Raw genomic sequence first — 57671 nt, forward strand, 5'->3', positions numbered from 1 at the left:
CGGAAGCACCGCAATGAAGGAGCGAACGAAGTGAGCGACCGAGTGAGGAGCGCAGCGAGCGTGCGCCCGCCTCGTCGGCTGGGGCTTTGGAGGTCTTTACCGTAGAGTCGCCGATCGGTTATAAACAGCCGACAGCAACTCCACTCGATCGCTTATAAAGGACTTCAGCTACGTCGCTTCAGCGTCGGCGTCGAGTTCCTCGGGATCTGGCTCATCCGTATCTGAACCCTTCGCTGCCGAGTCCTCGGCGGCGGACTCGTCGTCAGCACTCTCACCGTCGGACTCGGCGTCGTCGGGTGCGTCGTCCCCGTCGGCCGCGTCGGCCGCGTCGTCTCCGTCTGCTTCGGTCACCGTTTCCGAGTCCGCCCGTTCGTCGTCCGCCGCTTCTGAGTCCGACGTATCGCCGTCCGTGGGGTCGTCGCCGTCAGACGCTTCGTCCTCGTCGGACAGTTCGTCTGCGTCCATCTCGCCTCCGTTTTCGTCCTCGTCCCTGCTTTCGTCCTCGCCTCCGTTTTCGTCCTCGTCCCTGCTTTCGTCCTCGTCCCTGCTTTCGTCCTCGTCCCTGCTTTCGTCCTCGTCCCTGCTTTCGTCCTCGCCTCCGTTTTCGTCCTCGCCTCCGTTTTCGTCCTCGCCTCCGCTTTCGTCCTCGCCTCCGCTTTCGTCGACGGCATCGCTCTCGGCCTCGCTTTCCCCCTCTTCACCTTCGTCGTCGCCCGTCTCCTGAACGAGCTTCATCTCGCCGCGGGCGCGGAGGGTCCCGTCGATCTCGGCGCCGTCGTGAACGACGAGGTCGCCGGCGGAGACGTCGCCGAGGACCCGCGCACCGGCCTCGACGGTGACGGTTCCGCCCCGGGTGGTGACGTCGCCGTGGATCGTCGTGTCCGCGCCGACCGTGATTTCCTCGCGGGCGCGGAGGGAGCCGAACACCTCGTTGCGCTCGCCGACGCGGATCGACTCCGCGCGGAGGTTACCGTGGAGCCGGCAGTCGTCCCCGACGGTCGCGGGCGTCGAGACGCGCCACGCGTCGTCGGAGATCTCGGCACCGCGCGGGATCAGGAGGGGATCGCGCACCTCCTCGCCGTCGGCGAGCGCCTCCGCGAGGTCGTCGGCCGCGTCGGTCTCGCCGAGCCGCAGGAGCTGGGAGAGGACGATGAAGTAGAAGACGAGGGTGGGGACGGGGTTCCGGATGACGATCCAGCCGTTCGCCTCGAACCCCTCCTCGATCGTCACGTCGTCGCCGATGTCGAGATCGCCGGAGACCATCAGTCGGCCGGTGACCGTGACTCGCTCGCCGAGGTACGCGTCCTCGCCGACGAGGACGTTGCCGTCGACGGAGCACCACGTGTCGAGCCGGCAGTCGCCCTCGGCCTCGATGTCGTTCTCGACGCTCACGCGCTCGCCCAGCGCGACGTTGCGGCCGCGGAGCCCGAACTCCACGGTCGACTGCCCGCCGACGAGCACGTCGCCGTCGGTGACGAGGTCGTGCTCTTCGACGGTCGTCCCGGACGGGACGGCGAGCTCATCTATCGGACCGCCTCCCCTCAGCGACACACCGGGAGAACTCCCTCCGCCCGTATAAACCGTGTGGGGTCGTCCGACGCTCGTCGGACGGGTGCGGGGCGATCGTTCACGGTCGCGCGTGCGGGCCGTTGCCGAACCGCGGCGGTGTCACTACCCTTTTCAAGCCGGCACTGAAGGTTCAGACATGGGATTCGGATCGTACGACGAGAGCGAGCAGAAGGACCAGGACGTGGACACCGACGACGACGGCGCCGTGAACGTCCACGAGAACGACCACGACGGCGAGGTCTCTATCGAGGGCGGCGCGTCGACCGACGACCTCGTCGGGCGGCTCTCGGAGATGAAAGACGACGAAGACGACGAGTAGCGCGCGCGGTCGACGAGCGCGAAAGAGCGTTTTGCGGGTCGAGCGCGGCCGTGTCACGCCCCTTTTATCCGGTCGCGGCCTACCGCGTTCCATGAGCACCGACCTGACGTTCACCGACGACGGCGTCGACGTCGTCTACGAGGGCACCGAGTTCGAGCTCGAAAAGGACCTGATCGAGGAGGCGACCGGAAAGGGATACCGCGACGTCACCGACCACGAGGTGTTACAGATCGTCGCCGAGGAGCCCGACCTCGACGGCGAGCCGGTCCGGATCGGCGACGTGTTGTAGGCGTGATCCGCGGAGCGGTACGATTTTACGCACCGATCGGTTTGACCGCTGTATGATTGTTGGGGGCGTTCTCTCGACGCTCACGAGTTCGAAGCTCAGGATCGCGCTCGTCGGGCTGCTCGTCGTCGGGAGCGGCGTCGGCGGCGCGTTCGCGGTCGGGATACTCGGCGTGCCGGGCGTCGCCGCCGTGGACAACACGTTCGGCGACGCGACGAACGAGACCACGGCTATCGAGACGGACCTGGTCGTTTCGAACCCGAACCCCGTCGGGATCGGCCTCGACGGCGTCTCGGTGAGCTACACGGTCTCGATGAACGACATCGAGATGGCGCAGGGCGGCCGGGAGGGCGTGCGGATCGACGCCGAGAACTCCACGCTCGAGCTGGAGACGCAGCTTCGGAACGACGGGATCCCGGCGTGGTGGGTGAGCCACGTCCGCAACGGCGAACGGACGACCCTCGACATCGACGCCACCGCGACCTCGGACCGGCTCGGCCGGGGCGTCGACTTCTCGCGCAGCCGCGAGATCCAGACGGACCTCCTCGGCGCGTTCAACTCCGACGAGACGCGGCCGGTGAACGCCGACAGCCCGCTGACGAGCGATCCCGTCCTCTACGTCAACGAGACGCGGAGCGAGTGGGGGACGTTCAGCGAGTCAGAGACGCCGATCGAGATGGCGTTCACCGTGTACAACCCGAACCTCGAGCCGTACGCGGTCACGGAGATCGGCTACGACATCACCATGAACGGGGTGGAGATGGGATCGGGCCAGACCGAGGAGGGGTACGTGATCCCCTCGCGCAGCACCGAGACGATCGAGTTCTCCACCGGACTCGAGAACCGCCGCCTCGATGACTGGTGGGTCACCCACCTCGACGAGGACGTTCGCGGGCACCAGGTGACGGGTCTTCGGATCGAGTTCTACGCCGTGATCGAGTTCCCGACCGGCGAGGAGGCGACGATCCCGCTCGACGCGCTCACCTACGAGGAGACGATCGAGACGGACATCTTCGGCGAGGGCGACGACGTGCGAGAGACGAACGAGAGCGGGTCGTCTGCGGACGAGTCCGGTCCCGGGGACGGCGGGAGCGAGACCGACGACACGGGCGATAGCGGGACTGAGACCGACGACACGGGCGATAGCGGGACTGAGACCGACGACGGTGACGACGCCACGAAAAACGAGACCGACGACAGCAACGACGGCACGGAAAACGGGTCGGACGATGACGACGACGGCGTGTTACCCCTGTAGGGGGCGGAGGCCGCCGGCGCGGACGGTTCCGTCCGAGGGTGGCCCCGTCGCTCGGCGGAGATTTCGCGGTCGTCGCTACCGACCCGCGGTGTCCTCGCCCACGGCGTGGATATCGCGGACGGCTTGAGGCGGGTAGTAATCGAGGGCCGCCTCGTCGCGCTCCGCCGACTGACCGCCGTTCGTTCGGGTGCATTTGATCCAGCCGCTGTCGAGTATCACCACTCTCGCGTATCGCTTCCGCTCCGAGTCCGCCGCTGTGCTCTCGGGCGACTCCCCGGGATCGATCTGGTCAGTGACCGTCACGGTAATACTCCCCTCCGACGGAACCTCGTGCGCCATACCGTACGCTCGCGGTGCGTTCGTTTAGTTCGGTCGGCGCGCTCGGGTCGAACCCGACGCACGGGCGGAAACAGATTTTGAGGCGTGAGATTTCTCCGTGAACTCACAGCGGTCACGCCGCCGGTTGTGGGGGCACGCGACCGCGACGCAGGGTTGGGTCGATTGGTAGCCCCACGTCTGAAACGTGGATTCGGAAGGCCGGTCGAAACGTGTCGTGAACAGGGGAGCCCGCCCGTTCTCATCGCGCTTGTCGTAGTAGTTTCGCGTGTCGGTCACGGTACTCCGTTAACGACTCGTCGACTCTCATTGTTCACATGAAAGGACGACTATCAGCGAGCTCAAATAGCGGAACCACGTCGGAGACTGCGTACACTCGTAGCAGTTCCTCGAGCTCACTGCAACGCTTCTCATCGGCACTGTCGCCGTCACACCAGTCGAGATAGTGCTCGCCGAACTGTGCGACATCCGCGCCCGTAAGCAGTGGATCGCCTTTGTCCCGGTCGACACGGAAATCATCGGCATTGAGCCCGTGGGCGTACTCCTGCCATTCGGGTGTCTCTTGGGAGACACGCATGTGCGCGCAGGTGTCCTCGAGCGTGGTGTACCTACCAAACGCCTTCCAGGCGTCATGCTTCAGGTCGTCGCTCGTTCCAGCCGAGAGTACCCGGTCGATGCGCTCCGCGAGTGTACCATCCGTACCTGCGTCTTCAGCAGCGATATGAGCGCGGCCCCGAAGGTGGGGGAAGTCGAACGCCTCACCGTTGTACGTCAGGTAAGTCTCGGCCTCAGCGTCCTCGAGACGGGTTACCGTCTCAGATAATAGCGCGAGTTCTGATTCGGGACCCCACCCATTTCGGAGCAACACCTCACTTTGGATCTCGGAACCAGGGCTCTGCTGTATTGCGAGAGCGACTGCGAGAAGCTCGAAATCATGTGAATCTCGGAAGTCAGGCTTCTCCCAGTATTCGTGGTTCGGACTGACGGTTTCGATGTCGATCGCGAGACGTGTTACAGAATTTGTCATGGGATCTTATCCATGATAACGTATTGACCATCTATAGTTCTTCCTTAATGTACTACAAGTGGTTATGAAGTGTTCAGAGATTCCTATTCGTTGAGAATATGACTCTACGAAGTACCTCTACTATATGCGCCTCCCAGCGGACTGGATGTCTTCAGCAGATGAGAGACTGCTCGAATTTCTTCGAGAAGAAGGACCTCATCCGCCCTCAAAAATACATGAAGATGATCGGTTACCATATAGCCGAAATCACATCAATAAACGGTGTAAGCTGCTGACAGAGCAGGGTCTGACAAAAAATCTCGGGAACGGAGTATACGCAATAACGGACAAGGGGGTGGATTATCTGGACGGGGAAATCGATCTGAGAGAAGAGTCCACGTCGTAGTTTGTCACGGTTAGGAATCGATGTACTCCCGGACAACCTCGGCTAACTCGTGAAGGTGAGGTAAGGTGTATGTCGCCGCTTCAAAGAAGTAGATGAATTCATCTCCGGCAAGAATCAACGCCGGGGAATTACTAGGTTCCTCCCAATGCTCCAAGGAACCCTGAGGGACACGACCTATCCTTGCAGTTTCGAGAACATCGTACGAGATCTCATCAACGTCACCTGGTTCGCGTGAAAACAGTATCCGGGAAGGTGTTATCGCCGTCCAATTTTGATTAGTAGTCTGAGTCACTTCGGCTTCTCCTCCTGGGGAAAAGATTGCTGCACCACGTTGTCCACCGAATAAGATGAAATCAACCGACTCTCCCTCGAACAAGTGGTCAAATATTGGATCAAGTCGGTCCGGAGTAACAGACGTACTTGATGACTTTTCGGCCAGTGTCTCCAACTGTACTTGCCGCTCACGCTTTTTGGCTTCCCGCTCACGCTTCTCGGATTCCCGGCGAAGTTTCTCCTCCTGCCATCGTTCTTCTCGTTCGCGTCGCTCCTCTTTTTCTCGTTGTAGACGCTTCTGTTGCCGCTCAGCTCTTTTCTTTATTTTCTGTTTTCGTACTCGCTCAGCGCTTTCCCAGAACGCCTCGTACTCCCACCGATCCTCCGAGAAGTGGGCCTTCATCAACTCACCCAACGAACGAACGTCCTTCAACGGAAGTGACGTCTCGTCAATGAAGGAGTAGCGCGCGGTTCCCTTTTGAAGGCGAAGTATCGGAGTGAACGTTGTTGTGATGCCAACACCCTCGGCTTTTTGCGGGTCCTGCTCGCCTGGCTTGAGTCCGAAATCATCGAGTTCATCGAACGCTAGTGAAACAGTCCAGTTTTCGGGCTTTCGCCCGACGAGAAGCAGGACCCGTCGGTCAGTGATACACGCGAGCGAACGATAAGGCGGAGTCGGTGCAATCTCTTCAACTTCGTCTTGGTGCTCTACCTGTACCGGCTGTGTGCTCTCGAGGATGAAGTGTGGCTGTTCGTCCGAATCAAGATACGAAATAAGCGGACGCTGATGGATCCACCCGGTGTCCGACCGAAGGTGGCGACTCCGTCTCGTCTCTGTGAGAGCGTTTCGTGTGACAGAAACATGCTTGGCACTTTTAATTACTTCCTCGATCCGGCTTTCCGAGGGGAGCTCGTAGTTGTGCTGCTTTCGACGCCACGGGAACTCCATGTCGGCTGGCTCTCACTCCAGAGGTGTAGCGGTTTCCCATTAGCAAATGCTGATCACCTAGCCGCGCTCCACCAACCAACAGATGACCTAGGCATGGCGGTGCCATCGCCGAGAATTGCTGATTACTGTGAGTTCTATCGAGCTAAAAATCGTTGTACTGCCATTCGTCGATAGCCCTGGCGTGGCCTATAACTATCTCGTTCGTTTCGAGGACGGCACTGGTGACGTGATTCGAGAGGAGATAATCCCCGTCTTCGTCGATGCGATACATCACGATCCACAACAACGACTCGGAGAGCGTATCGTACGAGGAGATAGTATAAAAGGGTCACCGGACTCTGAGTCCGTTCGAGCGCTCCTCGAAAACCAAGAACAGCTACGGACTGCAGCAGACCGGTACATCAGCCAGCGGGTCGAAGATCTCCGAGCCGAGCTGTCCGAGCGACGTCGAGAGGAGACACAGCGGGAACTCGACAACCTCGAAGCGTACGCAGAAGCCGAGCGTGAACGCATTGAACAGTTCATTGAGGATTACGAACGGAAGGCGGAGGCAGGATCGGATATGGACATCGCCATCCGCGGACAGCGTCAGCGCCTCAATAAGCTCGAAGAACGCATTGAGAAGCGGAGGAAGGAGCTCCGGCGGAAATCCCAAGTTATCTCGCTGGCTCCAGAAGTGGAAAATCTCTGCCTGACACTTCCAGTGTGACCGCTTCGTCACTGGTGACGCCCCCAGAGTAGAGCCTCCATCGCGAATGGTCGTCTCCTTGCCAATCTTTAGTACAGTTGCCTATCAGAAACAATCATGGTCGAGGTCGAAAATCCGGGGACAAAACAGGTAGAGACACTTCTCGAAAACGTGGATGACGGGTCATATGTCATTCCCTATTTTCAACGAGGGTTCGAATGGCAGCCCTCGATGGTCTCCGAACTGTTCGAGTCGATACTGCAGGACTATTACACGGGACTGCTACTATTCTGGGACCTAGATCAGAACCGCGCTGAACAGGAGGAATGGGACCCAATATGGGGTTCGAATCTCGAAGGGTCCCCAGACATGGCTGTACTTGACGGCCAACAGCGACTCTCCTCACTTTACTATGCGATTCACAATCCAGAGAAGAAATTTCCTAATCGGAAATCCTACTATGTGTTCTATCTCGACCTAATCAAGGCGCTCGATGAAGATTACGAGGAGGCAGTTACGTACAAATACTTCCAGTATTACCGAACCTGGGAACAGCTGAGCGAGGACAGGGAGTCATGGATTGACCGCGGCAAGGTTCCGCTTGCGATTCTCTCGGCACGAGATCCGAATGATCCGAACAAGAAGTATCTCGATTCCCGTGAGTTCCAAGACTGGATTGACGAGTTCATCGAGCAGCGGTCTTCTGATCTTCCGTCCGACGTCAAGCCGTGGGACATCCGCGACGTATTCGTGAGTATCCTCGACTATAGCTTCGTTCACTACCCCCTCAGCAACGACCGCGAAATCCGCGATATCTGCAACATCTTCGCGAAGGTGAACGCGAGCGGGATGAAACTCTCCACGTTCGATTTGATGAACGCGTTCCTGTATCCGAGTGGCGTGGAGCTCCGCAAGGAGCTCTGGGAGAAGCTGGATAACGAGACGCTGAAGCGAATTGACCCCAACATGAAGGAGTATCTGTTGAAGACTATTTCGCTGGTCAAGCAGAACTACTGTTCCTCAAAATACCTCTACAACCTCATTCCCGGTGAAAAGGTGACGCGACGCGGCAATGACGGGAAGCGATACGAAGAAGTACTCGTCGACTCAGGTGAGGAATTCAAAACGCTGTGGGAGCAGGCATGCGATTACGCAGAAAAAGCGCGGGAGATCCTCATGAATACGGGAGACGGTGAGTTCGGGGCGATACGGACAGAATTCATTCCAAACAGTACGATTGTCCCGGTTCTTGCGGCGATCCTGTGGGAGTACGATGGCGATATCGAGTCTCCAGAATTCAAAGAGACGCTCAGCCGCTGGTACTGGTCGGCAGTTCTCTCACAAGATTACAGTGGTTCCTCAGATACGGTGATGGCCAAGGACTTCCGTGATTGGAAGGAATGGATGGCGACGGGGAGTACGATTGAACGGATTACGAAGATAGATGGCGATTTTATTAAGGAGTTGAACCTTCGGTCCGTGGACAAGGGATCGGCACGGTACAACGCCATTATCTGCTTGCTAGCGCTGAATGACGCTCGGGACTTCTATAAGGGGAGAATCGTCGGCACAGGGGACTTCTCAGAACGAAAGATCAACGATCATCACATCTTTCCAAAGAAGGTGAAGGACCTCCACCCAGACGATGCCAAGACGTTCGATAGCCTGAAGGATTCTATTGTTAACCGGACACTCATCCTTGACGAAACGAACAACGACATCAAAGCTGACCGACCGTCGGAGTACATTCAGGAGATGATCGACAAACACGGAAGCGAGACGAAGGTTCAAGAGATTCTCCAAACCCACTTAATCACCGACTCAGCCTATGAACATCTAAGAAACGACGAATTCGATGATTTCGCTATTGAACGAGAGAAGGCCATAAAGCAGCATATCATCGACAACGTTGGTGTAGGAAACTGAGACGGCAGGCGGTATTCGGAGGGTGGTAGCGCAGTCGCTCACAGCAATCCAAGAAAGGCCCGCGCCTCCACAGTAGTGGAGACGAGCCAGAGAGAACCCGACGGAAAAGAGGGCGTCAGCGTTGATAAAGTTATCTCGGTTTTAGAGGCCGTAAAGCTCAGATCGCTCGAGCGCCCGGTTGACTGTCGATCGCGCGCAGTCCAGCCGTTTTGCGGCCTTCCGCCTCGAAAGTTCGTCCTTCTGTACCATCTCCAGTGTCGCGACGACGTCGTGGTAGTCGCCGGACTCGATGAGCTCGCCGTCGTCTTTCTCGAAGCCGAGCGGCGCAGGCCCGTGATGATACGCTTCGTTTTGTTGGCGGGCAGAGATACCGTCACGCGTGCGCTGGCGCGTCATGTTCGCTTCCAGTTCTGCGAACACACCCAGCAGCTGAAACAGAGCCGTCTGGTACGGATCACTCTCTCCCGGCCGGAGTGTCAATCCTTCACTGACGATGTGGAGTTCAACCTCTTGACATCCTCCCCGCGCTGAAGCGCGAGGATTCCCACGGCACCGCACCGCTGGGTTGGGATAGTGTGGTTTACGACGTTACCTGTTCTTGAGGTGCGAACGCACCAGTCTCCTTGTCAAACAGGAACGTCGATGGCTGTGCCAACCAGCCGTTACTCCTATCACCGCCATCCGTGGCGGGACTTGGAGATACTTTCTGCCGAATATTCTCAGCGCCGTTCACATCTGCGTTCGCTACTGTACCGCACTCATCGCAGACATACAGTCCGCGTTCAACACGGTTGGCTTCATGCTTCCGGCCACAGCACGAACACGATTTCGAGGTATCCCGCTCAGACACGTGCTCGACCGTGATACCTTCCATCTCGGCTTTGTATTCGAGTAGGTCGCTGAACCGGTCGAACGCCCACGAGTGCAGGTCAAGATTACCGTGCTTGCCCCAGTCCTTCGACTCGCTGTTCTCCTCATCCTCACGGATGCCGGAGAGATCGCCCACCACGATAGTTCCAACACCTTCCTCAACACACCGTTCAACAATATGCTTGGAGAGAGTGTGGAAGTAGTGGGTGCGGCGGGCCGACTTCTTCTGGTTCAGCCTGGTAGCCTGCTCGGAGTCCGAGTCGTCACACCAAGCGATTCGCTTGCTGAAGTAGTAGTCGTCCTGTTTCAAGCTCATGCGGTTCAGCGGATTGAGTCGTGGTACGGAGATAGCTGAAGATGTTGAATATACAGTCTGACCACCAGTTTCGACAGGATCGAATAATTACTCCGAACAATAGTTTGGTCTCATATAGTAGCGAGAGAGACCGAGCAAGCCAACGTCCACTTTTGCGATAGAACCGTCACCTACGAAGTAATATCAAACCGAGCACTGCTACCAAGAATGAAGTGCAGGTAAACAGTCAAACCGCGCGTACAGCCTACTTTCTGTACGTTTCGACATCTAGCCCGCTAACAGCGCCGAAATCGTTGTCGCCGACAACGAGCGGAACACCGAGAGAGCGTGCAGTGCCGGCGATGTAGATGTCGCTCTTGTTGATCATCTCGCCGTCGTCGCGGAGTTCGACGTAGATCTCGGCCGCTTCAGCGGCAGTCTCGTTCGTGAACGGCACCGGTTCCACCCACTCGTACTTCGACACCGCCTCCTCTTGGGTCATCTCCTGTGTGATCATCAACCCACGATATAGCTCGGAGAGAACGATGGTTGAGGCGCCGATTACCTCCTCGTCGTGAGCGGCTAGGTACGCAATTGCCGCGTCGTCACCGCGGGCGTAGTCGATGAGAAACGAGGCGTCGACGAGCTTCACGATTCCCCCGAGAGTCGATCGTCAACCTCGTCGCCGAGTTCGTCGAACGAATCGTCGACGTCCTCGAGCCCTCGACTGACTTCGGCTTCGAGGTCAGCAGCCTCCTCTTCGGAGAGGAAGCCCGCGTTCGTCCGCCAGTCAGAATCGAGTTCGTGAAGGATTCGGTCGAGCGTCTCGCTAAAACTTTCGTCACCGCGTTTGTGCGTTTTCAAGCGCTCGTAGACGTCCTCCTTGATGCCGATATTCTTCGAGGCCATCCTTGTTTTGTGTATGAGTATGTGTACACATTAATGTTGGCTCCCGGTTCGAGCCGATCGCCCCGACAGTATTGAGAAAGGTGAAAACGCGAATCAACTCTACATCTCACTCGTCACCGGGCTTGGTACCATTCCGAAGGTTCTCCCGGTATTGCCGGTACGCTTCTGCCCGCTCACGTTGTTCCTGCTCGGTCGGCGCTTCGTGTTTCGTTTCGTCGAAGAATGGTAGTTCGTCGATCTGGGGGATATCCATCACCACTCCCAAGCTGACGATGTCCGGAAAGTAATTCTCGATCACCCACTCTTCACCGTGCTCCTCGACTGCCTCCCGAATATACGGGGCTGCCTCCGGATAGTCTTCTTCCAAGCTGCCGTCCATGTGTACCATATGGTGTGACTGACGCATAACAGTCGCTACGATAGAAAGGACTGGCTCTGTTGAAATCCTCAGCAGCTGATATTTTTTATTACCAATCGCTCAGTACAGATGACGCGGGGATCGGTCAGTACAGCGGAGAGACAGTCCAATTCGAACAGGGAACGCTCGTGATGGCCGTGTCAGAACTCGACTCGACGGAGTCACAGGCCGACTCCGATCAACACTGTCCCGTCACTGCTACCCAGAGAGATCGTGTTGCGGTACCTATCAATGGCTCCGTGCTACCTCTCGCGCCGTTCCAATACAACTTGAGCATAAAGACACCGACCATTCTCTCTTGCTACTCAGCACGGTGTCGTTTTCTGACGGATACATTGAACTCAGCTGTCTCACGAATCAACCGGGCTACGATCGTGTGCCCAAACAGTATTATTCAGTGGAGCACACAATGGCTCGCAGCTCGCTGAGAAGCTCTGGATGCTCCTCAACAATGTTCTTCATTTGCTGATGTGCCTGCGCGTGACAGTCGTTACACAGCGTGACGAGATTGTCTGGGTGGTTCGCTCCACCCGCAGAAAATGGGATAATATGGTGAAGTTGGAAGTCAGTCCCCTCTTCGTTCATCGGAGTGACGTCGACGTTACACCGCTGACATTGGTACTCGTCCCGTTCGAGAACTGTTTGTCGGGTAGACGGACTGAGGCTTCGTGACTCAGCAATACTTTCAGCGTGAATGAGCATATGGTGGGCTTTCATGCCTGCTTCACTGGCAAACGAACGCTCACAGAGTGGACAAGTGCTCGGAGCCTTTCGACCAACGAGACTCACATTGTGCGCGATGGTGTGGTGGGCCTTCATATCGACCTCACGGGCAAAATCGTCCCGACCACAGGTCGGACACTCGTGACTTGACATTACCCTTCGTTGAATTCTGAGATCTATTAGAAGTATGCCGATTCGAAGTAATCCGGCGAAACGGGTTGTGCCATACGGTGGTGGGGGAATTCGCATCCGTTTACAAGTACGAGATCGACGTCGACGAGGTTGTAGTGCTCCAGCTTCGGCAGGTGGTTTTCTCGGAGATACCGCAGCGTCACCGGGTCGGGATGTGCCTCCTCGTAGCGGGCGTACAGCTCCTTCTGGATGAGCCCGTCCTCTTCAGCGAGAACCTCGTACAGCACGCGCTGGTGGTCGTTCAATTTCGAGATGGTCTTCTGGCGGACCTCGCGCTCCGCGTTCGCGACGGCGTCCTTGACGAGTCGCGCCGGGATCACCGACAATCCCTCACGCGTTGCCATCCGCGCGGCGACCCGTAGCGCCGCGATCGCCTGCCGCGCGTCTCCTTCGGAGAGGCGCGCGATCCGTGCGAGCACGTCCTCGTCGACGGCGCCGGGTCCGAGCCCCTCACGGGCGCGACGGGAGAGGATCTCCGTGATCGCGTCCTCACTGTAGGTATCGAAGCGGACTCGGTAGGCGACGCTGATCCGGGAGGTGACCCGATCGTCGAGGTCCGCGAGGAGGTCGACCTCCCGATTCGCGATCCCGATCCACGAGAGCCCGCGGATCTCGTGGAGGTCGTAGAGTACCTCGGTCCCGCGCAGTTGGTCCGCCTCGTCGAGGATGACGACGCCCGGCCCGTTGAGGTTGTCCGTGATCAGGTCGATCAGCCGGCCGGTCGAGGACGATCGCGGCAGCGCCGCGCCGACCAGGTCCCGGGCGAGCTGCTCGAGGACCGCGTTCCGGGTGTAGTCCTGCCAGCAGTTCACGTAGGCGTGCGGGACGTCGAGGACCTCCTGCCGAAGTTCGCGAACGGCGGCCTTCGCGACGGTCGTCTTCCCGACGCTGGACGGACCGAACAGGAAGCAGTTCTCCGCGCGGAAACCGTCCTGAATCGGTGCGAGCGCGTCCGTTACCTCGTTCATGTGTCGATCCGGCCAACAATGGTGGAGGGGAGGTGATCGTCGTCGAACACCGTTCAGTCGCGTATCACATTAGCCTCGGTCACGGTGCGGGGATATAAGCCGACCCCCGAGTGTTCCGAACGGTTCCGGATGGTTTCCAACCGCCCCGAACCCTTTTGATGAGGTGCGCTCTAATCACAGGCATGAGTACGGATACGGGTGGCAACGGTGAGAGACCGGCACCCGCGACTCACATCACGCTGGAACTCTCGGAGGACGGCGAGATGTGGATCGTCACCGATGAGGAGACAGGCGTGACGACGCAGGGTGAGACGCGTGAGCACGCTTTGGAGATGATCGATGAGGCGGTCGCGCTCCACAAAGGTGAGGCGGGCCGATCCATCACTGACGACGATCTCCGCGAGTGGGGAATCGATCCCGAATCGGTCCCCGACGAGCCCGGAGTCCCGGACGCGCCGTGGTTCGACGCGGACGAGGAATGACGCGACGACAGTTCACCGGCGAAGAAGTCGCTTCTGTTCTCATCGAAACGGGTATTATCCCGTTGATCGGACGGGAAGTCACCTCAAGCTCAGGTACAAACATCCCCAGACAGAGGAAGTTCGGAATGTCAGCGTTCCGATTCACGGAGAGATCCGCACCGGCACGCTTCGAAACATAGCCGACCAATGCGGAGCACTTGATTTCGACTCGTTCTGCGAGTGGATCGACCGGAATAGCTGAACCGAGCGAGTTACTGCGACTACCGACTTCTTACACATGTAGCTACTACTCCCTCAAAACACATAGTATACATACACAATAACAAGCGGTCCAGTAAGGATTGCCAACAATTCGAATAACAATTGTTGCCACTTTTCTCTCTCCTTAGATTCTACTTGTAAAAAGTATCTAGAAGCGTATGATAGGTTCCAAGCCCCAATGAGCATTAGAAACGCGGAGATCGATATTGGGATATACAGCACTGGTGACTGTACTGAAATTAATGACTGTAATGATAACGCGAGTATATCCCCTACAATGGGAAATCCAGAAGCTATCTCAGTGAGCGTTTCAGGATATGGTAAACTTGGAAGTTCTGTGAACGAAATACTTCCATATCGTAGTGGGATCTCCCCAAAGGAGGGAATAATCTCTCCTACTAGATATCCCCCGGATAAGAACAGTATGCCCCTGTTTTGAGCTGTTTGAATAGTATCTTTAGTTGGCACTGACTTACTAAATATCTCCACTTCTGAATCAAATGGAGGGGTACAGCTCCTCCAGACGTGGACTAATGTTGCTTTTAGCGTGGATATGAATTTGATTAGAATTACAGAAACCAGAGATATGAGCAGAATTTGGTGGGGAACAAAAAATGTATAATATAATAAAAATCCGGTGCTACTGGGACTAGCTGGAAAGTACCATATTCGTACTATCTCCAGAATCACCCCAATAATAACGTAAATCAGCCAAGGGAGTAATGAGTAGTATTGGTATTTCAGGAATAGGAGGAGATCTCTATCCCCTCGATGACAATTGTCAAACACGGGACCTGATATCCATGTCCGGTTATTAAATCATTTCACTATGTGCAAATGTGAGAAGTATGGTTTGCCTGCCGACTTATTATGGAATGCCGCAGTAGATTTAATTCTGGAATCAGATGACTGTTTATGGGAGAAAGTGGAACGTTCTCGTTTTTTGGACGTGTGCACCCCGAACGAGCCGCCGCTGCGATCGGTGAGGTGAGCCTCCAACACCGGAGTCAATTCATCAATTTCGAAATAGACATATTCACACATGGTTCTCAGCTTTTAGTTCAAGTCCATCCTGAGTCCGAAGTGGAGGATCTTGATACACTCCAAAATTTAGTACAGTCTTCGGTCTCCTCTATAACAGATCCATTCGCATTTATATATGGAAAACACGTTTCGGTGGAAATTACTGGAGCTATTACACCATCTGGCAGTAAACGAGTATTCGGGATAGAGCACGGATACATCGCTGAGAAAACTACCCAAAACGGGGAAGCCGATGAGTGGTACGGAAAGATATTAGATGTCTATAGTACAGATGCCGCACCATATCTACAGCGTGCGTTTCGCGATTACAGGCTAGCTCTGGAACATGCAGAAGACACAGGATTCTATTGCTTCCGTTCCATCGAATCTCTCCGTCAATTCTACAAAGAAAGTGATGACACCGAATCTTGGGAGAGACTCAGGAGCGATATTGAGGTTAGTAGAGAAACTATTGAACAAGGGATCCAAATATACGCAAAGGACCGAAGACACGGCGACGTTTATTCATTATCAGGCGAAGAAAGAAAAGAGATCTTAGAGACTACTTGGACAATACTCAGTTCATTTATCGATCGTTTGAGTGAGCAAGCAGAAGATGGATCGAATGAACCTGAGTAGGTGAACGACTTGTCATAAATAACTGCTACTACATTCACCACGTGCCGGGAAGTTTTCATGGTTGGGTTATATGGCTTATATAAGGGACACTAGTATGTACTTCGAACCGGGCAACCTCGAAGGGAAAGAGACTGGGGCAATCCTCGACAGATTGATCCAGTACGTTACAAAATCCGATGAGGAAATTGCTGAGGAAGGTCGTGAGAAGAAGAAGACCACGACGGAGCTTAAGGTATTCCTCGCGGAAAACCGAGGGCTCGAGCAGGGAGACATAGAGGAAAGAATCGAGGACTTGCTCTTTACTGATGGGCTCACAAAGCCGCAAACGGAGTTCTTCGATTCACATAATTTTGAGGAGTACATACTGAACGAGGAGATCTCCTCTGTAGAGATCACGACGCCGCAGTACGATCGTACCGACCAGTTCTTCTTCTATTACCCAGATAACTACCTGCGAGTATTTACTATTGAGCGCCGAAAGTGGACTGAAAGGACCGTAGAGCGTTTGATTAAGTACTTACCAGAACTGGATCGCCTCCTCCTCTCTTCGGAGGATCTTGAAGAGATATCCGAAGATCTACAGAAGACCGACGTTTCCGGATTTACCGCTAAGTACCAGCCGTATTACAGAGAACAGAGTGTCAGCATCCAGTTTCATGGATCTGAGCCGGGTGACCTCGAAAAGGTCGAGGAGGAGTTCAACGCACGCCCATCTCGACTCGAACTGAGCCGCAGAAACAGCCCTGTGGACGCGGTGAAAACGTCAATGGATGTTGGTGGATATTTCTCTGTTCCCCGAATCCGAGAGGATAGTCAGGAACTCGGTCACGAGACGCTGATGCAGCTGGGCGAAGAGTATCAGTCACGCGACCGAGAGAACTTCGATGTCGAACATAAACCGAGGAAGATTCCCCAACGGCAGGGCTTCTCAGTAGAGGGGCATACGACTCTTGAATTGGTTGAGCAGGTGGACGACCTCGAACCAGATGTCGCTCCTTCCCACGAGGAGTTAGTCCAGAAATTAGAGGAAGAAGTGGTAGACGGAAAACGGCGCTACGAGTACTCGGTTTGGGAAGACGGTAACTACATGGTCTTCGACAAAGACCGGGATGAGCCGTTTGAAATAACCATTGAGGATCGGAATATCGTCCTACATGCGAAGCCGGCGACAAACTCAGTCACACTTCGAGACTTCTGTGATATAATAAGACAAGAGTTCAACACCACCTATCGGCTAGAAAAGACCTCAGAGAAGGTGGGGGTCCTGTAAATGTCGGAGTGGCCGCGTCAGAAAGACGAGATCTACTCCTACAACCTCTTTCACGCTGCAATCAAAAGTCGACACAACACAACGGGTCTCTCTTCCCGTGGATTTGGGCTGGTTGGAACATTCATGCGGGTCCCGGGAGGTGACGAGGATCCAACGCCTGATCCTGACTTTACCCTGTATAAAGACGGAGTTCTATTGTTCGTCGAGATCAAAGCCGGGGAGAATATCAACGATAGCCATATCGATCAGATGCAGGAATATGGCGAACTCGGGCTCGAGGCGGTCGAAGAGTTCGCGATGCAGACTGATCTTGCAGAACGATATAATCGAGACGATATCGTGGGTTTTGAACACTGTATCGTGTACGGAGAAGAGTTTATCGAGGAGTGCAAAGAGGAGTATGAAAACTGCCGAGAAACCTTGGAAGAGTTGGCTGAATACGCACCAGTACTCACTCAAGAGCGCGGTTCGACCCTACAACTAGATTCTGGATCGTTCTCCCGGGACGAGTATAACGACAGGTTCTCAAATGGGATTCAGCTGCCGAAAGCTACTGATAAGGTGATCTACCTTCCCGAGAATGTCGAGTTAGAAGCCCTCAGCTACTCGATTACTCATGATATTGTGCTGAACAACCTGAATGGTGATAGCTTCGAGGCTACCCCCTCTGAAATACAGAACTTCCACGGGAGGCGTGATGTCCGCCTCAGAAAAATAAAGCAAAGTCTCTCATTCCTGTCGTATGCAGAGGCATGTCACAGGCAATCTGACGGAAGCTATCTATTCCGTCGAGACGATCTCGGGGATATTCTCGGCATCGAGGATCTCCTACGCGAAAAGAGAGTGGAGGAGCACCTTGAGGAGGCTGATGGGGAACAGGCAGGACTTCAAGAGTTCCTCTGAGCCTGTGACCCATATCGATTCGAATCACGACTTGTTATACAAGTCGATAAATAGACCCTCGAAACCGCCCTGATCGGGCCGAGGACCTCGTCGGTTCTGCCGTACTAAGTGCTACCTTCTTTTGAAAGTTCACATGCGCTTAGAGGCGACCGGCAAGCCGGACCAGCACAAAGTGTGGCTCACAGACGACGACCTCGAGGAGCTCCGCCGCGCCGCCGGGAGTCACCGCGACGACCTCGTGATACAGCTCGGCGGGTTCGTCGGGCTCCGCGCCTTCGAGATCCCGCAGGTCGCGCCGAAACACGTGAAGCGGACTGCCGACGGCGACCACTTCCGACTCCGCGTCCCAGAGGTGAAAGACACGACAGGAAGCGGCGGGAAGCCTCGCGACGCCTACCTCCCACGCGACGTCGAGGGCGACATCCACCGGTACGTCCGGTCGGAGGACGTCGGCCGCCACGATCCGATCGTCGACCTCTCCGAGAGCGGGATCCGGGCGGTGGTCAAACGCACGGCCGAACGCGCGGCCGACGCGACCGGCGACGAGGACTTTCTCCACGTGTCGAGCCACGATCTCCGTCGTCGATTCGCTCAGCGGCTCCTTGTCGACAAGCAGGTGAACCCGCGCGTGGTCATGCAGGTCGGCGGGTGGGACTCCTTCCAAGCGATCGAACCGTATCTAAATGCGCCGACATCGGAGGTCGTGAACGACGCTTTCGAAAAAGCGGGGTTTGAGTAAATCTCGGCGATCTAGATACACTAGCAACTGAAGCGAAGGATCTACGATGTACATCACTCGTCTCCGTCGCACGAGAGATCGATTGTAAAACAGATTATATGTACGAGAGTTTTTTAAGTATCTATTTGTACCCATATGACAGGATGGAAGGAGGTGCTAGCCCTGGTCCAGGTCCAGAAGCAAGCGACGAACAACAGCAGGACAGCAGTCCCGGAGGTGGGTCGCCAACTAGTGATGGAGGCGGCGATACGGGTTCAAGTCCAAACAGTAGAATCGGACTTGAGGAATACAAGATTGCTGGTTCTGAAGCAAGATATCGGGACCAAATGCTATTTACCTCATTCTATCTATCGCTAGTCGCTCTGGCTATTCTCTTACAGATCGTCCTCGGATTATTTGATGAGCAGCAACTATTTTCTGTTATAGTCGTTTCAATCGTGTCTGCTGCGGGATTTGCCAATCTTCTCTGGTGGTCTTACGCAACCAAGCAGGCTCGGAACAAGGCGTGGGGCCGGCGGAGAGAGCTTGAAAAGAACCTCAATAGTTTTAAGCTCAATGAATATCTCGCTGGAAATAAAGTGTATGACTTCGCCGATGAAGATGTAAAAGAGTCAAACAGCATTATTGGAAAGTCTAGTAGTGACTTGGTGATCGGGTTTGCAGCAGTAGCAACTCTAGGGTGGGTTGGAACTGCGGCGGGTACCATCTTTATGATATGGCATGATGGGTCACAACCGGTTCTATACACAATCGGGGGGGCCGTGGTTGCATTTATTATTGGGCTCGCATTCGAGGTATACAACAAGGGGTATTGTATAAGGAGAAGCTAGAGAGGTTTCTGTGTGATATTTTGTGTATCGGCTCTGTTGAAATTCTCAGAAAGTGATAGGTTCGATCCCGGTGCGGTCAGTACAAGATACTCAAGAACCGCTCAGTACAGGGAAATCACGAATCACTCGATAAACTTAGTTCGCTGAGTCTTGGTTCTCGTTCGGTCGAAGCACCGCATAAAAGAGAAGCCCAAGTTCTGTAAGTACGACTACGCCCCCGATCGAGCGAGCAGCAGTCGATATCCCTGTCATGTAACCACGTACCGCAACAGCGATATCACCGAGTGCCGCGACTCCCAGCCCGAGCAAAAATACAATTATGAAGAGCAGATACCGAATCGATGTAAGTAGTTCATCTGTTTTGGAGGGCATCAAAACTAGTTCGAGTGGTGTTTGTGATAACTTTTCTGAACTGGTAAACGACTGACCAGTTCGTATCTCTCATCGACCCGCTGTTTCAGACAAGAACATACCTGAAGAAAAGGATTTCAACAAAGCCGAAAGTACTGGTGATCGCGACGAAAAGATGGCTCGCACTATCGTACAAAAATGCGACGAGCGAGAACATGAGTCCGTTCTTATTCTGGTTGGCGACAAGCATGTTGAGCCTATCGGCGAGAAACTTGATGAGGAGGGCTGGGAAGTTGAAAAGGAGCGAACCAACAATACAATCGCACGGATCAAGAGACGACTGGGATTCAGTTGACTCTGAACTGTCAACTTAAAAGAGCCACAACTTGACCGAGAGAATCCGAAGCATGCGAGAAGGCGCGAGGTTTGACAATTCCACGTTCCGCCAATCTCGTTACCAGTCTTTGGTTCTGTTAGACCGGGGCCTTCCTGTCGCTTGATACGCTTCTGTCCAGCCTATACGGTTGAGTGTTCGCTGGGGAGTTACGGTTATGAATGCCGCTATCATGAATCCAAGTGACCACCTAACGATGGCAGGGATGAACCGGTAACCGGTTCAAATCCAGTTGTCGAATCTTCCGACCTCGATTCGGAAACCGGCGGTAGCGGCTCTGTGCGTGCGGATCTATCGACTGAAGGAGATAATGGGGCCGGAGGGATTTGAACCCCCGATCGACTGATATCTCCGGTGCGCCTCGGAACTCCAGAGGGTCGTCAACACGACCGATGATCAGTCGGCCGCTCGGTATATCAGTCTGGAGTGTCGTCCCGGGCGCAAGCCTCTGGAGTCAGTCGCCATGCCTGGCTTGGCCACAGCCCCGCGTGATCTCGCATCAGTTGGTTGCCGAAACGCGGATAAAGGGGTTTCGATCGCGAGCGATCGGACGACGGGACGGCGGAGCGGGGGACACGCGAGGCGGCGCCCCCGGCCGTTCACTCCTCTCGGTCGTCGGCGCTCCAGTCGCACTCCTGGCACTTGTAGCCGGTCACGAACTCGGTCACGCTCGGCATGTAGCCGACGGTGATGACGCCGCCGCCGCACTCCGGGCAGTCGCGGTCGGCGTCAGCGATCGATTCGGCCTCGAGCACCGACTCGCCCTCGACCAGCTCCGCGAGCTTCTCGGGCGTCACCATCCGCCCCTGCACGACGCGATTGGACATACTCGGCGTATGCCGCCGAGCACCTAAATACCCGCGACACGCGGGGGGACGACCGGCGCGGCCCTCGGTCCCCAAATCACCCGCGGCTACAGCCAGGGCGCCCGCGAGTCGTCGTCCGCGAAGGGGTCCGTACCGTCGCTCTCGTCGCTCGACACCGAGGGATCGCCGCCGTTGGCGATCACCGCCACGTCGTCGTCGACGATCGGGCCGGGCGCGGTCGGCGCGTCGAGCGGGGGGTCGGTCGAATCGGGGGAGTCGTCGTCGTCCGCTGCGTCGTCGACACCGGCGTCGCCTTCGCTCGAGCTGTCGGCGGCGTCTCCGTCACCGCCGTCGGGGTCGTCGCCGGTACCGTCGCCCGCGGGACCGTCCGCCGGCCCGGCGTTCGGGTCGTAGGCGAACAGGGTCGTCACAGCGAGCACCGCCAGCGCGATGGGCGCCTCGGTCTGCATGAGGTCGAAGGGGCCGAGCAGGATCGGCAGCGCGAGCACGCCGAGCGCGACGGCCGATCCGAACCGGAACCGGTCGATGTCGACGCGCCCGCGGAGGTGCGGCGACAGCAGCGCGACCGCCAGCGCGAACGCGACGCCGACGCCGGCCGCGGCGGCGCCGTTGAGCACGTACTCGGGGGAGGTGCGAATCGCGAATCCGGAGGGATCGAAGCTGGCGACGAGTCCGAGCGCGATGATGACGCCGGGGCTCGGCAGGCGCTCGCCGATCTCCGAACTCGCGGTCTTGGCGGCGATCGTGAGGATCACCAACCCGGCGAAGCGCTCGAAGACGGGGAGATTCAGGAACCCTTTGAACGTGGGAGCGAGCGCGGCCTCCAGCGCGGCGAGCGGGATGATGATCGCACCGATCAGCAGCACGGAGACGACCATCTGTCGGCGGCTGCCGTCCATCTCCGCGAGGATCACCGCGGCGGTCGCGGAGCCGCCGAAGATGAGGATGCCCGTCTCGATCACGCCCGTCGCAGTCGTCAAGACGCCGGCGACGACTAAGGCGGGGAATATCCCGTCGACGAGCGGCAGCACCATCACGGTCGCGAGCAGCTTCGTCGCGCTCCCGACCTGCTGTTCCAGCCGGAGGGCGATCGGATGCCGTGAGACGCTCATTCAGGGGCGATGACCCTGACCGACGGGGAGACGGTGGGAAGCGGGCGACCGGCGATAGCCGAGGGCCCGGCGTGCGGAGTCGAATCCGCGAACGGCCCGACGAGCCCATGTAAAGCGTTTGCGCGAATTGCCGGCTGTAAAGCGGGCGCCGAGGATGAGGGTCGGCTGGCCGGCGATGCGCGCGTTCACGGGACTGTCGGAGTCCATACCTCATATATCTGTTTCGGTTGCGTTAAAGGTTGTGTGAGACGTGCCCGCACGGGGCGAGAGATCGGTATCGATATTTTATAAGTAGAATGTGGATGTGCCGACGAACTCCGGCCACAAGCGACGATTCATCGGATGCCGTCGCCCGCGACGACCGATCTGTGCACGACCGTTTCGGTGCCGATCCGACGACAGACGAAATATAACTGCCCAATATCGATCCACAAAATTGCATATTACGTGAATTTGGATGACAACGACGTGCACGTCCGTGCTGACTCGCAACGCTTTTTATCGGCGACTCACGACGGTTTATATGGCGACAGACTCCGGTCGATTCTCGGCGAAACTCGACGTTCCGGAAGCGTTGACGTTCGACGACGTGCTCTTAAAACCTAAAGAGAGCCGCGTCGAGCCCGACGACGCGGACCTCTCCGCGTGCGTCTCGAAGAACGTCGAACTCACTCTTCCCGTCCTCTCGGCGGCGATGGACACCGTCACCGAGAGCGACCTCGCGATCGCGATGGCTCGCGAGGGCGGGCTCGGCGTCCTCCACCGCAACATGACCGTCGAGGAGACGGCCGAAGAGGTCGAGCGCGTCAAGCGCGCGCACGAGCTCGTCATCCGCCGCGAGAACGTCGTGACCGTCTCCCCCGACGACACGGTCCGCGAGGCCGACGCCGTGATGGAGCGACAGGGCGTCTCCGGCGCTCCGGTCGTCGCCGAGGACGACACGGTCCTCGGTATCATCTCCGGCACTGACATCCGCCCCTACCTGGAGGTCGGCGAGGACGACGCCGTCCGCGAGGCGATGACCGACGAGGTCATTACGGCCCCCGAAGACGTCGACGCGCGCGAAGCGCTGGAGCTGATGTACGACCACAAGATCGAGCGCGTCCCGATCGTCGACGACGCCGAGAGGCTGGTCGGGCTCGTCACGATGCAGGGAATCCTCCAGCGCCGCGAGCACGAGGAGGCCGCCCGCGACGAGGACGGGCGCCTGCTCGCCGGCGTCGCGGTCGGCCCGTTCGAGGAGGAGCGAGCGGTCGCGGCCGACGAGGCCGACGTCGACGTGATCTTCATCGACTGCGCGCACGCCCACAACCTCAACGTGCTCGACTCCGCGCGGGCGATCAAGGAGACCGTCGACGCCGACGTGGTCGTCGGCAACGTCGGCACGCGCGAGGCCGCCGAGGCCGCCGTCGACTTCGCGGACGGACTGAAGGTGGGCATCGGCCCCGGCTCGATCTGCACCACCCGCGTGGTGAGCGGGGCGGGGATGCCCCAGATGACCGCCGTTTCACAGGTGGCCGACGTGGCGTCCGAACACGGCGTTCCGGTGATCGCCGACGGCGGGATCCGTTACTCCGGCGACGCGATCAAGGCGCTCGCCGCGGGCGCGAACGCGGTCATGCTCGGCTCCTACTTCGCCGGCACCGACGAGGCGCCGGGCCGCGTCATCACGATGCAGGGGAAAAAGTACAAGCAGTACCGCGGGATGGGCTCCGTCGGCGCGATGAAGTCCGGCGGCGGCGACCGCTACCTCAAGGAGGAGGACGAAGACGAGGAGTTCGTCCCCGAGGGCGTCGAGGCCGCGACCCCCTACAAGGGGAGCCTCGCATCCGAGCTCCACCAGCTCACCGGCGGCATGTGCTCCGGCATGGGGTACGTCGGCGCCGAGACGATTCCGGAGCTCCACGAGCGCGCCGAGTTCGTCCGCGTCTCCAGCGCGGGACAGACCGAGGGCCACCCGCACGACGTGATGATCACCGACGAGGCGCCCAACTACAGCCCGAACGAGTGACGCGGCGGCGTCGGGAGGTCCCGGATTTCGAGCCGGTTTCGAAACCGGTGGCCGGACCCGAAGAGGTATTTTAATATAGTCCGCGAAAAGACGAAACGTGTGAGCGAACACGTCGTCGCTCCGAGAATCCATGAGTGAGCAACCGCCGCTGGTCCTCGTGGTGGAGGACGAACCTGACCTGGCCGACCTGTACGCCGCGTGGCTCGGCGACGAGTATCGCGTCCGAACCGCGTACGGCGGCCAGGAGGCGTTAGACGAGCTCGACGAGGCCGACGACGAGGTCGACGCGATCCTGTTGGACCGCCGGATGCCGGGGCTCTCCGGAGACGAAGTCCTCGCCGCGGTCCGCGAGCGCGGCGTCGACTGCCGGGTCGCGATGGTCACCGCGGTCGAGCCCGACTTCGACATTCTGAAGATGGGGTTCGACGACTACCTCGTGAAGCCGGTCACCAGCGACACCCTCCGCGAGACGGTCGAGGGGCTGCTCCGCCGCGGGGAGTACGACACCGAGATGCAGGAGCTGTTCTCGCTGACCTCCAAGAAGGCGATGCTGGAGACCGAGAAGAGCGCCACCGAACTCGCGGACAACGAGGAGTACCAGCGGCTCACCGATCGGATCGACGAGCTCCGGTCGGACGCCGATCGGTCGCTGGAGGCGGTGACCGAGGACGACGACGACTTCGAGAAGCTGTTTCAGGAGTTCGACACCGACGCGGACGACGACGCTGATTCGTAATTCCGTCACGCGCGACTTTTTAAGTACGGTCCGGACGAACTCGCAGACCGAATGCGTGTTCGCGATCTCCCGCTCTCGGAGCGGCTCACCGACCATTTCGCCGAACAGGGGATCCGCGAGCTCTACCCGCCGCAGGCGGCCGCGGTCGACGCCGGCGTCTGCGAGGGCGAGAACGTCGTCGCTGCGGTACCGACCGCCTCGGGGAAGACGTTCGTCGCCGAGTTAGCGCTGCTGACCGCCGGTGGGCCCGGCCTGTACGTCTGTCCGCTGCGCGCGCTCGCCCGCGAGAAGTACGAGGCGTTCGCGGCGCTCCCCGGCGTCGACGCAGCCATCTCGACCGGTGACTTCGACGCGTCCGGCGAGGCGCTCGCGGGCAACGACGTGGTGGTCGCCACGAGCGAGAAGGTCGACTCCGCGATCCGCAACGGCGCGTCGTGGGTCGACGAGCTCGCCTGCGTCGCCGTCGACGAGGTCCACCTCCTCGGCGCGCCGCGCCGCGGCCCGACCCTCGAAGTGACGCTCGCGACGCTCCGCCGACGGAACCCCGAGCTACAGGTCGTCGCCCTGTCCGCGACCGTCGACAACCCGGAGGCGATCGCGGAGTGGCTCGACGCGGCCCTCGTGGAGTCCGAGTGGCGTCCCGTCGACCTCCGCACCGGGGTCGCCGTCGGCGGGAACGTGACGTTCGACGACGGGACGACGACGACGGTCGAGGTCGGCGGCGACGCGGACGACGGGGAGAGCGACGGGAACGGTGACGACGACCCGCCCGACGATACCGAGGTCACCGCGGCCCTCGTCGCCGACGCGGTGGACCGGGGCGGCCAGTGTCTCGCGTTCGTCCGCTCGCGGACCGAGGCGGTCGCGCTGGCCGAGCGGCTCGCGGACGACGGGCTCGCCGAGCGGTCGGGGACCGAGTCGGCCGCCGCGACCGCGGGCGACGAGGCGGCCGACGTGGACGGCACCGCGACCGGCCGGCAGCTGGCCGACTGCCTGCGGGCCGGCGTCGCGTTCCACCACGCCGGACTCCGTGCCGGGCATCGAGCGGTCGTCGAGGAGGCGTTCCGCGACCGCGGACTCGCCTGTATCTGCGCGACGCCGACGCTGGCCGCCGGCGTCAACGTCCCCGCGCGGCGGGTCGTGGTCCGCGACCAGAAGCGGTACGCGGGGTCGGCGATGGAGTGGCTTCCCACGCTGGAAGTCCACCAGATGTGCGGGCGCGCCGGGCGTCCGGGGTTGGATCCGTACGGTGAGGCCGTCCTCGTCGGGAATCGGGACACCGAGGCCGAACTCGTCGAGCGGTACGTCGACGGGGAGCCGGAGGCGGTCGAGTCGACGCTCGCCGACCCGGCGTCGCTGCGGACCCACGTCCTCTCGGCGGTCGCGACCGGGTTCGCGGAGACGGAGGCCGAGATCCTCGACGTGTTCGAGGGGACCTTTTACGCCCGGGAGGCGGGGGCCGGCGGACTCGCCGACGCCGTCGCCGTCGCGGTCGACGACCTCGTCGCGGCCGGGCTGGTCCGCCGGGAGACGGGCGGGGGCGGCGTGGAGGCGTACCGGCTGGTCGCCACGCCGATCGGGGCGACGGCCTCGAAGCAGTACGTCAGGCCGGAGACCGCCGAGCGGATCGTCTCCGGGCTCCGGACCGCGGCCGGGATGCCGAACGCGACGACGCTCACCGTCTTCGAGGTGATCTGTGACACGCCGGACATGCAGGACACGTACCTCGGTAACGCGGAGCGCGCCGAGATCTACCGCTTCGTACGGGCGAACGCGGGGACGCTGACGACGGCGATGGACGAGACGGACGACTTCGAGGGGTGGCTGGAGTCGGTGAAGACGGCCCGGATCCTCGACGAGTGGATCGGCGGCGCGACGGTCGAGGAGCTGGTGGAATCGTACCGGATCGGTCCGGGCGACCTCGACTCGCGGGTCGAGCGCGCCGAGTGGCTGTTGAGCGCGGCCGAGGCGCTCGCCGAGACGATCGGCGTGCGGGTCCCGGCGGTCGCGAGGGCGCGGTCGCGGCTGTGACGGGTGAAAGCGAGAGAGGACGAGTGCGAGGAGAACGACGGCTGCGGGGAGGACGAGTGCGAGGAGAGCGCCGGACGCCGGTCAGTCCGCCGGCTCGACGGCGCGGTGGAACGGGGTCCGCGCGATCGTCTGCCGGAGGTCAGCGAGGGAGTCGCGGCCGGCGTCTCCGGCGACGGCCATCACCGCGAACACCTCCTGGCGGGAGATCTTCACGCCGGTCTCGGTGAGCGCGTCCTCGGGGCGGGAGCTGAGCTCGCGGAGGGTGCCGACCGCGAGCAGGTACGGGACGGTCCACGCCTCCATCGTGTTGCCGTTCGAGAGCGGCATCGTCTCGAGGTACGCCTGTGCGTCGTCGAGGAAGGAGCGGGCGTACTCGGCGGTCCGGTCGACCACGCGCGCGGACGACTCGCGGTTCTCCGGGTGGACGACGCGCTCCTGGTCGACGCCCTCCGCTTCGAGCCACTCGGCGGGGAGGTAGACGTTGTTCTCCTCGGTGTAGTCGTCGTACACGTCCTTCGAGACGTTCACGAGCTGGAGGAGGAGCCCGAACTCCTCGGCGGTGTCTCGGAGCCGGCGCGCACGGTCCTCGGTGACGTCGCCGCGCGTGAGCAGGTTCGTGATGAGGTTCCCGACCGTCCCCGCGGCGTAGTAGCAGTACTGCTCGAGCTCGTCGCGGTCGTCGATTCGGAGCCCGCCCTCGGTGGCGTGGCGGTCGACGAACATCGCCATCCCGTCGACCATCTCCAGCACGGGCGGGACGATGGCCTCGCGGGCCTCGGGCTCGAACTCCTCGAACGTCGCCGCGATCGTCGGCGCCTCGGCGACGACCTCCCAGTCGTCGTTGCGCTCCGCGGGCGCGGGGAGCCACTCGTCGACCGCGTCCCGGAACGCCGCGACCTCGGTGTCGTCGTCGGGATCGATCGCGCGCCGGTACGTCCGCAACACGTCGCTCTGCGCTTCCGGAGGAATGTGCCCGGCGTCCTCGACGGTGTCGGCGACCCGACAGAGGAGGTACCCCACGCAGATGTGCGAGGCCATCGGCTCCTCCAACACGTCGACCGTTAGCGCGAAGGTCCGGGAGACGCCCTGAACCGCCTCGTGGCACCACTGGAGGTCGGGCTCTACGGGACCGTGTTCTCGTCCGCTCATTCGGTTACGGACACTTACGGCACAACGCATAAAAAGCCTCGTGGAACGACGAGAGCACCCGCGGGCGCGATCGCCGCTCCGCGACGACCGCGTCCGCCCGCTCGCCCCGCCACGGGCAGGCGTTTCACTCGTTTCCCGCGGCGCACAACATCGAACCCGTGTACAACCGTGTGGAAACGGCTAAGTTGCCGTGCGGACATCCTCACTCATGGACTTCACGCTCTCCGGAGAGCAGCGTCAGATCCGCGATACGGTCGCGGAGTTCGTCGACGAGGAGGTCGTTCCCCGCGCGGCCGAGATCGACGAGACCGACGAGTTCCCGGCCGACCTGATCGACGAGATGGCGGAGCTGGGACTGATGGGAATGCCGTTCCCGGTCGAGTACGAGGGCGCCGGACTCGACTACCACAGCTACGCGATCGGGCTCGCCGAGATCTCGCGCGGCTCCGGCGGGCTCGGAACGGTCGTCGCCGCCCACACGTCGCTCGCGGGCAACATGCTGTACGAGTTCGGCGACGAATCGCAGAAGGAGGCGTACCTCACCGCCTTGAACACCGGCGAGGACATCGGCGCCTTCGCGCTCTCGGAGGCCGAGGCGGGGTCGGACGTGCCCGCCATGTCGACCGCCGCGGAGCGCGACGGCGACGGCTACCTCGTCAACGGCGGGAAGCTGTGGATCTCGAACGGCTCCGTCGCCGACACGGTCACGCTGTTCGCGAAGACCGACCCCGACGCGGGGCGGAAGGGGATCTCCTCGTTCGTCGTCCGGCCCGAGGAGGACGACGGGTTCGTCGTGGAGGGGACGGAGGACAAGCTCGGCGACAAGGGGTGTCCGACCGCCGAGCTCCGCTTCGACGACATGTGGATCCCGGAGGACCGCCGGCTCGGCGAGGAGGGCGAGGGGTTCGTGCAGGCCTTAAAAACACTGAACGGCGGCCGGATCACGATCGCGGCGCGGTCGGTCGGGATCGCGCGGGCCGCCCTCGACGAGGCGAAGTCGTACGCGCAGGAGCGCGAGCAGTTCGGCGGCCCCATCGCCGACTTCCAAGCGATCCAGCACAAGCTCGCCGACATGGACACCAAGGCCCGCGCCGCCGAGCTGTTGATGCACGAGGCGGCCGACCTGAAGATACGCGACGAGGACTACATCAAGGAGGCCGCGCAGGCGAAGCTGTACGCCTCCGAGATCTCGCGCGAGGTCGCCAACGAGGGGATCCAGATCCACGGCGGCTACGGCTACACGAAGGACTTCCCGGCGGAGCGGTTCTACCGCGACGCGAAGCTGTCGGAGATCTACGAGGGGACGAGCGAGGTCCTGCGGAACACGATCGCTCAACAGCTCCTCGACGAGTAGAACGGGCCGAACGAGACAGTAGAACGAGACGGGTGGCGCGGGCGTCGCGCTACTTGTCGGCGTCGTTCGCGTCGGCCCCTGGTTCGTCGCCGTCGTCCCGATCGCTTTTCGCGTCCGCTTCGTCTCCCTTCTCGTCCGCTTCGTCGCCTTCCCCTTCCCCGTCTTCGCCCCGGTCGGCGTCGTGGATGTCCGACGGGTTGCGGTCCACCGCGTACTCGCCGGTGTCGATCCGTTCCGCCGGCTCGGAGTAGTCGCGATCGCTGCCCGAGAAATCGGGGCGGATCACGCCGTCGTCCGGGATCTCCGACTGGTCTTCGTCGCTCTCGTCGGAGAAGCCCTCGTTGTCGGCGTCGGGGATCGGCTCGTCGCCCTCATCGGTCGACTCGCCGATCGCTTCGGTCGACTCGCCGATCGCTTCGGTCGACTCGCCGATCGCATCGGCCTCCCCGACGTCGCCTTCGAACCACTCGAACCGGTCCCGTCGATCGCGGTGCTCCGCGACGGCAACGCGGAGCCGCTCTCGGAGGGTCTCGCGGAGGTCGATCGCCTCGTCGGTCGCGAAGTCGACGGCGGCGGCGTCGTTGCCGGCGATGGAGCTGCTGCCGGCCGTGTCGGCGACGATCGTCGCCACGTCCCAACGTCGTTGGAAGACCGTCCGGGTGTCGATGACGTTCTGAATCCGGTAGTACGGCACGACGGTCACCGTGCGGCTCCAGAACCCGTTCCGCGTGAGGAGGTGGTCCTCGCCGAGCCAGTAGCCGCGGTGCTTCCACTTCAGGTGCGCGGCCGGCGGCACGGCGACCAGGAGCGCGGCCGGAGCGTACCACGGGAGGCCCGCCCCGAGGTACCAGTCGACGCCGAACGCGGCGGCGACGAGGATACCGACGACGACGGCGTACCGGAACGCGTACCGCCACCGGATCCGCTTCGGCGGGCGGGAAAAGCGCGGGTCGCCGAACGCCTCGACCTCGCGCGCCAGCCGGTACACCCGGTCCGTCGCCGCGATCGGAACGGCCGCCTGACTCCCTTGTTCGCCGCCCTGTCCCGGGGCGTAGCCGGCGGTCTCGATCGAGAGGCTCGCGTAGCCGAGCGCCCGCTTGGCGGGGTTGTCGGTGAACCGGAGCGCCTGCACCTTCTCGGTGGGGATCGAGCCGCTGTACCGGCGGAACAGCCCGCGCTCGTACCGGAGCTCGTCGCCGGCGCGAGAGAGCCGGAACCCGTAGTAGTTCGTGAACGCCACCCCCGCGCCGAGCATCCACGACACGAGGAACAGCCCGCCCACGCCGACGATCGCTGTCGCGGTGAGCGCGACCGCCGATGCCTCCGGGACGAAGCTGGAAAGCACCGGAATCGACCCGGAGCTTAAAAAGGCTAACAGCCCGATGAGGCGGCCGTCGAACGACAGCGCCCCCACCAGGGCGAGCTCGCCCGGCGAGATCGCGAACAGCTCCTCCTCGGCGGGGCCGACCGCGTCCGGACCGGCGCCCGCGCCGCCTCCGGCTCGGTCAGTGCTCTCGCGACCCGCCCCCGCGCCGGAATCCGCCGATTTTCGGCGCTGGACCTCGCGCTGGATCCGGGTCGCCTCGTCGGGGCTGACGAAGCGGATCGATCCCTCGGTGCTGGAGCCGCCGGCGGTCTCCAGGTCGACGGCGGCGACGCCGATCGCCCGCTGGATCACGCTCCGGCTCACGTCGACGTTCTGGATCCGGCGATAGGGGATCTCCCGCTCGCGCCGCGAGATCACGCCGGAGGAGATGTCGAGGGTGTCCTCGGTCAGCTCGTAGTCGAACCGCCGGTAGTACGCCACCTCGTACCCGACCGCGAGGAGGACGACGGCGCCGGCGACGGCGGTCGCGGCCGCGAACCCCCACTCCGGGTTGTTGTTCACGACGAAAAAGAGGACCACGACGATCCCGGACACCTTCTGGAGCGCGCGGTACGGGACCGACTGGGGCGCGAGCTTCACACCGCGTCCTCCCCGTCCGCGCGGATGGCCAGTCGCTTCAGCTCCTCGCGGAGGTCGCTCGCTCCGTCGGGCGTGAGCCCCGGGATCCGAACGTCAGCGCCGCGGGAGCCGGCCGTGTACACCACGCAAGAGGCGAGCCCGGCCCCGCGCTCGACGGGGCCTCGTCGGGAGTCGACGTGCTGGATCCGCACCAGCGGCACCGTCGTCCGGACCTGCGTGACCACGCCGCGATCGAGGTATAACGCGTCCTCGCGGATCTCGTAGCTCCAGCGGCGGTACCGGAGGAGCGCGTGTCCCACGCCGAGGAGGAGGAAGACCGCGCCGGCGACGACCGGTGTCCACTCCGGGAGCCGATCGAGGTAGACCGCGCCGGCGAACGGCGCCGTCAGCACCGCGGCGATGAGTACCGCACGGAGGACCCACACGACCTGAACGCGGGGGTGAAGCGTCTGCGCCGTCATCGGCGCACCCCCGGCGCGCGTCCGAGTGTCATGCGCCGTGGTTGTCGGCGCCGACGTATAAGTCCGGGCGAAATCGACGGGGGTGACCGCTGTCGATCTGTGGTCGTCGACCCGCGGTCGCCGCACCGTCAGCTCGCCACCCGAATGTGGCTGTCAGTCACTACCGCAGGCGATTATTGCCGAAACCGATATCACCCGGGGTCGAGTCGCCCCGATCATGACGGACGACCCGTTCGAGAACATGCTCGCACAGATGGACCGCGCGGAGGAGTACGCCGACGTTGATCACGGCGTCTTCGAGCGGCTCAAACACCCGGAGCGCACCCTCAAAGTCACGCTTCCGGTCGAGTTGGACTCCGGCGAAGTCGAGGTGTTCGAGGGGTACCGCTGCCAGTTTGACAGTGCCCGCGGTCCTTTTAAAGGCGGCGTCAGGTTCCACCCGTCGGTCACCCAGCGCGAAGTCGAGGCGCTCGCCGGGTGGATGACGTGGAAGACGGCGCTGGTCGACCTCCCGTACGGCGGCGCGAAGGGCGGGGTCATCTGCGAGCCGAAAGAGCTCACGCAGAACGACCTCGAGAGCCTCACCCGGCGGTACACCGAGGGAATCCGCCGGATGATCGGCCCCGAGACCGACGTGCCCGCGCCGGACATGAACACGAACCCGCAGACGATGGCGTGGATGATGGACACCTACTCGATGTACGAGGGGCACTCCGTCCCGCAGGTCGTCACCGGGAAGCCCCTGGAGATCGGCGGGACCCCCGGCCGTGTCGCCGCGACCGGTCGCGGCGTCTCCATCGTCACCGAGCGCCTCTTCGACTACCTCGACCGCGACCTCTCGAACGCCACCGTGGCGATCCAGGGGTTCGGGAACGTCGGCTCGAACGCGGCCCGACTCCTCGACGAGGCGGGCGCGCGGATCGTCGCCACCTCCGACGTGACCGGTGCCGCCTACGACCCCGACGGGCTCGACGTGGCGGCGCTCGGCGCCCACGTCGACGCCGGCGGCCTGATCGAGGAGTACGTGGCCGGCGAGTTCCGGGCCACGCCCGAGAACCGGCGTACAGACGGGGGAAGCCGCTGGGACGATCCCGACCGGATCACGAACGGGGAGCTGTTGACGCTCGACGTCGACGTGCTGATCCCCGCCGCGGTCGAGGGCGTCATCACCGCGGACAACGTCGACGACCTCCGGGCCGCCGCGATCGTCGAGGCGGCCAACGGGCCGACGACGGTCGCCGCCGACGAGGTGCTCACGGAGCGGGACGTCCAGGTCGTCCCCGACATCCTCGCCAACGCCGGCGGCGTCATCGTCTCGTACCTCGAGTGGGTTCAGAACGCCCAGGAGTTCTCGTGGCCGCTGGAGACGGTCAACGCCGAACTGGAGCGCCGCATCGGCACGGCGTTCGACCAGACGATCGACCAGTACGACGAAAAGGGGCTTCCGGACCTCCGGACGGCCGCGTACACCCTCGCGCTCGAACGCACCGCGAGCGCCCACGAGTACCGCGGGCTGTTCCCGTGAATCGCGCGCAGCGTCGCTGAGCGGCGAGGAATAGTGGGAGTGAGTATACCGAGTTGATTGAGTGATTGTTTATAAATGACCGTGTAGTGTTGCTGTCGGTTATTTATAAACGATCGACCGGTATGCAGAGAAGACTTCCAAAGCCCCAGCCGTCGAGGCGGGCGCACGCTCGCTGCGCTCCTCACTCGGTCGCTCCCGCTCCCTCGTTCCGGTGCTTGCGTCGCCTGTGCCCGCCTCGACGGCTGCCCCTTTTAGTCCCACCCGCCCGCACAGTACCGCAGCCTCACACCTCCCCAGCCTCGTCGGTCGCCCTCCGCGTTGCTCCGGGCGACCGACTCCCTCGCGCGATGCTCCTCGCGGGCTGGCGGCCCGCTCGGAGGCACGCGCCACCGCATCGTTCATTTATATGCGATCGTCGCCGTCGCCCAGAGACGGTTTCATCAGACCGATCGGATCCGGTCCGCGCCCACCTCGACCGGCTCCGCGTAGCGGACGATCGGGTCGCCGTCGGGCCGGTCGAAGCCGTTCGCCTCGAACAGCGTGTTCGCCCGAACGTCGGCGGTCGCCTCCCGCAGCGTCCACGGCTCGTGAGCGATCTCGCCGCGGTAGAGGCGCTTCCCGTCGGCGTAAAAGCGGTAGTTCTCGACGAGGAAGGCGTCGAGCGACCCCGACTCGGCGGCGAACGCACCGCCGGTCGGGCCGTAGCTCGCGTCGAATCGCGCGCGTGGAACCCCGCGGTGCGTCCGGCGGCTCCGGAACCGGACGGTCCCGTCGCTCCGGGAGGTCGCGCTCATCGCCGCGCGGTAGTACGGGAGCGCGAACAGCCGTCGCGCGACCGCGACGCCGAGCCGGTCGTCCGCGTCGAGGTTGTAGAAGTAGACGCCCGGACCGTCGGGTCCCTCGACGTAGGTCCGGAGGTTGAGCTCCGGGAACGAGAGCCCGACGGGCGTCCCTCGCGGGCGGATGTCGTCCATCACGAAGGCGACGACGCTCAGGTACGCGTCGCCGCCGTGGGTGGCGACTGAGAGCCGGTCGGGCAGCGTCTCGGCCGCGACGGCGGGATCGACCGGCCAGTGGCAGAACAGCCCGTCGCGCCACGTCATCTCCAGCCAGCGCCGTTCGAGCATGCGAATGGTAGGTGCGCCGGCGAGTTAACCCGCACGCCGGGGCGGAGGCGGGCGGAACGCTAGGCGCCGTCGTCGTCGCCGCCGTCCTCGGCGTCCTTCCACTCGCCGACGCCCGAGGGGTCGAGGTGGACGTGGACGTCGCCGACGTCCTCGAGGCTCCGGAGCCCCGTGACCAGTTCCGTCTCGATGTCGTGGGCCTCCCGGAGCGTCAGCTCGCCGTCGACCTCGACGTGGACCTCGACCTCGAGGTCGGTGCCGTCGTAGTACACCGTCAGGTCGTGGACGCCCTCGACGGCGGGGTTCTCGCGGAGCGCGGCGGTGACGCGCTCGCGGTCGGCGGCGGGCGGCGCTGCACCCACGAGGTAGGTGACGTTCTCCCGGCCGATCTCGATCCCCTGATACACGACGAGGACGCTGACGAGCGCCCCGGCGACCGGGTCGAGGATGGGAACGTCTAAGAACACGCCGAACACGCCGACCAAGGCGGCGATCGTGGTGTAGATGTCGTTGAGACAGTCCACGGCGAGGGCGTCGAGCGCGGTCGATCCGAGGTCGGCGTTCACCCGCTCCGTGTACCAGTACAGCAGGTACATGTCGGCCATCGCGAACAGCAGAGCGCCGATGAGGAGGAGGCTCTGACGCGGCGGGCTGTGGGCGCCGATCACGCCGCGGATCGACTCGCGGAGCAGTAAGAGCCCGAGAACGACGATCGTCGCGCCGACGAGCAGGGCGGTCAGCGGCTCGATCCGCTGGTGGCCGTGCGGATGGGTCTCGTCGGCGGCGTCGTACCGCGACCCGCCCCAGATGAACACGACCGCGCTGGCGACCAGATCGGCGACGGAGTGCGCGGCGTCGGCCACCAGCGCGACGCTCCCGAAGTAGACGCCCACCGACCCCTCGACGGCGATCTTCACCGCGTTGCCGACGACGTTCACCCCCGCGGCGCGCTGGAACCGGGCCTTCTCGCCGCTTCCCCAGGGGCGCCACATACGTGTCGGTCGACACCGCCCGACCTTAAGAACCTCGTCGTGGTTCGGACGCCCGATTCGGGGCGCCGGATTCGGCGTCGCGCTCCCGTGTCGCGTTCCAGGTGCTCTGTGCGTCGCGCTCCGAGCGTTCCGATCCCGACGCCTCGCCGTCCCGTGAGGTATCAGAACTGATTGTCGGCGGTAGGCGTTTAAATACCTCGGCGGCGAACGATCCCGTATGAACCACGGCGAGCGCGGCCAGAGCGAGGTGATCGGGGTCGTGCTCCTGTTGGCGATCACGATCGGCGCCGTGGCGGTGACGGTGGCGACCGGGAGCGCGGCGCTCGGGCTGGTCACCGACGAGGCCCGCTCGGCGAGCGTTGAAAACGGGATGTCGCAGCTCAGCTCGCAGTCGAGTCTCGTCGCGCTCGGCGAGACGGACGCGCGTCGGTTCGATCTCGGCTCCGTCGACGGCGGGCAGCTTCGCCTCGACGAGAGCGCGGGACGCGTCGAGGTGCGCATCGAGAACGGGACCGACACCACCACGACGTACAACGGCTCGATCGGGACGCTGGAGTACGTCGGCGACCGGCGCACCGTCGCGATGCAGGGCGGGGGCGTCTGGGCGATGGAGGGCGGCCGAGGGCAGATGATCTCGCCGCCGGAGTACCACTACCGCGGCGAGACGCTCACCTTCCCGATCGTTCGGCTGACCGGGGCGGAGTCGTCGCCGGCGAGCGGCACGGGCGTCGTCCGTCGGACCGCGGGCGGTCCCGGCGGGGTCACCGAGACCGAGAACCCCCTCCGCAACGGGACGGTCGTCGTCAAGGTCCAGAGCGACTACTACGAGGGGTGGTACGACTTCTTCACCCGACGCGCCGACGGGACCGTGACGAAGGACGACGCGAACCGGACGACGACCGCCAGACTGGTGGTGCCGGAGGAAGTGAGTTTCGACAGGACGCTGGCGGTCAGCGACGCGGGCGGCTACTCCCACTCCGGGAACTCGGACAACGAACTGAGCGAGGGCGACTACGTCGAGGGGGAGAGCTTCCCGTCGCCGGGACCGCTGATCGCCGATCAGATCGCCGCGGCCGCCGCCGACAACGCCAACGGTACGGAATCCTGCGTGACGCCGACCGGGTTCGACGGGTGCGAGACCACCGGGTCCGGGACGGTCGGATCCGGGGTGTATTACTTCGGTGGCGACGCTGAGGTTACCAGCGACCTCACGTTCGACACCGCTGACGGCGACATCGTCGTCGCGGTCGACGGCGACTTCGATATCGGGGACAACGACGTCGCCGTCGAAGACGGGACCAACAACGTCACCTACTACATCAACGGGTCGCTCGACATGCAGGGGAGTCCGAACGTCAGCGTCGACTCCGCCAGCCGGAACGTGTTCTACGTCAACGGCGGGTTCCTCGACGGGAGCGGGGGAGACGGGAGCCCCACCCTCGAGGGGATCGTTTACGCTCCGAACGCAGACGTGGAAACCAACGGGAACCCGACGCTCAGGGGCGCGTTCGTCACGAAGTCCCTTTCCACCAAGGGGAAGGCGAAGGTCGAGTACGACGAGAGCCTCAGAGGCAAAGAGATCCGGATTACCGGCGGCGCGGGGCAGAACCCACTCACCTACCTTCACGTGAGCGAGAACGTCGTCGAGGTCGATTTCGACCGGTGAGACAAGACTCGACCGGTGAGGCCGGCTTCTATCGACGAGGCCAGACTCCGATCGACCCCGCGAGACTGACGAAATCTGCGACCGATCCCGACGAACGTCCGCCGGTAAGCCCGTCGTAACGACTAAGAACGAAACGCTCCTCGGTTACGGTAATGAACGACGAGCTTTTCGCCCGAGGTGGTTCCCGTGGGCGTGGAAATTAAGGAGACGGAGGTGAGCGACGAGGACTTCGAGGAGATGAAGGGGTTTGTGAGGGATTACCTCGCAGCCAGCGTCGAGAGCGAGGAGGACGGCGGTCGAATGCGCTGGTACCCGTGGCACTCGGCGGACTACCGGTTCAACCACATCCTCAACGTCGTCGACCTCGCGGCTGACATCGCCGAGAGCGAGGGCGCCGACGCGGACGTGGTCCGCGTGGCCGCGGTGTTCCACGACGTGGCGAAACTGGAGGCCGAGCAGGACGTGCACGCCGAGGCCGGCGCGCGCGTCGCCCGCGAGTACTTACAGAGCCGCGGCAACTACCCGGAGTCGTTCATCGAGGAGGTGTGCGGCGCGGTCGTCGACCACTCCTACACGGGCGATCTCACCGACGTGCCCTTAGAGAGCCGGTGTCTGATCGAGGCCGACGTGCTCGACAAGGTCGGCGCGAACGGCGCCGTCCTGATGCTGCTCCGGATGGGGTACGAGTCACGGACCCACATGGACGCCGCGAAGATGGTCGATCGGGTGCTCCAGCGCGCCAACGACCACACCGAGCGCGTCGTCTCCGACACCGCCGAGAGCATCGCCCACCAGCGCATCAAGCGCGTGAAGTGGCTGCGCGAGTGGCTCGAAGAGGAGGTGTCGCGGATGGACGCCGACGGCGTCACCGAACGCTGAGCTCCCCTCGCGAAACGACTCGTTCACTCGTCGGGATCGACCCTCGGAAGCACCGTCTCCAGGTAGCGGCGGATCCCCCGCCGGGTGTCGCCGGTCCACTCGCGGTCGGTCGTCGTCGCCCAGCGTAACATGCCGCCCGTCGCGAGCGTCTGGAGCGTCGACGCGACCTCGGCGGCCGGGACCGCGTCGTCGGACGCCTCAGTCCGCTCTTCGGGTCGCGCCTCGTCCCGTCGCTCGGCCGCCGCCTCGCGAACCGCGCGCTCGAGGAACGCGCCGAACACCCGGTCGCTGCGGTCGAAGTGGTCGCGGTAGGCGTCGTCGGTCGCGGCCTGCGCGCGGAGCTCGACGATAACGGTCATGAACCGGCCGTCGGGCCCGTGCGCACCGGCGATGGAGTCGGGGTCTGTCGTCGCCGCGACGTAGGCGTCGAGCCGCTCGCGCGGCGTCAGGTCGAACGCCTCCCGCGAGACCGACGCCTCGAAGTCGTCGAGCAGAAAGCCGAGCAGATCGACCAACAGCTCGTCTTTCCCGTCGTAGTGGTGGTAGACGAGCGAGGGGCTCTTGTCGAACTCCTCGCCGATCCGGCTGATCGTGAGGTCGGCGTACCCGTGCTCGCAGAGCGCGCGGAACGCCGCGCCGAGGATGGCCTCCCGGGTGTCGGCCGGCTCCGCGAACGGGTCCTTCATGGACTACCTACCCGGGCCGCGTATATATCGCTCCTGATTGAACGTTCATTCAACACGCTTATGTTGTGAGCGTCCGACACGAACGTATGACTCGACTCGACGCGGTCGGTGGACGGTCTGCTTGGTTCTGCGGCTCCGCGGTCGGCGGACCCGGCGTCGGAGGACGCAGATGAGCCGGGCCTCCCGTATCGGCACGCTGGCCCTCGCGTTCGTGGCGGCCGGAGCGCTCGTCGCCGCTGTCGCGCTCTCCGGGGCCGCCGCGCCCGCGACGGGCGGCGGGATCGACGGCGGACAGGCGGCGCTGGTCGGGAGTGACGCGGCCGGTGGCGACGCTGTCACACAGTCTGATGGCTCGGAAAGCGGGTTGGTTCGGGGAGAGCCAGATCTCGACGTGTACGTCTCCCAGCCGACGGTCGCCAGCGGAAGTCGGCAGTCGGTGACGATCGACATCCTCAACACGGGTGAGATGAACTTCGGCAAGGAACTCGACGAGCGCGTGACGACGGCTCGCGGACTGACACTGGAAGCCGACGCCGATGACGTACCCATTGAGGTCGAAAGCGGCGAGACGGCGGTGGGTGACGTTTCGACGCGGGGCGGGCCGGTGTCCGTTCCGCTCGATGTCACGGTTCCCGACGATGTGCCCGACGGTTCGTACGATATTGAGGTTACGGCCGACTACCGGTACACCTCCGAGATTAACCCGTCGTCCAGTCTCAACAACCACAAGGATCGCCCTGCGAGCGACGATTTCGACGTCACGATCGTCGTCGACGACGGCGCGCGGTTCGCGATCCTCGACACAGAGACGGACGCGCAGGTCGGCGGGAGCGGCGACGTGACCGCGACCCTCCGGAACGTCGGCGACGAGGTCGCTCGCGACGCGGTCGTCACCGGGAGCACGACCGGGAGCGGCGCGGTGATCGGCGGCGACGGCAGCGGCGAGGCGTTCGTCGGGAACTGGGAGCCCGGTGAGAACCGGACCGTGACGTTCGACTCGACCGTCTCGCCCGACTTCGGCGGCGGGGCGTACGCGTTCGTCTCGACGGTCGACTACCGCGACCGCGACGGGATCGAGGAGACCGCGCCCTCCTCGCGGGCGGGCGTCGTCCCGGCCCCCGAGCAGTCGTTCTCGGTCGAGAACGTCGAGGGGACCCTCGAAGTCGGCTACTCGGGGACCGTCTCCGGGACGCTCACGAACGAGGGGCCCCTCGACGTCGACGACGCGGTGCTGGTCGCTGACCCCCAGAGCCAGCGCGTGAGCATCGGCGAGAGCCGGTACGCGCTCCCCGATATTCCGGCGGGCGAATCGGTCGATTTCGCCTTCGACGCGGACGTGAACGGCAACGCCGACCCCGGACCGCGGCAGTTCCGGTTCACGACCGAGTACGAGAGCGGCGACTCGACCATCGCGGTCGACGAGACACGCCGGATCGAGGTCGCGCCGCGCCAGCCCGAGTTCGACCTCGCCGCGGACAACACGACCGTTCCGGCGGGCGAGACGCGGCGGGTCTCCTTCGAGATCACGAACCAGCGACCGGAGACGCTCTCGTCGATCAACGCGGGGCTGTACGCCGACAGCCCGCTGTCGTCTCCCAACGACGAGGCGTTCGTCGACGAGCTCGAACCGGGCGAGTCGAGGGAGATCTGGTTCGAGGTGTCGGCCGCGCCCGACGCCAGCGTGGAGACCCACCCGATCGAGCTCGACTTCCGGTACGACGACGAGCGGGGTAACGACCGGATCTCGGACGTGACCCAGTTCCCGATCGAAGTGACCGAGTCCACCGACGACGGCGGGCTCCCGATCGCGACGATCGCCGTCGCCCTGCTCGTCGTGGTCGCCGGCGCGGGCGCGGTCGTCTGGTACCGGCGGCGGTAACCGGATGACGGACCACACACTCGACCGACCGCACGAGCGGGCCGCGGCCCTCGCCGGTGGCCCACGGCTCGATCCACGACCGGATCGACGGGGGCGACCGTGACCGCCGCCGACCGGTTCGTCGAGCGCGTCGACGAGTTCGTCACGGAGCGGCCGGGCGCGGTGATCGCCGTCTTCCTCCTGATCAGCGTCGTCGCCGTCGGCGGGATCGGCGGGATCGAGACCAGCGCCGGCGCCGACCAGTTCACGCAGGACATCCCGGCCCAGCAGGCGTTAGACGACATCGACGAGGAGTTCGAGACCTCGATCGGCGGGTCGGCCACCGCCGCGCAGGTGATCGTCACCGACGAGAACGTGCTCTCCCGGCCGACGCTGATACGGATCTTGGAGACGCAAGACCGGCTGGAGTCGCGGTCGACGCTCCGGGTGGGATCGACGTCGAGCCACGCGGACGCGATCGCGCGCCAGCTCGATCCGACCGCGGAGACCGCCGCCCAGCGACGCGACGCGGTCGCGGAGGCGACCCCGCCGGAGCTGCGGGCGGCCATCGACGACGCCGACGCGTCCGGCGCGATCGAGTCGCAGGTGTCGGTCGACTACAACCCCACCGCCCAGCGCGCCGGCGCCGCGATCGTCGGGATCACCTACGACGTGCCCGACGCGGCGACGACCGCCCGGGTGACGGAGCTGCAGACGCGCAGCGTCGAGGTCGTCGACTCGGTGCCGGGCAACGAGGCGGGCGACAACGCGATCCTCTTCGGCGACGGCGTGCTCCAGTCGGAGATCACCGCGCTGCTCGGCGACACCGCGATCATCGTGTTCCCCGCGGCACTGCTGCTCATCCTGGGCTTCCTGGTGTTCGCCTACCGCGACCCGATCGACATGTCGATCGGCCTCGCGGCGCTCCTGATGGCGCTCCTGTGGACCTTCGGGTTCATGGGGTACGCGGGGATCCCCTTCTCCGACTCCCTCATCACCGTCTTCCCGCTGCTGCTCGCGGTCGGGATCGACTTCGGGATCCACATCGTCAACCGGTATCGCGAGGAGCGGGGCGAGGGGTTGGGGATCGGGGACGCGATGCGGACGACGACCGACCAGCTGCTGATCGCGTTCCTGCTCGTGACGATCACCACCGTGTTCGGACTCGTCTCGAACGTGGCCAGCCCCTTCGAGCCCAACCGGGACTTCGGGATCGTCGCGGCCGCCGGGATCACCTTCACGCTCGCGGTCTTCGGGGTCTTCCTCCCCGCCGCGAAGGTGCTGGTGGACCGCTGGCGCGAGCGGCTTCCGATCCCCGAGTTCGGCACGACCGCGCTCGGGACGGGCGGCTCGCGTCTCGGCCGCGTGCTGCACGTCGGGGTCGACCTCTCGCGAGTCGCGCCGGTCGTCGTCGTCGCCGTGCTCCTCGTCGGCGGCGCGGCCGGGGGCGCGTACGGCACCGGAGTGAACACGGAGTTCTCCGAGGAGGCCTTTTTCCCCGACGAGGACCGGCTGGAGACGTACTCGAACCTCCCGGAGCCGTTCGCGCCGACCGACTACACGTTCCNGAGTGAACACGGAGTTCTCCGAGGAGGCCTTTTTCCCCGACGAGGACCGGCTGGAGACGTACTCGAACCTCCCGGAGCCGTTCGCGCCGACCGACTACACGTTCCTGCGGGTGCTCACCCTGTTCGAGGAGGAGTTCGAGCAGAGCTTCGTCGGGAGCGTGACGCTGTACGTCGACCAGTCGGTGCGAGACGACGACGCCTTGGAGCTGATCGACCGGACCACGCGCAACCCGCCCGACACCTTCGAGACGACGGACGAGCGGCGGGCGGCCTCGACCAGCGTCGTGACCGTCATCGAGGATCAGGCGGCGCGGGACCCCGAGTTCGCGGCCGTCGTCGACCGCAACGACCGGCTCGGGACGGGCGTGCCCGACCGCAACGTCGACGAGGTGTACGACGCGCTGCTCGACTCCTCCGCCGAGGGACAGGCCCGCGGCTACCTCGCGGACGACCGCGGGAGCGCGCGGATCGACTACACGATCCGGCCGGGCGTCGACAACTCCGAGGCGGTCGCCGACGTGCGCGACCTGGCCGAGCGCACCCCGCTCGAGGCGGTACCGACCGGCGACCTGGTGGTCAACGAGGCCGTGATCGACCGGCTCACCGAGTCCGCGATCCGGAGCCTCTTCGCCGCGTTCGGGCTCACGGCGGTCTTCCTCGCGCTGTCGTACGCCTACCTGGAGGGGAGGGCCGTCTACGGCCTGCTCAACCTCGTGCCCGTGCTCGTCACGGTCGGGCTGCTCGTGGGATCGATGCGGCTGTTCTCGATTCCGCTGACGCCGATCAACGCCCCGATCCTCTCGGTGTCGATCGGGCTCGGCGTGGACTACACCGTCCACTTCGTTCACCGGTTCGTCGACGAGTACAAGGCGGGACACGCGATCGACGAGGCGCTGGACGTCACCATCGCCGGCACCGGGGGCGCGCTCACCGGGAGCATGCTCACGACCGTCTGCGGGCTCGGCGTCCTGTGGCTCGCGGTGATCCCGCTCTTACGTGACTTCGGCGTGTTGCTCGCGCTGGGCGTGTTGTACGCGTACCTCTGTTCGATCCTGCTCGTCCCGTCGCTCGTCGTCGTCTGGGACCGGTACGGGGACCGGGTCGGACTCGGGCTTGACGGGAACCTCCGCGGGTCGACGGGGAAGCGGGCGAACTAGTCGCTCGTCGAGCTCTCAGCTCCGTCGGCGCGCTCGGGGGTCTCGTCCCCTACGCGCCGCGACTGGACCTTGCCCGCGAGCACCGCCGCGACGTAGACCGCGACGGCGACGAGGACGATGGTCCCGCCGGCGGTCGTGTTGTAGCGGAACGACAGCGTGATCCCGACGAGCACGGCGATCTGCGCGAGCACGACGGAGGCGAGCAGCGCCTCGCGGAACCCGCGCGCGAGCTGGGCGGCGGCCGCGACGGGGACGACGAGCATCGCTGCGACCAGGATGACGCCCATGATCTGCATCGCGCCGACGACGACGAGGGCGGTCAGCGTCGTCATCAGGCGGTTGTACCACGGGACGTTGACGCCGGCGACGCGGGCCGCGGTCTCGTCGAAGGTCACGTACAGCAGCTGTTTGTACGTCACCGTGACGACCAGCGCGACGACCGCGAAGAGGACGACCAGCAGGACGGCGTTCTCCCGCGAGACCGTCGAGAGGTTCCCGAACAGGTACTGGTTGATGCCGACCGCGAGCCCGCCGGAGTTCAGGCTAATGAGGACCGCGCCGAGCGCGAACCCGGTCGAGAGCACGATCGCCATCGACACGTCGTTGTACGCGTCGGTCGTCTCGGAGATCAGCTCGATCGCCAGCGCGGCGATCACGGCGACGACGATCGCCGTGACGTACGGGGAGATCCCGGTTCCGAGCAGCGAGTTGACGAAGAGCCCGACCGCGACGCCCGCGAACGCGGTGTGCGCGAGCGCGTCGCCGATCAGCGCGAGCTGGCGGTGGACGAGGAACGTGCCGATCAGCGGCGCCATCACCGCGATGAGCGCGCCGACCAGGAACGCGTGGTGCATGAACACGTAGTCGAGCATCTCGATCCCCAGTCGCTCGCCGACCCAGCCCAGCCCGTCGCTCCACAGCCCGACGAGCCGGGCGAGGAGGTCGTAGGGAGCGGAGACGAGGGGAACGGAGAGGAGAACCGCGGAAAGGGCAGCCGGCGTCACGTGACGATCCCTCCCTCCTCGCGCCGGACGTTCGTCCCGTACGCGCGGTCGAGCGCGTCGCTCTCGGCGAACGCCGTCGGGTCGCCGTCGAAGTACACCTCGCGGTTGAGACAGACCACCCGCGAGGCGTGCTCGATGACCGCGCCGATGTCGTGTTCGACCAGCAGGACGGTCAGCCCGTCCGCGACGAGGCCGTCGAGGAGGTCGAAGAAGGCGTCGACGGACTCGGCGTCGACGCCGACCGTCGGCTCGTCCAAGACGAGCAGCTCCGCCTCGCCGGCGAGCGCCCGGGCGATGTAGGTCCGCTGGCGCTGGCCGCCGGAGAGCGCGGTGATCTTCCGGTCCGCGAGGTGTTCGATCCCGACCGTCCGGAGCGCCTCGCGGGCGTGCTCGCGGTCCGCGGCGGTGACTCGACCGAACCCGGCGTGCGGGAACCGGCCCATCAGGACGACCTCGCTCACCGTGATCGGCATCCGCTTCTCGTCTTCCGTCACGTCCTGGGCGACGTAGCCGACGCGCTCGCGCTCCGCGAACGCCCGAGCGGGGTGGCCGAGCAGCTCCGCCGACCCCGAGTCGGCCTCGTGGAGCCCCAAGAGGAGCCGGAGCAGCGTGCTCTTCCCAGAACCGTTGGGACCGACGATGCCGACGTACTCGCCGCGCTCGACCCGGAGGTCCACGTCCTCGACGACCGGGGAGGCCGCGTACCCGAACGTCAGGTCCCGGGCCTCGACGAGGGGGCCGTCGCCGTCTCCGGTGTGTGACCCGCTCATGGCTCGAAGTTGCGCCCGTAGTCGGCGAACGTCACGTCGTCGGGGTCGTCGACGCCGAGCAGGATCCGGAACGTCGGGAGGTTCACCTCCCGGGCGATGTCGAAGTATCCCCACCCGCGCTCGACCCACGACTCCGCGGTGCCCGCGTACGGCGTCACGGGGTAGTACGCCTCGATGTCGGTCTGTTCGAGCAACTGGCGCGCCGGTCGGATCGGCTCGAAGACGGCGGCGCCGATGTGGCGGATGTCGTTCGCGGCGATCGTGTCCTGCGCCCGCTGCATGTCGGCCGGGCGCACGTCGTTGCTGGCCGCGAGGTTCACGACGAGCGGCTCGATCGTCGCGCCGTACCGCTCGGAGACGTACGCGAAGGCGTTGTGCGCGGCGAGGAACGCCACGTCGCGCTCGGCCGCGTCGAAGACCGCCTGCCACTCCTCGTCGAGGGCGTCGAGCTCCGCGTCGAGGGCGGCGGCGTTCTCCCGGATCGCCGCCTCGTGGTCCGGGTCGACCGCGGCGAGCCCGTCCGCAAGGTTCGCGACCGCGCCCTTCGCGCGCCGCGGGTCGAGCCAGAAGTGCGGGTCCTTCGCTCCCTCGACCGCCTCGTCTTCCGTCAGCGAGTCGGCGAGGTCGATGAGGTCGACGCCCGCGCGGGCGTTGATGAGTTCGGTCTCGGTCGACTCGGCCGCGAGCGTCTCGATCGCCCGGTCGACCCACGGTTGGAAGTCGGGGCCGACGTGGACGAGGGCGTCGGCGTCGGTGATCCGGCGCTGGATCGACGGGTCCGGCTCCCAGCCGTGGCCGTGGAGCCCGGTCGGCACCAGGTTCTCGACCACGATGTCCGTCCCCTCGGCGAGCGAGTCGGCGAAGTCGTAGAACGTGAAAAACGAGGCGACGACGGTGTAGCCGTCTCCGTTCTCGTTCTCGTCGCCCGTCTCGTTCCCCTCTCCGTCCGATCCCGCGTCGGCCGCGTTTCCGGTGCAACCCGCGAGGCCGCCCGCGAAGGCGCCGGCACCGATCGCGGCGAAGCGGCGCCGAGAGACGCTCGACGAGCCGTTCGCGTCAGTGTGCATACCGGTGTTTAGAGTGGGCGTATATAATACACTTCTGGTCAAAGAAAAAGATTAGATTAGTCTAATTCTCTGTGGCGGATCGATCGACCGCCCTCGCCGACACGACTTTGTCCCCCGGCGCGGACGGGTACGTCGATGGCTGAAACCTCCACGCGCGAGCGGTTCAGACGGAACGCGAGCGGTATCGCGGCGACGGTCGTGACGGGGACGTGGCTCGCGGCGCTGCTGCTCGATTTCGGCTGGTGGCTCCCGTTCATGCTGTTCGGCTACATCGTGATCGTACCGGTGGTCTCGATGCTGTTCGACGAGGACGAGGAGGCGGAGCGCGTCGATGATGGCAGGCGCGAGCGGTCCGAGGCCGGCAGGCGCGAGTCGACCGCCGAGGCCGGCGTTGGGGAGGAGCCCGAGCCGGTGCAGGACGCGCTCGATCGGCTTCGGGCCCGGTACGCCGAGGGCGACCTCACCGACGAGCAGTTCGATCGGAAGCTCGACCGGCTGCTGGAGACGGAGACGCCGGAAGACGCCGCGGAGTACGTCGAACGGAACCGCCGGGCCGAGGCGGAGTCGGAGCGCGACGTCGAGCGCGAGCGCTGAATCGTCGGCGGCATTTATAAGGACGGGCAGGGTTCGTGGGTCGGTCCGCAAACCTCAAGCTTCAATGCGCGCGGCCGACTCCACGGCGTATGAGCGACCAACAGCTCCGGAAGGAGGCGCACGACCTCGACGTCACCGTCTGGGTCGGGAAACACGGCGTCGACGCGGTCGTCGACGAGACGGCCGACCAGCTCGACGACGCGAAGCTGGTGAAGGTGAAGTTCCTCCGGGCGGCCCGGGGCGGGACGACGACCGACGAGCTCGCCGCGGAGCTGGCCGAGGCGGTCAACGCCGATCTGATCGAGACCCGCGGGAACACGGCGGTGCTGCACTGATGAGCGCCGCGGCCGACGGAACTTCGGTCGTCGCGATCTCCGGGGCGCTGAACCCGTACCTCGGTCCCGTGACCGGCCTCGTCATCGACGCCGCGATCTTCCTCGCGGTCGTCTTCGCGACGTACCTCCTTTATAAGGTACTCATCACGTCGCTCGTCCAGCGGCTGTTCGACAGGCAGGGCCTCGACGAGCACGCCCGGCGCCCGCTCCAGAAGATCGTCGCGTTCCTCGTGCTGTTCGCGGGCGTCACCGTCGCGTTCGGCGCGGCGGGGTATCAGGGCTTCCTGCGGTCGCTGGCGACGATCGCCGCCGCGGCGACGCTCGCGATCGGCTTCGCGCTGCAGGACGTGATCAAGAACTTCGTCGCGGGCGTCTTCATCTACACGGACAAGCCGTTCCGCATCGGCGACTGGATCGAGTGGCAGGGGAACTCGGGGGTCGTGGAGGACATCTCCTTCCGGGTCACCCGCGTGCGGACGTTCGACAACGAACTGCTCACGGTGCCGAACCACACCCTGACGAGCGACGTGGTGAAGAATCCGGTCGCGAAGAAGACGCTACGACTGAAGTTCGTCTTCGGGATCGACTACGAGGACGACGTGGACAAGGCGACCGACATCATCGTCGAGGAGGCCGAGAAGAGCGACGCGATCCTCGACGACCCCGCGCCGTCGGTGCGGCTGACCGAGCTCGCCGACTCGTACGTCGGCCTGCAGTCGCGGATCTGGATCGACGATCCGTCGCGGGCCGACTTCGTGAAGGCGCGCGCCGACTACGTGAAGGCCGTCAAGCAGCGGTTCGACGAGGAGGACATCTCGATCCCGTTCCCGCAGCGGACCGTCTCGGGGCGGAACGAGTGGACGGACCCCGCGTCGTTCGGCGGGGAGGCGTAGGCGCTCGTCGGGCGCGTCGGTGTCGGCTCTGGGACGTATCGGTGGCTCTCGTCGGGCGCGTCGGGTGCTCTCGGCGGCGGCGACACCCCGCGGACCCCCGCGGCGGTCCGCGCTGCCCCCGATAGTAACGAACTTGAGGGTCCGGTAACTCGTTGTCCCCATGCATGTGGTCGTCATCGGGGCCGGCGAGGTCGGCACGAGCATCGCTGGGAGCCTCGCGTCGGACCACGAGGTCGTCGTCGTGGACGTCGACCCCGACCGCGCGGAACAGCTCAAATACGAGATCGACGTGCTGACCATCGCCGGGGACGGGACCACCTCGGAGATCCAGACGGCGGCGGACGTCGGCCGCGCGGACATGGTCATCGCCTGTACCGACAACGACCAGACGAACCTCGTCGCCTGCGGCACCGCGAAGACGCTCGGCGACGGGTTCACGATCGCCCGCGTGAAGAGCACCGACTTCCTCCGGACGTGGCAGGGGAACGAGGGCGCCTTCGGCGTCGACTTCATGGTGTGTACGGACCTGTTGACCGCCGAGAACATCGTCCGCGTCATCGGCCTGCCGGCGGCGATCGACGTCGACCCGTTCGCGAGCGGGCTGGTCCAGATGGCCGAGTTCGAGATCGACGAGGCGAGCCCGGTCGCGGGACAGACGGTCTCGGAGGCCGACCGCTTCGAGTCGCTCACCTTCGTCGGGCTGTTCAGGGACGGCGAGATGACGATCCCGCGCGGGGACACCGGTATCGAGGCCGGCGACCGGGCGGTCGTGATCGGGAGCCCGGAGAGCGTCCAGGCGTTCGCGACCGACGTGGCGCCGGAGACGACGCCCGACCGCGCCGACGAGATCGTCGTCGTCGGAGGGAGCGAGATCGGGTACCAGACCGCCCGACTCCTCGAGGAGCGCGACTTCAAACCGCGGCTGATAGAGCGCGACACCGACCGCGCGCGGTGGCTGGCGGAGAACCTCCCGAAGACGGTCGTGATGGAACACGACGCCACCGACACGGAGTTCCTCACCAGGGAGCACGTCGACGACGCCGACATCCTCGTCACGGCCCTCAGCTCCGACGAGAAGAACCTCCTCGTTTCGGTGCTCGCCAAGCGACTCGGCGTCGACCGGGTGATCGCCGTCGTCGACAGCCCAGACTACGTCACCGTCTTCGAGGAGATCGGCATCGACATCGCGATCAACCCCCGCACGGTGACCGCCGAGGAGATCACGCGGTTCACCTACGAGAGCGTCGCCGAGAACATCGCCGTCCTCGAGAACGATCAGGCCGAGGTCCTCGAACTCGAACTCACCGAGGGGTGCGGGCTCACCGGCCGGCCGATCTCGGAGATCGTCGCCGACAGCGACGCGCGGTTCGTCATCGGCGCGATCACCCGCAATCACAAGCTGGTCACCCCCCGCGGGGACACCGTGCTTCAGGCCGGCGACCACGTCATCCTGCTCGTGGAGTCCGACTCCGTGAGCGAGATCACCTCGATGGCGTGAACGATCCGTGACCAGCACGATCCGAGTGGGCTGGCGGGCGAGCGTGGGCCTCACCGGCGACGTCCTCGCCGCCCTCCCGGTCCCGCTGGCGTTCCCGCTGCTGATCGCCCTCTACTACGGCGAGTCGCCCCTCCCGTTCCTCGCGGCGATCGCGGTCTCGCTCCTGCTGGGCGCGGGGTTCCGGTCGGTGCAGGACCCGTCGGTGGACCTCGGGCCCCGCGAGGCGTTCCTCGCGGTGGCGCTGATCTGGTTCCTCGTCGCCGCGGTCGGCGCGATCCCGTTCGTCGTCGCGGGGGTCGGGACGGTCGCGCACCCGATCAACGCCATGTTCGAGTCGATGAGCGGGCTGACGACCACCGGAGCGACCGTCCTCGTCGACTTCTCGCTTCACTCTCGCTCCGTCATGATGTGGCGGCAGGTGATCCAGTGGCTCGGCGGGCTCGGAATCTTGATCCTCGCGACCGCGGTGCTCTCCGAGATCGGCGTCGGCGGGGCCCAGCTGATGGAGACGGAGTCGCAGACCCAAGACGTCAACAAGCTCACGCCGAAGATCTCCCGGACCGCGCAGCTCATCTGGGGGATCTACTTCGGGCTCACCGGCCTCGCGGTCGCCGTCTACTTCCTGCTCGGACTCGCGTTCGATCCGCGGATGGACCNGCAGCTCATCTGGGGGATCTACTTCGGGCTCACCGGCCTCGCGGTCGCCGTCTACTTCCTGCTCGGACTCGCGTTCGATCCGCGGATGGACCTGTACAACGCGGTCGCGCACGCGTTCACGTCGGTCGCGACGGCGGGGTTCTCGCCCGAGCCGCTGAGCGTCGGCGCGTTCCACCCGGTCATCCAGTGGGCGGTGGTCCCGTTCATGGTGATCGGCTCGACGAGCTTCGTCCTCATCTACTTCGCCATCAACGGCGAGCCGATGCGCCTGTTGCGAAACGAGGAGTTCCACTTCTACCTCGGCGCGATGGGGACGCTCGCGTCGGTCGTCGCGCTCGGTCTGTTCCTCGATCCGAGTATCACTTTCGGCGCCGAGGCGACGCTCCGGCACGCCGTGTTCAACGTCGCGTCGATCGTGACGACGACGGGGTACGCGAGCACCGACTACGTGCTGTGGGCGCCCGCGGCGAAGCACATGCTGTTCATGGGGATGTTCATCGGCGGGATGGTCGGGTCGACGACCTGCTCGATCAAGTCGCTCCGATGGCTGGTCGCGCTGAAGTCGTTCCGGCGGAACCTCTACACCGCGATCCACCCGGAAGCGGTGCGGCCGGTCCGCATCTCGGGAAAGCCGATCGACGAGGCCGCGATCCGCGACATCTACGCGTACCTCCTCCTCAGCATCGTCATCTTCTTTCTGCTCACCGTGGTCGTCGTCGTCGACGCCGAACGGGCGAACCTCCGCGTGACAGAGTTCGAGGCGCTCGGCGCCGCGGCGACGACGTTCCTCAATATCGGCCCGGCGTTCGGCGAGGCGGGCCCCTACGGGACGTTCGCGACGTTCCCGCTGAGCACTCGAGCCGTGATGGTCGTCCTGATGTGGATCGGCCGGATCGAGATCATCCCCGTGCTCGTGCTGTTCACGAGAGCGTTCTGGACGTCGTGAGCCCGGTTTCGCCTCCCGTCGCCGCCCCTTCGACAGTTTAATACAGCGAACGGGCCACTCCCATACCGATCGAACACACATGTCTTGGGGCGTGAACTGGAAGGCGAGCGTGGGGCTTCTCGGGGTCGGGATCAAGTACCTCGCGGTCACGATGCTGGTGCCGCTGGTCGTGGCGGTCGCGTACGGCGAAGACATCTGGGTGTTCCTCGTCTCGATGGCGTTCGTCGCCGGGATCGGGCTCGCCGTGGAGCGGGTCGACCCGGACCCGGACCTCGGGCCGCGGGAGGCGCTGCTGTTCGTCTCGCTCGCGTGGCTCGCGGCCGCGGCGATCGGCACCGTCCCGTACCTGCTCGCCGGGTACGGGACGGAGTCGACGATCGGGCTCCAGGCCGGGTCGTTCGGCGCGCTCACGGAGTCGGTCGTCAACGCCCTCTTCGAGTCGATGAGCGGGTTCACCACCACGGGCGCGACCGTCCTCGGGGAGATCAGCACCGACCGCCACTCCCACGCCGTGCTGATGTGGCGCCAGCTCACGCAGTGGCTCGGCGGGATGGGGATCATCGTCCTGATGATCGCCATCCTGCCCGAGGTCGCCGTCAACGGCGCCCAGCTGATGGAGTCGGAGGCGCCCGGTCCGGAGCTCCAGAAGCTCACGCCGAAGATCGCGGAGACGGCGCGCGCCCTCTGGCTCATCTACTTCGGCTTCACCGTCGTCTACATCGCGATCCTGTACGGGCTCCACCTCGCCGGGATGGCGCCGAACATGGACCTGTTCAACGCGGTCGCCCACGGGTTCACCACGCTCCCGACGGGCGGCTTCTCGCCGCAGGCCGACAGCATCGCGGCGTTCTCGGCGGTCGTTCAGTGGGTCGTCATCCCGTTCATGGTCATCGCCGGCGTCAACTTCGCGCTGTTCTGGCACGTGTTGCGCGGCGAGGCCGAGGTGATGCTGAAGAACGCGGAGTTCCGCGCGTACGCCGGCGCGCTCGCCGTCGTGACCGCCGTCCTCGCGGTGCTTCTGTTCCGCGGGGCCGCGCCGACGATCGAACTCGGCGGGGCGACGCAGGGGGTCACCGAGAACTCGCTCCGGCAGGCGGCGTTCCAGATCGGGTCGCTGCTGAACTCCACCGGATACGCGACCGCCGACTTCGCGGAGTGGGACACCCACGCCCAGATACTCCTCATGTTCGCGATGTTCATCGGCGGCTCGGCCGGCTCGACCGGCGGGGGCGTCAAGATCGTCCGGTGGCTCATCGTCGGGAAGGCGATCCGCCGGGAGCTGTTCACCTCGGCGCACCCCGACGTCGTGCAGCCGATCCGCCTCAGCGGGAGCGTCGTCGACGAGGATGCGATCCGCGGCATCATGTCGTTCACGCTCCTCTACGTCGTCCTGTTCGGCGTCTCGGCGGTGTTCCTCTCGCTCGACGCCGCGCGGATCGGGGTCCAGCTGACGATGCTGGAGTCGACGAGCGCGTCGCTCGCGACGATCGGGAACATCGGTCCGGGGTTCGGCCGCCTCGGGCCGTTCGGGAGCTACCTCTTCTTCCCCGACACGTCGAAGCTGCTGATGGTGTTCCTGATGTGGATCGGCCGGCTGGAGATCGTCCCCGTGCTCGCGGTGTTCATCTCGGCGATCGACACCCGCTGAGACGGGCGCGGAGACCGATTTCGCGGCCCCTGATCGCCGGATACCCGATTTCGAACGCGCTGGGCACTCGCTTCCGGAGTGCGTATATTCTTAACTAGCGAGCGAGTGAGCCACCGATATGACGAGCACCGACGAGACCGACGAACGGGACCTGCTCGGCCACGTCCTCCTGCCCGTCGCCCACGAGGACGACGCGCTGGCGACGGCGCGGGCGCTCGAACCCTACGACCCGGAGCGCGTGACCGCGCTGCACGTGGTCGAGAAGGGCGGGGGCGTTCCGGACAAGACGCCGGTCGAGCAGTCCGAGGAACTCGCGGCCGAGTCGTACGCGGCCGTTCGGCGAGTGTTCCCCGACGCCGACGAGCATACCGCCTACTCGCGGAACGTCGTGCGCGCCATCTTCGATTCGGTCGACGAGGTCGACGCGACCGCTATCGCCTACCAGTCTCGAGGCGGGAACCGACTCGTTCAGTTCCTCTCGGGCGATCTCTCGATGAAACTCGTGACGAAATCTCACGTTCCCGTGATCGCGCTCCCGCGTGAGGGATCGGCGGAATGAGCGACGAGGAGCTAGCCAAAGACCTCGGCCCGCTCGCCGCGCTCACGATCGGGATCGGGACCATGATCGGGGCGGGGATCTTCGTCCTCCCCGGTACCGCGGTCGCCCGAGCCGGGCCGCTCGCGGCGGCCACGTTCGTCCTCGGCGGCGTGATCGCGCTGTTCACCGCGCTGTCCGCCTCCGAGCTGGGGACGGCGATGCCCAAATCGGGCGGGGCGTACTTCTACGTCAACCGGGCGCTCGGACCGATGTTCGGCTCGATCGCCGGATGGGCGAACTGGCTCGGGCTCGCGTTCGCCTCCGCCTTCTACATGTACGGCTTCGGCGAGTACGTCAACGCGCTCGTCGGGCTCGGACCGGTCGGGCTCGGACCGGTGACGCTGGAGGCCGCGCAGGTGATCGGCCTCGCCGGCGCGCTCCTCTTTATCGCGGTCAACTACTTCGGCGCGAAGGAGACGGGCGGGCTCCAGATCGTCATCGTCATGTCGCTTCTGGGGATCCTCGCCGTCTTCACGGTCGTCGGCCTGCTGAACGCCGACATGGAGTCGCTGCGGCCGATCGCGCCGCAGGGGGCGGTGGGAGAGGTGCTCCCGGTGACGGGGATCATCTTCGTCTCGTATCTCGGCTTCGTCCAGATCACGTCGGTCGCCGAGGAGATCAAAAATCCCGGGCGGAACCTCCCGCTCGCGGTCCTCGGGTCTGTCGTGATCGTCACGGTCGTGTACGCGCTGTTCCTCGTCGTGCTGCTCGCGGCGGTGCCGACTGACCTGGTCGCGAACAACGAGACCGCGGTGGTCGACGCCGCGCGACTCCTCTTCGGTAACTACTCGGTGTTCGGCTACTCCCTGGGCGCAGTCGGCGCCGGCATGCTGCTGATCGGCGGACTGCTCGCGACCGCCTCGTCGGCCAACGCCTCGATCCTCTCCTCGTCGCGGATCAACTTCGCGATGGGCCGCGAGAAGATCATCACCCCGAAGCTCAACGAGATCCACGAGCGGTTCGGCACCCCGTACAAGTCGATCGCGCTCACCGGCGCGCTCATCCTCGTCTTCCTCGTCGCCGGCGGCGTCGAGTCGCTGTCGACGATGGGCTCCGTGCTCCACCTCATCGTCTACGGGCTGCTCAACCTCGCGCTCATCGTGATGCGCGAGTCGGAGGTCGAGGGGTACGACCCCGACTTCGAGGTCCCGTTCTACCCGGTCGTCCCGATAATCGGGACCGTGTCGTCGTTCGCGCTGATAGTCTACATCGAGCCGACGATCATCCTGATCTCGCTCGGACTCGTCGCCTTCGCCGTGCTCTGGTACCTGGTGTACGCCCGCACCCGCGTCGAGGCCCGCGGCGTGTTGGGGACGTGGATCCTCGACCGGTCCGAGGAGTTGCCCAAGCCCGCGGTGTCGGCGGCCACGTCGGTCCAGCCGAGCGGCGACGACTACCGCGTGATGGTGCCGCTCGCGAACCCCGCGACCGAAGAGCACCTGATCACGCTCGCGTCGGCCATCGCCAAGCAGCGGAACGGGACGGTCGTCGCGGTCAACATCGCGAACGTCCCCGACCAGACGTCGCTGGAGGCCGCCCGCGACCGCGGCGCACACGAGGCGGCGCACAACTTGCTGGACAAGGCCCGCGACGACGCAGAGACGTTCGGCGTCGACGTGGAGACTCACGTCGTCCTCTCGCACCGCGTGTTCGAGGAGGTGTTCGACGCCGCCCGGACGTACGGCGCCGACATGACGGTGATGGGCTGGGGCGAGGACTCCCACGGGGCGCCCGGCCGCGCGGAGACGGCGGTCGACGAGCTCGCGCACTCGCTCCCGTCGGACTTCCTCGTGTTCCGCGACCGCGGGTTCGACCCCTCGCGGATCCTCGTCCCGACCGCCGGCGGACCGTCTTCGGACCTGTCCGGCGCGGTCGCGAAGATGCTCCAGACGGAGTTCGACGGCGAGGTCACCCTGTTACACGTCGCCGACGACGAGGCGGCCGGCCGACAGTTCCTCACCGAATGGGCCGCCGAGCACGACCTCTCCGACGCGACGCTGCGGATCGAGAGCGGGGACGTGGAGGCGGCCATCGACAGTGCCGCGCGAGACGCGACGATGCTGATCATCGGTGCGACCCAGAAGGGACTGCTCTCGCGGCTGGTGAGCGGCTCGCTCGTGTTGCAGGTGCTCAACGACGTGGAGTGCTCCGTGCTGCTCGCGGAGAAGCGCGACGAGCGGGGTATCCGGGACCGACTGTTCGGAAGCGGTGCCCGCGCGAACGTGGAGAGCGGGAACGTCCCCGACGCTACTGGGGAGGACGACGCAGGCGCATCCACCGAGCAGGTGCGAGGCGACGGCGGGTCTACAGACGTGGAGGTGGACAAATGAGTGAGGAAGAGCTGGCCAAGGACCTCGGACTGGTGTCGGCGATGACGATCGGTATCGGCACCATGATCGGCGCCGGAATCTTCGTCCTCCCCGGCGTGGCCGCGAACGCGGCGGGACCCGTCGTCGTCGTCTCGTTCGTCGTCGGCGGACTGATCGCGATGGTGAACGCGCTGTCGGTCTCCGAGCTCGGCACCGCGATGCCGAAGGCTGGCGGCGGTTACTACTACATCAACAAGTCGCTCGGGCCGATGTTCGGCTCGATCGCGGGGATGGGCGACTGGATGGGGCTGGCGTTCGCCTCCGCGTTCTACTGTATCGGGTTCGGCCAGTACCTCGCCGTCTTCGTCGGCCTCCCGACGATCGCGTTCCTCAACCCGATCCAGCTGGGCGCGCTCCTCGCCGGGGCGATATTCGTCGGCGTCAACTACATCGGCGCGAAGGAGACCGGCGGCGTCCAGACGGTGATCGTCTTCATGCTGCTGTCGATCCTCGCCGCGTTCTCTATCGCCGGCTTCCTCTCGTTCGACTACGCGACGCTCGCCGGGAGCGAGGGCGGGCTCGCGCCGGCGGGGTACGGCGCGATCCTCCCGGGGACCGCGCTCGTGTTCGTCTCCTTCCTCGGATACGCGAAGATCGCGACCGTCGCCGAGGAGCTGAAGAACCCCGGACGGAATCTCCCGATCGCCATCATCGGGAGCGTCGCCATCGTCACGGTCATCTACGCGATCCTCGTGACCATGATGCTCGGCGTCGTCCCGTGGCCGGAGCTGAGCCAGGACGCGCCGGTCGCGCAGGCCGCGCGGATCGCGTTCCCCCAGTCCATCGGACCGATAACGGGAGTCGCGGGGGTCGCCGCGGGCGTGATGACCGTTGGGGCACTCCTCGCGACCGCGTCCTCGGCGAATGCGTCGATCCTCGCGTCCGCCCGGATCAACTTCGCGATGGGGCGTGACAAGATCGTTACCAACTGGCTCAACGCGATCCACCCGAACTACGCGACGCCGTACCGGTCGATCCTCGTGACCGGGGGGCTCATCATCCTCTTCATCGCGCTACTGGGGCGGGAGATCGAGGTGCTCGCGAAGGCGGCCAGCGTGCTCCACCTCATCGTGTACGCGCTCATGAACGCGGGACTCATCGTCTTCCGCGAGGCCGACACTCCCGAGTACGACCCGGACTTCACCGTCCCGCTGTACCCGATCACGCCGATACTCGGTGCGGTGCTGTCGCTCGGGCTCGTCGCGTTCATGGACGGGATCGAGATCGCGCTGTCGGCCGGCTTCGTTATCGCGGCCGTGGCGTGGTACTTCATTTACGCCCGAGACAAGACGGACAAGCAGGGCGTGCTCTCCGAGTTCATCAGGAGCCGCGAGGAGGAGCTCCCCGATCAGGTCGTCGACGCCGCGGACGCGGTCGCGCCGACCGGAGCCGGAGACGAGGGACCGACGATCATGGTCGCGGTGTCGAACCCCCGGACCGAGAGCGCGCTCATCACGCTCGCCGGCGCGCTCGCCAAACACGAGGGCGGCCGCGTGCTCGCGACGCACATCGTCACGGTGCCGGACCAGACCTCGCTGGAGACGGCCGCCGAGAACCGCACCGGCCTCGACCAGTCCTCGGAACTGCTGCTCAAGGAGGCCGCGGCCGACGCGGAGGCATTCGACGTGCCGATCGAGACGAAGACGATCCTCTCGCACCGCGGGATCGAAGAGGTGTTCGACGCCGCGCGGACCAACGACGCGGACACCGTCGTGATGGGATACGGCGGGACGCGGTTCGCCGGCGGGCGCGTCGAGGGGTCGCTGGACGAGCTCACCCACGACCTCCCGTGCGACTTCCTCGTCTTGGACGGGCAGCGACTGGACCTCTCGGACGTGCTGGTCCCGACCGCCGGCGGCCCCTCCTCGGACCTCTCCGGTGAGGTCGCGAGAGCGCTGCGCGACACG

Annotated in this window: 49 protein-coding genes, 1 tRNA gene and 5 pseudogenes (1 of these 55 running past the window's edge); 31 read left to right on the forward strand and 24 right to left on the reverse strand. The window is 64.1% G+C overall.

Going from position 1 to position 57671, the window contains the following annotated elements; all coding sequences use genetic code 11:
• Nucleotides 1-168 precede the first annotated feature (168 nt).
• Nucleotides 169-1551 (reverse strand): polymer-forming cytoskeletal protein, encoded by a 1383-nt coding sequence (locus tag C469_RS02865; protein WP_008003714.1) that lies wholly within the window; start codon nt 1549-1551, stop codon nt 169-171.
• 154 nt (nt 1552-1705) lie between these two features.
• On the opposite strand from C469_RS02865, the gene C469_RS02870 reads away from it, so the two are divergent.
• The 3 genes from C469_RS02870 to C469_RS02880 all read left to right on the forward strand — a co-directional run bounded on the left by C469_RS02870 (nt 1706) and on the right by C469_RS02880 (nt 3432).
• On the forward strand, nt 1706-1888 hold the full coding sequence (locus C469_RS02870; protein WP_008003716.1) for a DUF5786 family protein: 183 nt from the start codon (nt 1706-1708) through the stop codon (nt 1886-1888).
• 91 nt (nt 1889-1979) lie between these two features.
• The gene (locus C469_RS02875; protein WP_008003718.1) at nt 1980-2177 is read left to right on the forward strand and encodes a DUF5800 family protein; all 198 of its coding nucleotides are present in this window, start codon (nt 1980-1982) and stop codon (nt 2175-2177) included.
• A gap of 52 nt (nt 2178-2229) precedes the next feature.
• A complete protein-coding gene (locus tag C469_RS02880) occupies nt 2230-3432 on the forward strand; it encodes an LEA type 2 family protein (RefSeq protein WP_008003719.1) in 1203 nt (400 codons plus the stop codon).
• A 75-nt stretch (nt 3433-3507) separates the two neighbouring features.
• On the opposite strand, the gene C469_RS02885 is transcribed toward C469_RS02880, so the two are convergent.
• The 3 genes from C469_RS02885 to C469_RS16630 all read right to left on the reverse strand — a co-directional run bounded on the left by C469_RS02885 (nt 3508) and on the right by C469_RS16630 (nt 6402).
• Nucleotides 3508-3735: a hypothetical protein gene (locus C469_RS02885; protein WP_147587236.1), complete on the reverse strand. Its 228-nt coding sequence runs from the start codon at nt 3733-3735 to the stop codon at nt 3508-3510.
• Nucleotides 3736-4081: 346 nt separating this feature from the next.
• Nucleotides 4082-4795 carry a 3'-5' exonuclease gene (locus C469_RS02890; RefSeq protein WP_008003723.1) on the reverse strand — a complete coding sequence of 238 codons (714 nt, stop codon included), beginning with the start codon at nt 4793-4795 and terminating at the stop codon, nt 4082-4084.
• A gap of 395 nt (nt 4796-5190) precedes the next feature.
• Nucleotides 5191-6402, reverse strand: coding sequence for a hypothetical protein (locus C469_RS16630; protein ID WP_147587237.1), 1212 nt, complete (start codon nt 6400-6402; stop codon nt 5191-5193).
• Nucleotides 6403-6556: 154 nt separating this feature from the next.
• On the opposite strand from C469_RS16630, the pseudogene C469_RS16190 reads away from it, so the two are divergent.
• Nucleotides 6557-7111 (forward strand): annotated as a pseudogene (locus C469_RS16190) (helicase-related protein); the annotation flags it as partial.
• 96 nt (nt 7112-7207) lie between these two features.
• Nucleotides 7208-9016, forward strand: coding sequence for a GmrSD restriction endonuclease domain-containing protein (locus C469_RS02900; protein ID WP_082230094.1), 1809 nt, complete (start codon nt 7208-7210; stop codon nt 9014-9016).
• A gap of 141 nt (nt 9017-9157) precedes the next feature.
• On the opposite strand, the gene C469_RS02905 is transcribed toward C469_RS02900, so the two are convergent.
• The 7 genes and pseudogenes from C469_RS02905 to C469_RS02930 form a co-directional block, all read right to left on the reverse strand.
• Complete coding sequence (locus C469_RS02905; RefSeq protein WP_082230095.1) at nt 9158-9574, reverse strand: recombinase family protein; 417 nt, start codon at nt 9572-9574, stop codon at nt 9158-9160.
• Nucleotides 9575-9596: 22 nt separating this feature from the next.
• Nucleotides 9597-10220, reverse strand: a pseudogene (locus tag C469_RS02910) (RNA-guided endonuclease InsQ/TnpB family protein); the annotation flags it as partial.
• Nucleotides 10221-10446: 226 nt separating this feature from the next.
• Nucleotides 10447-10833, reverse strand: coding sequence for a PIN domain-containing protein (locus tag C469_RS02915; RefSeq protein ID WP_008003733.1), 387 nt, complete (start codon nt 10831-10833; stop codon nt 10447-10449).
• Nucleotides 10830-11090: an antitoxin VapB family protein gene (locus C469_RS02920; protein WP_008003736.1), complete on the reverse strand. Its 261-nt coding sequence runs from the start codon at nt 11088-11090 to the stop codon at nt 10830-10832. Before C469_RS02920 ends, C469_RS02915 begins: the two co-directional genes overlap by 4 nt.
• Nucleotides 11091-11196: 106 nt before the next feature.
• Entirely contained in the window at nt 11197-11469 is a 273-nt protein-coding gene (locus C469_RS02925) for a hypothetical protein (protein ID WP_049910967.1), read from the reverse strand.
• Between the two features lie 429 nt (nt 11470-11898).
• Complete coding sequence (locus tag C469_RS17725) at nt 11899-12480, reverse strand: HNH endonuclease (protein WP_082230097.1); 582 nt, start codon at nt 12478-12480, stop codon at nt 11899-11901.
• Nucleotides 12411-13391, reverse strand: coding sequence for a Cdc6/Cdc18 family protein (locus C469_RS02930; RefSeq protein ID WP_008003742.1), 981 nt, complete (start codon nt 13389-13391; stop codon nt 12411-12413). Before C469_RS02930 ends, C469_RS17725 begins: the two co-directional genes overlap by 70 nt.
• 182 nt (nt 13392-13573) lie before the next feature.
• Between C469_RS02930 and C469_RS02935 the strand changes: the two genes are divergently transcribed.
• Entirely contained in the window at nt 13574-13873 is a 300-nt protein-coding gene (locus tag C469_RS02935; RefSeq protein ID WP_008003745.1) for a type II toxin-antitoxin system HicB family antitoxin, read from the forward strand.
• Nucleotides 13870-14114 (forward strand): annotated as a pseudogene (locus tag C469_RS16200) (type II toxin-antitoxin system HicA family toxin). The gene C469_RS02935 and the pseudogene C469_RS16200 overlap by 4 nt, the downstream one beginning before the upstream one ends.
• Nucleotides 14115-14167: 53 nt before the next feature.
• On the opposite strand, the gene C469_RS16635 reads toward C469_RS16200, so the two are convergent.
• Complete coding sequence (locus C469_RS16635) at nt 14168-14923, reverse strand: hypothetical protein (RefSeq protein WP_147587238.1); 756 nt, start codon at nt 14921-14923, stop codon at nt 14168-14170.
• 126 nt (nt 14924-15049) lie between these two features.
• On the opposite strand from C469_RS16635, the gene C469_RS16640 reads away from it, so the two are divergent.
• The 5 genes from C469_RS16640 (at nt 15050) to C469_RS16650 (ending at nt 19538) form a co-directional block, all read left to right on the forward strand.
• Nucleotides 15050-15796 (forward strand): hypothetical protein, encoded by a 747-nt coding sequence (locus tag C469_RS16640; RefSeq protein WP_147587239.1) that lies wholly within the window; start codon nt 15050-15052, stop codon nt 15794-15796.
• Nucleotides 15797-15890: 94 nt separating this feature from the next.
• Nucleotides 15891-17066, forward strand: a complete 1176-nt coding sequence (locus C469_RS02940; protein WP_008003747.1) for a hypothetical protein — start codon at nt 15891-15893, stop codon at nt 17064-17066.
• A complete protein-coding gene (locus C469_RS16645; protein ID WP_147587240.1) occupies nt 17067-17969 on the forward strand; it encodes a hypothetical protein in 903 nt (300 codons plus the stop codon).
• Between the two features lie 133 nt (nt 17970-18102).
• Nucleotides 18103-18708 carry a site-specific integrase gene (locus C469_RS02955; protein WP_008003750.1) on the forward strand — a complete coding sequence of 202 codons (606 nt, stop codon included), beginning with the start codon at nt 18103-18105 and terminating at the stop codon, nt 18706-18708.
• Between the two features lie 143 nt (nt 18709-18851).
• Entirely contained in the window at nt 18852-19538 is a 687-nt protein-coding gene (locus C469_RS16650; RefSeq protein WP_147587241.1) for a hypothetical protein, read from the forward strand.
• Nucleotides 19539-20594: 1056 nt separating this feature from the next.
• Here the strand turns inward: C469_RS16650 and C469_RS16655 are convergent.
• From C469_RS16655 to C469_RS02965, 3 genes are all read right to left on the reverse strand, one after another.
• Nucleotides 20595-20769 (reverse strand) — tRNA-Trp (locus C469_RS16655).
• A 113-nt stretch (nt 20770-20882) separates the two neighbouring features.
• Complete coding sequence (locus tag C469_RS02960) at nt 20883-21110, reverse strand: DUF5795 family protein (RefSeq protein WP_008003752.1); 228 nt, start codon at nt 21108-21110, stop codon at nt 20883-20885.
• 86 nt (nt 21111-21196) lie between these two features.
• Nucleotides 21197-22222, reverse strand: a complete 1026-nt coding sequence (locus C469_RS02965) for a DUF5794 domain-containing protein (protein WP_008003755.1) — start codon at nt 22220-22222, stop codon at nt 21197-21199.
• 523 nt (nt 22223-22745) lie between these two features.
• On the opposite strand from C469_RS02965, the gene guaB reads away from it, so the two are divergent.
• The 3 genes from guaB (at nt 22746) to C469_RS02980 (ending at nt 27000) form a co-directional block, all read left to right on the forward strand.
• A complete protein-coding gene (guaB, locus tag C469_RS02970) occupies nt 22746-24233 on the forward strand; it encodes an IMP dehydrogenase (RefSeq protein ID WP_008003756.1) in 1488 nt (495 codons plus the stop codon).
• A gap of 130 nt (nt 24234-24363) precedes the next feature.
• A complete protein-coding gene (locus tag C469_RS02975) occupies nt 24364-24969 on the forward strand; it encodes a HalX domain-containing protein (RefSeq protein WP_008003757.1) in 606 nt (201 codons plus the stop codon).
• A gap of 51 nt (nt 24970-25020) precedes the next feature.
• On the forward strand, nt 25021-27000 hold the full coding sequence (locus tag C469_RS02980) for a DEAD/DEAH box helicase (RefSeq protein WP_008003759.1): 1980 nt from the start codon (nt 25021-25023) through the stop codon (nt 26998-27000).
• Nucleotides 27001-27081: 81 nt separating this feature from the next.
• On the opposite strand, the gene C469_RS02985 is transcribed toward C469_RS02980, so the two are convergent.
• Nucleotides 27082-28149, reverse strand: coding sequence for a phytoene/squalene synthase family protein (locus tag C469_RS02985; RefSeq protein WP_008003761.1), 1068 nt, complete (start codon nt 28147-28149; stop codon nt 27082-27084).
• A gap of 208 nt (nt 28150-28357) precedes the next feature.
• Here C469_RS02985 and C469_RS02990 point away from each other — a divergent pair, with 208 nt between their 5' ends.
• Nucleotides 28358-29503: an acyl-CoA dehydrogenase family protein gene (locus C469_RS02990; protein ID WP_008003763.1), complete on the forward strand. Its 1146-nt coding sequence runs from the start codon at nt 28358-28360 to the stop codon at nt 29501-29503.
• 49 nt (nt 29504-29552) lie between these two features.
• On the opposite strand, the gene C469_RS02995 is transcribed toward C469_RS02990, so the two are convergent.
• Together C469_RS02995 and C469_RS03000 are read right to left on the reverse strand one after the other, a co-directional pair.
• A complete protein-coding gene (locus C469_RS02995) occupies nt 29553-31469 on the reverse strand; it encodes a PH domain-containing protein (RefSeq protein ID WP_008003765.1) in 1917 nt (638 codons plus the stop codon).
• Nucleotides 31466-31930 carry a PH domain-containing protein gene (locus C469_RS03000; RefSeq protein ID WP_008003767.1) on the reverse strand — a complete coding sequence of 155 codons (465 nt, stop codon included), beginning with the start codon at nt 31928-31930 and terminating at the stop codon, nt 31466-31468. The genes C469_RS02995 and C469_RS03000 overlap by 4 nt, the downstream gene beginning before the upstream one ends.
• Nucleotides 31931-32147: 217 nt before the next feature.
• Here C469_RS03000 and C469_RS03005 point away from each other — a divergent pair, with 217 nt between their 5' ends.
• The gene (locus C469_RS03005) at nt 32148-33455 is read left to right on the forward strand and encodes a Glu/Leu/Phe/Val family dehydrogenase (RefSeq protein WP_008003770.1); all 1308 of its coding nucleotides are present in this window, start codon (nt 32148-32150) and stop codon (nt 33453-33455) included.
• Nucleotides 33456-33895: 440 nt separating this feature from the next.
• On the opposite strand, the gene C469_RS03010 is transcribed toward C469_RS03005, so the two are convergent.
• Both C469_RS03010 and C469_RS03015 read right to left on the reverse strand, forming a co-directional pair.
• The gene (locus C469_RS03010; protein ID WP_008003772.1) at nt 33896-34582 is read right to left on the reverse strand and encodes a YqjF family protein; all 687 of its coding nucleotides are present in this window, start codon (nt 34580-34582) and stop codon (nt 33896-33898) included.
• A 59-nt stretch (nt 34583-34641) separates the two neighbouring features.
• Complete coding sequence (locus C469_RS03015; protein ID WP_008003775.1) at nt 34642-35571, reverse strand: cation diffusion facilitator family transporter; 930 nt, start codon at nt 35569-35571, stop codon at nt 34642-34644.
• A gap of 217 nt (nt 35572-35788) precedes the next feature.
• On the opposite strand from C469_RS03015, the gene C469_RS03020 reads away from it, so the two are divergent.
• Both C469_RS03020 and C469_RS03025 read left to right on the forward strand, forming a co-directional pair.
• The gene (locus C469_RS03020) at nt 35789-37237 is read left to right on the forward strand and encodes a DUF7289 family protein (protein ID WP_008003776.1); all 1449 of its coding nucleotides are present in this window, start codon (nt 35789-35791) and stop codon (nt 37235-37237) included.
• A 177-nt stretch (nt 37238-37414) separates the two neighbouring features.
• The gene (locus tag C469_RS03025) at nt 37415-38116 is read left to right on the forward strand and encodes an HD domain-containing protein (RefSeq protein ID WP_008003778.1); all 702 of its coding nucleotides are present in this window, start codon (nt 37415-37417) and stop codon (nt 38114-38116) included.
• 23 nt (nt 38117-38139) lie between these two features.
• Here the strand turns inward: C469_RS03025 and C469_RS03030 are convergent, their stop codons facing one another.
• Nucleotides 38140-38802 (reverse strand): TetR/AcrR family transcriptional regulator, encoded by a 663-nt coding sequence (locus C469_RS03030; protein ID WP_008003780.1) that lies wholly within the window; start codon nt 38800-38802, stop codon nt 38140-38142.
• Between the two features lie 169 nt (nt 38803-38971).
• Between C469_RS03030 and C469_RS03035 the strand changes: the two genes are divergently transcribed.
• The 3 genes and pseudogenes from C469_RS03035 to C469_RS03045 form a co-directional block, all read left to right on the forward strand.
• Nucleotides 38972-40681 (forward strand): COG1361 S-layer family protein, encoded by a 1710-nt coding sequence (locus tag C469_RS03035; RefSeq protein WP_008003782.1) that lies wholly within the window; start codon nt 38972-38974, stop codon nt 40679-40681.
• A gap of 99 nt (nt 40682-40780) precedes the next feature.
• Nucleotides 40781-42202 (forward strand): annotated as a pseudogene (locus tag C469_RS03040) (efflux RND transporter permease subunit); the annotation flags it as partial.
• 28 nt (nt 42203-42230) lie between these two features.
• Nucleotides 42231-43385 (forward strand): annotated as a pseudogene (locus tag C469_RS03045) (efflux RND transporter permease subunit); the annotation flags it as partial.
• Here C469_RS03045 and C469_RS03050 read toward each other — a convergent pair.
• Genes C469_RS03050 through C469_RS03060 form a run of 3 tightly spaced genes read right to left on the reverse strand, consistent with a single transcriptional unit; the run spans nt 43382 to nt 46226 of the window.
• On the reverse strand, nt 43382-44389 hold the full coding sequence (locus C469_RS03050; RefSeq protein ID WP_008003783.1) for a metal ABC transporter permease: 1008 nt from the start codon (nt 44387-44389) through the stop codon (nt 43382-43384). The pseudogene C469_RS03045 and the gene C469_RS03050 overlap by 4 nt on opposite strands.
• Complete coding sequence (locus C469_RS03055; protein ID WP_008003784.1) at nt 44386-45159, reverse strand: metal ABC transporter ATP-binding protein; 774 nt, start codon at nt 45157-45159, stop codon at nt 44386-44388. The genes C469_RS03050 and C469_RS03055 overlap by 4 nt, the downstream gene beginning before the upstream one ends.
• Nucleotides 45156-46226, reverse strand: coding sequence for a metal ABC transporter substrate-binding protein (locus C469_RS03060; protein WP_008003785.1), 1071 nt, complete (start codon nt 46224-46226; stop codon nt 45156-45158). The genes C469_RS03055 and C469_RS03060 overlap by 4 nt, the downstream gene beginning before the upstream one ends.
• 135 nt (nt 46227-46361) lie before the next feature.
• On the opposite strand from C469_RS03060, the gene C469_RS03065 reads away from it, so the two are divergent.
• The 9 genes from C469_RS03065 to C469_RS03105 all read left to right on the forward strand — a co-directional run.
• Nucleotides 46362-46820 carry an SHOCT domain-containing protein gene (locus tag C469_RS03065; protein ID WP_008003786.1) on the forward strand — a complete coding sequence of 153 codons (459 nt, stop codon included), beginning with the start codon at nt 46362-46364 and terminating at the stop codon, nt 46818-46820.
• An 89-nt stretch (nt 46821-46909) separates the two neighbouring features.
• Nucleotides 46910-47155, forward strand: coding sequence for a YhbY family RNA-binding protein (locus tag C469_RS03070; RefSeq protein WP_008003787.1), 246 nt, complete (start codon nt 46910-46912; stop codon nt 47153-47155).
• The gene (locus C469_RS03075) at nt 47155-48048 is read left to right on the forward strand and encodes a mechanosensitive ion channel family protein (protein WP_008003788.1); all 894 of its coding nucleotides are present in this window, start codon (nt 47155-47157) and stop codon (nt 48046-48048) included. The genes C469_RS03070 and C469_RS03075 overlap by 1 nt, the downstream gene beginning before the upstream one ends.
• Nucleotides 48049-48208: 160 nt before the next feature.
• Nucleotides 48209-49546 (forward strand): Trk system potassium transporter TrkA, encoded by a 1338-nt coding sequence (trkA, locus tag C469_RS03080; protein WP_049910972.1) that lies wholly within the window; start codon nt 48209-48211, stop codon nt 49544-49546.
• A 7-nt stretch (nt 49547-49553) separates the two neighbouring features.
• Complete coding sequence (locus C469_RS03085; RefSeq protein ID WP_049910974.1) at nt 49554-51149, forward strand: TrkH family potassium uptake protein; 1596 nt, start codon at nt 49554-49556, stop codon at nt 51147-51149.
• A 79-nt stretch (nt 51150-51228) separates the two neighbouring features.
• Nucleotides 51229-52797, forward strand: a complete 1569-nt coding sequence (locus C469_RS03090) for a TrkH family potassium uptake protein (protein WP_008003791.1) — start codon at nt 51229-51231, stop codon at nt 52795-52797.
• Nucleotides 52798-52915: 118 nt separating this feature from the next.
• Nucleotides 52916-53356 carry a universal stress protein gene (locus tag C469_RS03095; RefSeq protein ID WP_008003792.1) on the forward strand — a complete coding sequence of 147 codons (441 nt, stop codon included), beginning with the start codon at nt 52916-52918 and terminating at the stop codon, nt 53354-53356.
• Nucleotides 53353-55725: an amino acid permease gene (locus C469_RS03100; RefSeq protein ID WP_008003793.1), complete on the forward strand. Its 2373-nt coding sequence runs from the start codon at nt 53353-53355 to the stop codon at nt 55723-55725. The genes C469_RS03095 and C469_RS03100 overlap by 4 nt, the downstream gene beginning before the upstream one ends.
• Nucleotides 55722-57671, forward strand: the 5' portion of a protein-coding gene (locus C469_RS03105; RefSeq protein ID WP_008003795.1) for an amino acid permease. The gene runs 324 nt beyond the window's last position; the window shows 1950 of its 2274 coding nt (coding positions 1-1950); its start codon is at nt 55722-55724; its stop codon lies beyond the right edge, outside the window. Before C469_RS03100 ends, C469_RS03105 begins: the two co-directional genes overlap by 4 nt.

This window comes from Halorubrum lipolyticum DSM 21995 (assembly GCF_000337375.1).
GTDB classification, from domain to species: domain Archaea; phylum Halobacteriota; class Halobacteria; order Halobacteriales; family Haloferacaceae; genus Halorubrum; species Halorubrum lipolyticum.

Bases quoted from the DNA above. Each gene is read 5' to 3' on its own strand.
- C469_RS02870 (WP_008003716.1), top strand. From the start codon at position 1,706: ATGGGATTCGGATCGTACGACGAGAGCGAGCAGAAGGACCAGGACGTG.
- C469_RS02875 (WP_008003718.1), top strand. From the start codon at position 1,980: ATGAGCACCGACCTGACGTTCACCGACGACGGCGTCGACGTCGTCTAC.
- C469_RS02880 (WP_008003719.1), top strand. From the start codon at position 2,230: ATGATTGTTGGGGGCGTTCTCTCGACGCTCACGAGTTCGAAGCTCAGG.
- C469_RS02890 (WP_008003723.1), bottom strand. From the start codon at position 4,795: ATGACAAATTCTGTAACACGTCTCGCGATCGACATCGAAACCGTCAGT.
- C469_RS16630 (WP_147587237.1), bottom strand. From the start codon at position 6,402: ATGGAGTTCCCGTGGCGTCGAAAGCAGCACAACTACGAGCTCCCCTCG.
- C469_RS02900 (WP_082230094.1), top strand. From the start codon at position 7,208: ATGGTCGAGGTCGAAAATCCGGGGACAAAACAGGTAGAGACACTTCTC.
- C469_RS02920 (WP_008003736.1), bottom strand. From the start codon at position 11,090: ATGGCCTCGAAGAATATCGGCATCAAGGAGGACGTCTACGAGCGCTTG.
- C469_RS02925 (WP_049910967.1), bottom strand. From the start codon at position 11,469: ATGGACGGCAGCTTGGAAGAAGACTATCCGGAGGCAGCCCCGTATATT.
- C469_RS17725 (WP_082230097.1), bottom strand. From the start codon at position 12,480: ATGCGAATTCCCCCACCACCGTATGGCACAACCCGTTTCGCCGGATTA.
- C469_RS02930 (WP_008003742.1), bottom strand. From the start codon at position 13,391: ATGAACGAGGTAACGGACGCGCTCGCACCGATTCAGGACGGTTTCCGC.
- C469_RS02935 (WP_008003745.1), top strand. From the start codon at position 13,574: ATGAGTACGGATACGGGTGGCAACGGTGAGAGACCGGCACCCGCGACT.
- C469_RS16640 (WP_147587239.1), top strand. From the start codon at position 15,050: ATGGGAGAAAGTGGAACGTTCTCGTTTTTTGGACGTGTGCACCCCGAA.
- C469_RS02940 (WP_008003747.1), top strand. From the start codon at position 15,891: ATGTACTTCGAACCGGGCAACCTCGAAGGGAAAGAGACTGGGGCAATC.
- C469_RS16645 (WP_147587240.1), top strand. From the start codon at position 17,067: ATGTCGGAGTGGCCGCGTCAGAAAGACGAGATCTACTCCTACAACCTC.
- C469_RS02955 (WP_008003750.1), top strand. From the start codon at position 18,103: ATGCGCTTAGAGGCGACCGGCAAGCCGGACCAGCACAAAGTGTGGCTC.
- C469_RS16650 (WP_147587241.1), top strand. From the start codon at position 18,852: ATGGAAGGAGGTGCTAGCCCTGGTCCAGGTCCAGAAGCAAGCGACGAA.
- C469_RS02960 (WP_008003752.1), bottom strand. From the start codon at position 21,110: ATGTCCAATCGCGTCGTGCAGGGGCGGATGGTGACGCCCGAGAAGCTC.
- C469_RS02965 (WP_008003755.1), bottom strand. From the start codon at position 22,222: ATGAGCGTCTCACGGCATCCGATCGCCCTCCGGCTGGAACAGCAGGTC.
- guaB (WP_008003756.1), top strand. From the start codon at position 22,746: ATGGCGACAGACTCCGGTCGATTCTCGGCGAAACTCGACGTTCCGGAA.
- C469_RS02975 (WP_008003757.1), top strand. From the start codon at position 24,364: ATGAGTGAGCAACCGCCGCTGGTCCTCGTGGTGGAGGACGAACCTGAC.
- C469_RS02980 (WP_008003759.1), top strand. From the start codon at position 25,021: ATGCGTGTTCGCGATCTCCCGCTCTCGGAGCGGCTCACCGACCATTTC.
- C469_RS02985 (WP_008003761.1), bottom strand. From the start codon at position 28,149: ATGAGCGGACGAGAACACGGTCCCGTAGAGCCCGACCTCCAGTGGTGC.
- C469_RS02990 (WP_008003763.1), top strand. From the start codon at position 28,358: ATGGACTTCACGCTCTCCGGAGAGCAGCGTCAGATCCGCGATACGGTC.
- C469_RS03000 (WP_008003767.1), bottom strand. From the start codon at position 31,930: ATGACGGCGCAGACGCTTCACCCCCGCGTTCAGGTCGTGTGGGTCCTC.
- C469_RS03005 (WP_008003770.1), top strand. From the start codon at position 32,148: ATGACGGACGACCCGTTCGAGAACATGCTCGCACAGATGGACCGCGCG.
- C469_RS03010 (WP_008003772.1), bottom strand. From the start codon at position 34,582: ATGCTCGAACGGCGCTGGCTGGAGATGACGTGGCGCGACGGGCTGTTC.
- C469_RS03015 (WP_008003775.1), bottom strand. From the start codon at position 35,571: ATGTGGCGCCCCTGGGGAAGCGGCGAGAAGGCCCGGTTCCAGCGCGCC.
- C469_RS03020 (WP_008003776.1), top strand. From the start codon at position 35,789: ATGAACCACGGCGAGCGCGGCCAGAGCGAGGTGATCGGGGTCGTGCTC.
- C469_RS03030 (WP_008003780.1), bottom strand. From the start codon at position 38,802: ATGAAGGACCCGTTCGCGGAGCCGGCCGACACCCGGGAGGCCATCCTC.
- C469_RS03035 (WP_008003782.1), top strand. From the start codon at position 38,972: ATGAGCCGGGCCTCCCGTATCGGCACGCTGGCCCTCGCGTTCGTGGCG.
- C469_RS03055 (WP_008003784.1), bottom strand. From the start codon at position 45,159: ATGAGCGGGTCACACACCGGAGACGGCGACGGCCCCCTCGTCGAGGCC.
- C469_RS03060 (WP_008003785.1), bottom strand. From the start codon at position 46,226: ATGCACACTGACGCGAACGGCTCGTCGAGCGTCTCTCGGCGCCGCTTC.
- C469_RS03065 (WP_008003786.1), top strand. From the start codon at position 46,362: ATGGCTGAAACCTCCACGCGCGAGCGGTTCAGACGGAACGCGAGCGGT.
- C469_RS03070 (WP_008003787.1), top strand. From the start codon at position 46,910: ATGAGCGACCAACAGCTCCGGAAGGAGGCGCACGACCTCGACGTCACC.
- C469_RS03075 (WP_008003788.1), top strand. From the start codon at position 47,155: ATGAGCGCCGCGGCCGACGGAACTTCGGTCGTCGCGATCTCCGGGGCG.
- trkA (WP_049910972.1), top strand. From the start codon at position 48,209: ATGCATGTGGTCGTCATCGGGGCCGGCGAGGTCGGCACGAGCATCGCT.
- C469_RS03090 (WP_008003791.1), top strand. From the start codon at position 51,229: ATGTCTTGGGGCGTGAACTGGAAGGCGAGCGTGGGGCTTCTCGGGGTC.
- C469_RS03095 (WP_008003792.1), top strand. From the start codon at position 52,916: ATGACGAGCACCGACGAGACCGACGAACGGGACCTGCTCGGCCACGTC.
- C469_RS03100 (WP_008003793.1), top strand. From the start codon at position 53,353: ATGAGCGACGAGGAGCTAGCCAAAGACCTCGGCCCGCTCGCCGCGCTC.